General features: G+C 70.9%; 46 protein-coding genes and 1 riboswitch (2 of these 47 cut by a window edge). Of the genes, 18 read left to right on the forward strand and 28 right to left on the reverse strand.

The features are described 5' to 3' along the window. The 5 genes from ACEN96_RS00490 to ACEN96_RS00510 form a co-directional block, all read right to left on the reverse strand. Positions 1–193: the beginning of an SMP-30/gluconolactonase/LRE family protein gene (locus tag ACEN96_RS00490; protein WP_495586097.1), read on the reverse strand. It extends 752 nt beyond the left edge of the window; only the first 193 of its 945 coding nucleotides appear in the window; it begins with the start codon at positions 191–193; its stop codon lies off the left edge, out of view. A gap of 64 nt (positions 194–257) precedes the next feature. Beyond that, on the reverse strand, positions 258–704 hold the full coding sequence (locus ACEN96_RS00495; protein WP_495586098.1) for a GNAT family N-acetyltransferase: 447 nt from the start codon (positions 702–704) through the stop codon (positions 258–260). Between the two features lie 180 nt (positions 705–884). After that, entirely contained in the window at positions 885–1,520 is a 636-nt protein-coding gene (locus ACEN96_RS00500) for a VOC family protein (RefSeq protein ID WP_495586099.1), read from the reverse strand. 10 nt (positions 1,521–1,530) lie between these two features. Next, positions 1,531–2,370 carry a PhzF family phenazine biosynthesis protein gene (locus tag ACEN96_RS00505; protein WP_495586100.1) on the reverse strand — a complete coding sequence of 280 codons (840 nt, stop codon included), beginning with the start codon at positions 2,368–2,370 and terminating at the stop codon, positions 1,531–1,533. A gap of 153 nt (positions 2,371–2,523) precedes the next feature. Next, the gene (locus tag ACEN96_RS00510; protein ID WP_495586101.1) at positions 2,524–3,738 is read right to left on the reverse strand and encodes an aminotransferase-like domain-containing protein; all 1,215 of its coding nucleotides are present in this window, start codon (positions 3,736–3,738) and stop codon (positions 2,524–2,526) included. Positions 3,739–3,878: 140 nt separating this feature from the next. Between ACEN96_RS00510 and ACEN96_RS00515 the strand changes: the two genes are divergently transcribed. Continuing rightward, on the forward strand, positions 3,879–5,309 hold the full coding sequence (locus ACEN96_RS00515) for an aminotransferase-like domain-containing protein (RefSeq protein WP_495588694.1): 1,431 nt from the start codon (positions 3,879–3,881) through the stop codon (positions 5,307–5,309). Positions 5,310–5,327: 18 nt separating this feature from the next. On the opposite strand, the gene ACEN96_RS00520 is transcribed toward ACEN96_RS00515, so the two are convergent. Continuing rightward, the gene (locus ACEN96_RS00520) at positions 5,328–5,807 is read right to left on the reverse strand and encodes an energy transducer TonB (protein WP_495586102.1); all 480 of its coding nucleotides are present in this window, start codon (positions 5,805–5,807) and stop codon (positions 5,328–5,330) included. A gap of 97 nt (positions 5,808–5,904) precedes the next feature. Between ACEN96_RS00520 and ACEN96_RS00525 the strand changes: the two genes are divergently transcribed. Next, the gene (locus tag ACEN96_RS00525; protein WP_495586103.1) at positions 5,905–6,690 is read left to right on the forward strand and encodes a fumarylacetoacetate hydrolase family protein; all 786 of its coding nucleotides are present in this window, start codon (positions 5,905–5,907) and stop codon (positions 6,688–6,690) included. Between the two features lie 8 nt (positions 6,691–6,698). Here the strand turns inward: ACEN96_RS00525 and ACEN96_RS00530 are convergent, their stop codons facing one another. Together ACEN96_RS00530 and ACEN96_RS00535 are read right to left on the reverse strand one after the other, a co-directional pair. After that, a complete protein-coding gene (locus ACEN96_RS00530) occupies positions 6,699–8,573 on the reverse strand; it encodes an ATP-binding cassette domain-containing protein (protein ID WP_495586104.1) in 1,875 nt (624 codons plus the stop codon). A 22-nt stretch (positions 8,574–8,595) separates the two neighbouring features. Continuing rightward, the gene (locus ACEN96_RS00535) at positions 8,596–9,480 is read right to left on the reverse strand and encodes a helix-turn-helix domain-containing protein (protein WP_495586105.1); all 885 of its coding nucleotides are present in this window, start codon (positions 9,478–9,480) and stop codon (positions 8,596–8,598) included. Positions 9,481–9,592: 112 nt separating this feature from the next. Here ACEN96_RS00535 and ACEN96_RS00540 point away from each other — a divergent pair, with 112 nt between their 5' ends. Beyond that, on the forward strand, positions 9,593–11,002 hold the full coding sequence (locus tag ACEN96_RS00540; protein ID WP_495586106.1) for a cytochrome P450: 1,410 nt from the start codon (positions 9,593–9,595) through the stop codon (positions 11,000–11,002). Between the two features lie 57 nt (positions 11,003–11,059). Here the strand turns inward: ACEN96_RS00540 and ACEN96_RS00545 are convergent, their stop codons facing one another. Next, positions 11,060–11,647 (reverse strand): helix-turn-helix domain-containing protein, encoded by a 588-nt coding sequence (locus ACEN96_RS00545; RefSeq protein WP_495586107.1) that lies wholly within the window; start codon positions 11,645–11,647, stop codon positions 11,060–11,062. 53 nt (positions 11,648–11,700) lie between these two features. Here ACEN96_RS00545 and ACEN96_RS00550 point away from each other — a divergent pair, with 53 nt between their 5' ends. Both ACEN96_RS00550 and ACEN96_RS00555 read left to right on the forward strand, forming a co-directional pair. After that, complete coding sequence (locus tag ACEN96_RS00550) at positions 11,701–12,939, forward strand: MFS transporter (protein ID WP_495586108.1); 1,239 nt, start codon at positions 11,701–11,703, stop codon at positions 12,937–12,939. A gap of 97 nt (positions 12,940–13,036) precedes the next feature. Then, on the forward strand, positions 13,037–14,125 hold the full coding sequence (locus ACEN96_RS00555; protein ID WP_495586109.1) for a Uma2 family endonuclease: 1,089 nt from the start codon (positions 13,037–13,039) through the stop codon (positions 14,123–14,125). On the opposite strand, the gene ACEN96_RS00560 is transcribed toward ACEN96_RS00555, so the two are convergent. The 6 genes from ACEN96_RS00560 to ACEN96_RS00585 all read right to left on the reverse strand — a co-directional run bounded on the left by ACEN96_RS00560 (position 14,110) and on the right by ACEN96_RS00585 (position 23,018). After that, positions 14,110–14,853, reverse strand: coding sequence for a metallophosphoesterase family protein (locus tag ACEN96_RS00560; protein WP_495586110.1), 744 nt, complete (start codon positions 14,851–14,853; stop codon positions 14,110–14,112). The genes ACEN96_RS00555 and ACEN96_RS00560 overlap by 16 nt on opposite strands. A 34-nt stretch (positions 14,854–14,887) precedes the next feature. Beyond that, the gene (gene fghA, locus ACEN96_RS00565) at positions 14,888–15,748 is read right to left on the reverse strand and encodes an S-formylglutathione hydrolase (protein WP_495586111.1); all 861 of its coding nucleotides are present in this window, start codon (positions 15,746–15,748) and stop codon (positions 14,888–14,890) included. Positions 15,749–15,776: 28 nt separating this feature from the next. Continuing rightward, entirely contained in the window at positions 15,777–16,760 is a 984-nt protein-coding gene (gene gshB / locus ACEN96_RS00570) for a glutathione synthase (protein ID WP_495586112.1), read from the reverse strand. Between the two features lie 66 nt (positions 16,761–16,826). Then, entirely contained in the window at positions 16,827–18,002 is a 1,176-nt protein-coding gene (locus ACEN96_RS00575) for a benzoate/H(+) symporter BenE family transporter (RefSeq protein WP_495586113.1), read from the reverse strand. Between the two features lie 22 nt (positions 18,003–18,024). Next, on the reverse strand, positions 18,025–19,908 hold the full coding sequence (locus ACEN96_RS00580; protein ID WP_495586114.1) for a potassium transporter Kup: 1,884 nt from the start codon (positions 19,906–19,908) through the stop codon (positions 18,025–18,027). Positions 19,909–20,024: 116 nt separating this feature from the next. After that, the gene (locus ACEN96_RS00585) at positions 20,025–23,018 is read right to left on the reverse strand and encodes a TonB-dependent receptor plug domain-containing protein (RefSeq protein WP_495586115.1); all 2,994 of its coding nucleotides are present in this window, start codon (positions 23,016–23,018) and stop codon (positions 20,025–20,027) included. A 103-nt stretch (positions 23,019–23,121) separates the two neighbouring features. Here ACEN96_RS00585 and ACEN96_RS00590 point away from each other — a divergent pair, with 103 nt between their 5' ends. Further along, positions 23,122–24,084, forward strand: a complete 963-nt coding sequence (locus ACEN96_RS00590; protein WP_495586116.1) for a LysR family transcriptional regulator — start codon at positions 23,122–23,124, stop codon at positions 24,082–24,084. A gap of 30 nt (positions 24,085–24,114) precedes the next feature. On the opposite strand, the gene gshA is transcribed toward ACEN96_RS00590, so the two are convergent. The 8 genes from gshA to ACEN96_RS00630 form a co-directional block, all read right to left on the reverse strand. Next, complete coding sequence (gshA, locus tag ACEN96_RS00595; protein WP_495586117.1) at positions 24,115–25,410, reverse strand: glutamate--cysteine ligase; 1,296 nt, start codon at positions 25,408–25,410, stop codon at positions 24,115–24,117. Positions 25,411–25,501: 91 nt separating this feature from the next. Then, positions 25,502–29,149: a hydantoinase B/oxoprolinase family protein gene (locus ACEN96_RS00600; RefSeq protein WP_495586118.1), complete on the reverse strand. Its 3,648-nt coding sequence runs from the start codon at positions 29,147–29,149 to the stop codon at positions 25,502–25,504. 49 nt (positions 29,150–29,198) lie between these two features. Beyond that, on the reverse strand, positions 29,199–30,437 hold the full coding sequence (locus ACEN96_RS00605) for an MFS transporter (RefSeq protein WP_495586119.1): 1,239 nt from the start codon (positions 30,435–30,437) through the stop codon (positions 29,199–29,201). Between the two features lie 55 nt (positions 30,438–30,492). Then, positions 30,493–31,305 carry a putative hydro-lyase gene (locus tag ACEN96_RS00610; protein WP_495586120.1) on the reverse strand — a complete coding sequence of 271 codons (813 nt, stop codon included), beginning with the start codon at positions 31,303–31,305 and terminating at the stop codon, positions 30,493–30,495. Between the two features lie 123 nt (positions 31,306–31,428). Continuing rightward, positions 31,429–32,364, reverse strand: coding sequence for a LysR family transcriptional regulator (locus tag ACEN96_RS00615; protein WP_495586121.1), 936 nt, complete (start codon positions 32,362–32,364; stop codon positions 31,429–31,431). A 75-nt stretch (positions 32,365–32,439) separates the two neighbouring features. Next, on the reverse strand, positions 32,440–33,978 hold the full coding sequence (gene amt, locus ACEN96_RS00620; protein WP_495586122.1) for an ammonium transporter: 1,539 nt from the start codon (positions 33,976–33,978) through the stop codon (positions 32,440–32,442). Between the two features lie 104 nt (positions 33,979–34,082). Further along, a complete protein-coding gene (glnK, locus tag ACEN96_RS00625) occupies positions 34,083–34,421 on the reverse strand; it encodes a P-II family nitrogen regulator (RefSeq protein WP_343635713.1) in 339 nt (112 codons plus the stop codon). 11 nt (positions 34,422–34,432) lie between these two features. Further along, positions 34,433–35,158 (reverse strand): TorF family putative porin, encoded by a 726-nt coding sequence (locus tag ACEN96_RS00630; protein ID WP_495586123.1) that lies wholly within the window; start codon positions 35,156–35,158, stop codon positions 34,433–34,435. A 447-nt stretch (positions 35,159–35,605) separates the two neighbouring features. Between ACEN96_RS00630 and ACEN96_RS00635 the strand changes: the two genes are divergently transcribed. After that, the gene (locus ACEN96_RS00635) at positions 35,606–37,123 is read left to right on the forward strand and encodes a YifB family Mg chelatase-like AAA ATPase (RefSeq protein ID WP_495586124.1); all 1,518 of its coding nucleotides are present in this window, start codon (positions 35,606–35,608) and stop codon (positions 37,121–37,123) included. Between the two features lie 98 nt (positions 37,124–37,221). On the opposite strand, the gene ACEN96_RS00640 is transcribed toward ACEN96_RS00635, so the two are convergent. Both ACEN96_RS00640 and metH read right to left on the reverse strand, forming a co-directional pair. Then, positions 37,222–37,878 carry a glycine zipper 2TM domain-containing protein gene (locus tag ACEN96_RS00640; protein ID WP_495586125.1) on the reverse strand — a complete coding sequence of 219 codons (657 nt, stop codon included), beginning with the start codon at positions 37,876–37,878 and terminating at the stop codon, positions 37,222–37,224. Between the two features lie 176 nt (positions 37,879–38,054). Beyond that, positions 38,055–40,814, reverse strand: coding sequence for a methionine synthase (gene metH, locus ACEN96_RS00645; RefSeq protein ID WP_495586126.1), 2,760 nt, complete (start codon positions 40,812–40,814; stop codon positions 38,055–38,057). Between the two features lie 69 nt (positions 40,815–40,883). Then, positions 40,884–40,986, reverse strand: a riboswitch (S-adenosyl-L-homocysteine riboswitch). Positions 40,987–41,140: 154 nt separating this feature from the next. On the opposite strand from metH, the gene ACEN96_RS00650 reads away from it, so the two are divergent. Further along, the gene (locus tag ACEN96_RS00650; protein WP_495586127.1) at positions 41,141–42,346 is read left to right on the forward strand and encodes an HD-GYP domain-containing protein; all 1,206 of its coding nucleotides are present in this window, start codon (positions 41,141–41,143) and stop codon (positions 42,344–42,346) included. Positions 42,347–42,612: 266 nt separating this feature from the next. Here ACEN96_RS00650 and ACEN96_RS00655 read toward each other — a convergent pair whose 3' ends face one another. From ACEN96_RS00655 to ACEN96_RS00665, 3 genes are read right to left on the reverse strand one after another with little or no spacing between them, the layout of a single operon-like run. Next, positions 42,613–43,689, reverse strand: coding sequence for a homocysteine S-methyltransferase family protein (locus ACEN96_RS00655; protein WP_495586128.1), 1,077 nt, complete (start codon positions 43,687–43,689; stop codon positions 42,613–42,615). Positions 43,690–43,729: 40 nt separating this feature from the next. Next, complete coding sequence (locus ACEN96_RS00660) at positions 43,730–44,407, reverse strand: DUF4197 domain-containing protein (RefSeq protein WP_495586129.1); 678 nt, start codon at positions 44,405–44,407, stop codon at positions 43,730–43,732. Then, entirely contained in the window at positions 44,388–45,401 is a 1,014-nt protein-coding gene (locus tag ACEN96_RS00665; RefSeq protein ID WP_495586130.1) for a fumarylacetoacetate hydrolase family protein, read from the reverse strand. The genes ACEN96_RS00660 and ACEN96_RS00665 overlap by 20 nt, the downstream gene beginning before the upstream one ends. A gap of 43 nt (positions 45,402–45,444) precedes the next feature. Here ACEN96_RS00665 and ACEN96_RS00670 point away from each other — a divergent pair, with 43 nt between their 5' ends. The 10 genes from ACEN96_RS00670 to glcE form a co-directional block, all read left to right on the forward strand. After that, positions 45,445–46,341, forward strand: a complete 897-nt coding sequence (locus ACEN96_RS00670; protein WP_495586131.1) for a hypothetical protein — start codon at positions 45,445–45,447, stop codon at positions 46,339–46,341. A gap of 219 nt (positions 46,342–46,560) precedes the next feature. Beyond that, positions 46,561–46,866, forward strand: coding sequence for a BTH_I0359 family protein (locus ACEN96_RS00675; RefSeq protein WP_495586132.1), 306 nt, complete (start codon positions 46,561–46,563; stop codon positions 46,864–46,866). A gap of 144 nt (positions 46,867–47,010) precedes the next feature. Beyond that, the gene (locus ACEN96_RS00680; RefSeq protein ID WP_495586133.1) at positions 47,011–49,329 is read left to right on the forward strand and encodes an ATP-binding protein; all 2,319 of its coding nucleotides are present in this window, start codon (positions 47,011–47,013) and stop codon (positions 49,327–49,329) included. A gap of 415 nt (positions 49,330–49,744) precedes the next feature. Continuing rightward, positions 49,745–50,737, forward strand: a complete 993-nt coding sequence (locus tag ACEN96_RS00685) for a TraB/GumN family protein (protein WP_495586134.1) — start codon at positions 49,745–49,747, stop codon at positions 50,735–50,737. An 86-nt stretch (positions 50,738–50,823) separates the two neighbouring features. Continuing rightward, positions 50,824–51,495, forward strand: a complete 672-nt coding sequence (locus ACEN96_RS00690; protein WP_495586135.1) for a MarC family protein — start codon at positions 50,824–50,826, stop codon at positions 51,493–51,495. An 82-nt stretch (positions 51,496–51,577) separates the two neighbouring features. Continuing rightward, positions 51,578–52,339, forward strand: a complete 762-nt coding sequence (locus tag ACEN96_RS00695) for a PhaM family polyhydroxyalkanoate granule multifunctional regulatory protein (RefSeq protein WP_495586136.1) — start codon at positions 51,578–51,580, stop codon at positions 52,337–52,339. A 31-nt stretch (positions 52,340–52,370) separates the two neighbouring features. Next, entirely contained in the window at positions 52,371–53,510 is a 1,140-nt protein-coding gene (locus ACEN96_RS00700; protein WP_495586137.1) for an FIST signal transduction protein, read from the forward strand. Continuing rightward, complete coding sequence (locus ACEN96_RS00705; RefSeq protein ID WP_495586138.1) at positions 53,510–54,430, forward strand: substrate-binding periplasmic protein; 921 nt, start codon at positions 53,510–53,512, stop codon at positions 54,428–54,430. The genes ACEN96_RS00700 and ACEN96_RS00705 overlap by 1 nt, the downstream gene beginning before the upstream one ends. Positions 54,431–54,519: 89 nt before the next feature. Then, entirely contained in the window at positions 54,520–56,046 is a 1,527-nt protein-coding gene (locus ACEN96_RS00710) for an FAD-linked oxidase C-terminal domain-containing protein (RefSeq protein WP_495586139.1), read from the forward strand. Continuing rightward, positions 56,046–57,182 carry the 5' portion of a glycolate oxidase subunit GlcE gene (gene glcE / locus ACEN96_RS00715; protein ID WP_495586140.1) on the forward strand. It continues 54 nt past the right edge of the window, so only the first 1,137 of its 1,191 coding nucleotides appear in the window; it begins with the start codon at positions 56,046–56,048; its stop codon lies beyond the right edge, outside the window. The genes ACEN96_RS00710 and glcE overlap by 1 nt, the downstream gene beginning before the upstream one ends.

The following is a 57,182-nucleotide window of genomic DNA, read 5'->3' on the forward strand; positions in this document are numbered from 1 at the left end:
AGCGCGTCGGCGCCTCGGTGGCGCTGTGGAGCCGGAACAACGCCTTCCCCGGGATGTCGACGTAATAGAGGCATTGCTCCAATGGGTGCCAGAACGGCGACTCGCCGAGCAGCGCCGGCGTCATCGAGGCGGGCGTCAGGCGGAAGTCCTCGTCGGAGGACGTGGTGGCGAGCGAAGCGGCGTGCGAGGTCATCCCCCGATGCTATGCCGGTAACCCGGCGAAACCCGCGGCGGCCGGAGGGAAGTCCCTGCCGCGATCAGGCCAGGTCCACCTTCAGGTAGTGCGCGCCCGCGACCGGGTTGAAGTAGTACGGCGGGATCTCCTCGAAGCCGAGGCTCTCGTACAGGCCGCGCGCGGCCTCCATGTCGTCGAGCGTGTCCAGCAGCATGCTGGAGTAGCCGGCGCCGGTGGCGCGGTCGATCAGCGCCTGCGCCATCGTGCGGCCCAGGCCGAAGCGGCGGAACGCGGGGCGGATGAACAGGCGCTTCATCTCGCAGGCGTTGGCGTAGTCCGAATCGGCCAGCGGCCGGAAGCCGCCGCAGCCGGCGACCTGGCCGTCGACCAGCGCCAGCAGCATCGCGCCTTGCGGTGCGTCGTACTCGCCGGGCAGCGACGCCAGTTCCCGCTCGAAGTCCTGGAAGGACAGGTCGACGTCCAGGGTCTGCGCGTATTCGCGCATGATCGCGCGCGCTTCTTCCCACATCGTGGGCGAATCAGGACAGATCAGTCGTATGTCAGGCGTATCCACAGCGGGCGAGTGTAGCGAGCCGGGCTCCGCCTTCAAGCCGTCTTCCTAGGGGCTGCGCTCAAGGGCCGGCGGCCGGGCCGTGAATGGCGAAGCCGGCCGTCAGCGCGTCCTCACGGAACCGGTCCTGGCTGCTCGTCAGGCCCGTGCGTCGTCGAGATCACCAGACTGCGTCGGCGCATCGGACAAGGTGCCTTCGATCGCCTCCAGCTCGACCGTGCCCTTGGGCGTCGAGAGCTCGGCGCGCAGGCCGTCGCGGGCCTCGAAGCCCAGCAGCTGCACGCCGCTCTCGGGCAGCTTGTCGGTCGGATGGGCATCGCCCTTCCATTCGATCGGCACCGGCAGGCCTTCCTTGCGCAGCCGGCGTCCGTCCTCGCGCAGCGCGATGCGCCAGCTGAGATCGCCGCGCGCCGCGTCGACCGCCTCGCCGGCGTCGACGCCCTCGCCCTGCCAGATCGCCAGCGTGGCGTCCAGGTTGGGCACCCGGGCGACCCAGTGCAGCAGCGCCGGCCCCTCCTTCAGCCGCTCGCGCACCGCGGGCTGGTCAAGGTCGAACCAGCGCGGACGGCCAGGCGCCGGGGCCTCCGGGTCGATGGCGATGATTTCGAGATAGCAGCGCGGATAGTTCGGGGCGCTGATGTTGAGCAGGACGTTGTGCGTGCCCATGAGCGCATGGCGCCCGCCGGGCTGGGGCGAAACGCCGAGGACGCGTTCGCACCAGGCGCGGCCCTCTTCCAGCGTGTTCGCGGCGACAACGAGATGATCGACTTCCATGTTCATGGCCTTACAACCTCACCTGACCGTGGATCAATGGGGTGACATCGCCGCCAATCCAGCAATGCCCGTCTTCGCGCGCCACGTGGATCCGGCCGGCGCGCCCGAGGGCGGCGCCCTGGGCGGCCACATAGCGGTCGGGCGCCAGACCGGCGCCCTGCAGCCATAGTGCCAGACCCGCGTTCAGGCTGCCCGTCACCGGGTCTTCCGGAACGCCCAGCCCGGGCACGAAGGCCCGGACCTCGAACTGCTGCGGCGAGCCCGCAGGATAAGCGCCCACGACGCCCAGCTTCAGTCCCGCCATCGCGACGAAGTCCGGTCGCAGCGCCAGCACCGCCTCCGCCGACGTCAGCCGGGCAGCCATCCACTGCGGACCGTTGTCGACCCAGACCAGGTCCAGCAGTGCCGGCTCGTCCAGGCGCAGCGCCTTCAGCGCCTGCGCGCGCAGCGCGGGCTCGACCGGCCCTTCACGCTTGAGCGGCGGCGCCGCGAACGCGAGCCGGCCGCCATCGCGGCGGATGCGCACCAGGCCGATCGCGCATTCCTGGACGACCTCGCCGGGCCGCTTCGGATCGCCGCCGCTGGACAGCCAGGCGTGGGCCGAACCCAGCGTCGGATGGCCCGCGAACGGCAGCTCGCCGCCGGGCGTGAAGATGCGGACGCGATAGTCGGCCGCCGGATCGGTGGGCGGCAGCAGGAAGGTCGTCTCGGACAGGTTGGTCCAGCGCGCGAAAGCAGCCATCACCGCCTCGTCCAGGCCCGCGCCATCGACCACGACGGCCAGCGGATTGCCCTTCAGGGCCTCGGCGGTGAAGACATCGACCTGGACGAATCGGCGGAGCTCGGACATGCGGGACCTCGTTGGCGACAGGGCGAAGTCGACCGCGCCCGGCTGACGGGGCGGTGACGGTGCCAGGAACAGGGGACACGCCGGGCGCGGCGGCCCGGCGCGGCGTCAGCAGGAAATCAGCGCCGCGTCAGGGCGCCGAATCAGGGCGCCGAATCAGGGCGCTGTTTCGGCGGTCGTCAGCGCGAGCGCCTCGTGCAGCACGCGGCCGAGCTTGTCGACGCCTTCGGCGATCAGGTCGGGCGTCAGCGTCACGAAGGACAGGCGCAGCGTGCGCGGGTCGGGCTGGTGCGCGTAGAACGCGGCGCCCGGCACGTAGGCGATGCCGGCGTCGACGGCGCGCGGCAGCAGCGCCATCGCGTCCAGGCCCTCGGGCAGGCGGATCCAGAAGAACATGCCGCCTTCGGGCACCCGCCACTCGCAGCCCGGGGGCAGGCACTCGGCCAGCGCCTTGGCCATCGCGTCGCGATTGGCCTTGTAGCGGGCGCGGATCTTGGGCACGTGCTCGTCCAGGAAGCCACCCTTGATGACCTCGTGCACCACGCGCTGGTTGAAGCCCGGCGTGTGCAGGTCGGCAGCCTGCTTGGCCTGCAGCAGCTTGGGATAGATCTCGCTGGGCGCGACGATGTAGCCCAGGCGGAAGCCCGGCGTCAGCACCTTCGAGAACGAGCCCAGGTAGATGCTGCCCTCGGGCCACAGCGAGCTCAGCGACGGCGGCGACGGCTGGTCGAACCACAGGTCGCCGTAGGGGTTGTCCTCGACGATCGGCACGCCGGCCTTGCGCGCGGCGGCCACGACGGCCTGACGGCGGCCGGCGCTCATCACGCGGCCGGTCGGGTTCTGGTAGTTCGGGAGCAGGTAGGCGAAGCGCGTGCCCGGCGCGTCGTGCGGCAGCGCCTCGATCGCGTCGGGCAGCGGGCCTTCGTCATCGCTGGCCAGGCTGGCGAAGATCGGCTCGTAGGGCGTGAAGGCCTGCAGCGCGCCCAGGTAGGTCGGGGTCTCGACGGCCACTGGCGCGCCCGCGTCGCACAGCAGCTTGCCGACCAGGTCCAGGCCCTGCTGCGACCCGCTGGTGATCAGCACCTGGTCCGGCGAGGCCTGGATCCCCAGCGTCGCCACCTTGGCCGCCACCCACTCGCGCAGCGGCGCGAAGCCCTCGCTGGCCGCGTACTGCAACGCTTCCTTGGCGTTGTGGGTCAGCACGCGGTCGCAGGCGGTCTTGATGGCCTCGACCGGAAACGTGTCGGCGCTGGGCAGGCCGCCGGCCATCGACAGGATGCCTGGCTTCTCGGTGACCTTCAGGATCTCTCGGATGATGGACGGGTTCATGCGCGCGGCACGGCGGGCTTGCGTCCAGGGACTGCGATTCATGGGGGTTGTCTCCGGTTGAGCGGCCCAGTCTAGTGCGTCGACCAGCACAGAACCAATACACTGAGCCATACCACCGCATCATCTGTATCGGCATGGACACCAGCACAGCGAACGCCGGCGCGGCCGGTTCGACGGCCACGATGGTCGCGCCCGGCGCCCTGTCGCGCAATGCGAGCCAGCCGCTGGCGCAGCAGCTGGCGCAGCGATTCGCGGCGCGCATCCAGCAGCGGCTGCTGCTGCCAGGCGCGCGGCTGCCCTCGGTGCGGGACTGCGCGCGGCATCACGGGGTAAGTCCGTACACGGTCGTGGCGGCCTACGACCAGTTGCTCGCGCAAGGCCTGCTGGAGGCTCGCAACAAGCGAGGGTTCTACGTTCGCGAAACCCGGCCGCTGCCACCGCGCACACCGGCGGCCGCGCCCGCCGCCGGAACGCTCCGGTCGCCGCTGCCGCCGCCCGTCGACGCCAGCGCGCTGATCCGCGGCATGTTCCAGGCCGACGCGCGGCGTTCGCCGGGCCTGGGCACGCTGCCGGCGGAATGGCTGGACCTGGGCCTGCTGCAGTCGACGCTGCGCCGCCTGGCCGCGCAGGCGGATGACGCGCTGCTGTCGGGCTACGGCGAGCCGCTCGGCGACGAGCGGCTGCGCCGCGCGCTGTCGCGGCGGCTGCTGGACATCGCGATCCAGGCCGCGCCGGACCAGATCATGAGCACGGTCGGCGCCACGCACGGGCTGGACCTGATCACGCGCGCCTTCCTCGAGCCGGGCGACGCGGTGCTGGTCGACGACCCCGGCTGGGCGATCGAGTACGCGCGCCTGTCGCAGGCCGGCATGCGGCTGCTGCCGGTGCCGCGCGGCGCGCACGGACCGGACATGGCGGTGATGCGGCGCCTCATCGACGAGCATCGCCCGCGCATGTACGTGACGGTGTCGGTGCTGCACAACCCGACCGGCGCGACGCTGGACCTGGCGCACGCGCACCAGGTGCTGCAGCTGGCGCACGAGCACGACCTGCTGATCGTCGAGGACGACACCTACGCGCTGTTCGCGCCGAACCACGCGCCGCGCCTGGCGGCGCTCGACCAGTTGCGGCGCACGATCTACGTCTCGGGCTTCTCGAAGATGCTGTCGCCGGCCTGGCGGGTCGGCTTCGTCGCGGCGAGCCCGGACCGCATGACGCGGCTCACCGAGCTGAAGCTGCTGGCCTCGCTCACCACCAGTCCGCTGATGGACCGTGCCGTGGCGCTGTGCCTCGAGCAGGGCCTGCTGCGCAAGCATGCGGAGCGCATCTCCGCGCGGCTGGTGGCGGCGCGGCAGCGCTGCGTGAGGCTGGCCGAGGACGCGGGCTGCCGCTTCGCGGCGGCGCCGGCGGGGCTGTTCGGCTGGGTCGACGTCGGCGCGGACACCGAGCGGCTCGCGCCCGCGATGATGGACCAGGGCTGGCTGATCGCGCCGGGCATCCTGTTCAGCCCGACGCGCACGCCGGGCACGCTGATGCGGATCAACTTCGCGACCTCGCAGGATCCGAAGTTCTGGCAGGCGCTGACGCGCGCCCGCGAGGCGCTCAAGCGCTGATCCGGCCGGCGCTTGCGGTCAGTGGCGGTCCGGCGGCGGCGGCTCGTTGTCGTCGCGGATCGGCGCGTAGGGCCCGATGATCCGGTAGCTCTGGCGCAAGCGGCAGACCGTCTCGACCGGCGTGCCGTTCCGGGTGGCGGGGCGCACGCGCCAGTCCTTCATGGCCAGGTTGTTGTGGTTGATGAACAAGCGGGCCGGCCCCTCGGCCACCGTCAGCGGCGTCACCTGGCCTTGCGCGTCGACGCGGAGCTCGACCTCGACATCGCCGCTGTACGAGTTCATGTGCTGCGTCGCCGGATACATGGTCTTGCTGCCGAACTCGAGATACGGAGGCACGTCGTACGCACCCTTGCAACCGCCGAGGGGGCCGGGCGTCAGGACATTCTTGTCGTCGTACGGACGCCCGAAGGGATTGAGCGGCTGCGGCGCGCAGGCCACAAGCAGCGCGCACAAGAACAACGCGGCGGCGTGCGCCGAGAATCCGGAGCCATCGATCATCTGGAGGCCTCCCTGGCCGTGTCTGCGCTGGACGGAGCTTCGCCCGGCACGTCGTTGTCGGGCTGGATGCTAGCGGCGGCGCCTAAGATCCGCGCTCATGACGATCCCTAGCCCTTCTTCCCCCGCCGACCTGGGTGCCGCGCTCGCCCAGGCCTGGTCCGACGACACGCTGCTGGACGACGCCGCCTGGTCGCTCCCCGACGAACCGGCCGCGTACGCGGCGCAGGCCGAGCTCGCCAGGCGGCTCGACTGGCTGGCGCCGGGGCGCGTGCAGGTCTGGAAGTGCGGCGGCTCGTCGCGCGATGGCGCGCTGGGTCACTCGCCGCTGCCGCCGCTGCGCGCGCGCGAGGTCCGCGGCCTGCGCAACGGCGGTGACTTCGGTGATCTGTCGCTCATCGGCGCCGAGGCCGAGATCGCGCTGCGCCTGGGCCAGGACGTGACGCCCGAGATGGCTGCCGCGCTGGTCCCTGGCCAGGCCGAGCATCTGATCGATGCGATGTGCGTGGCCGTTGAATGGCTGGGCTCGCGCTGGCAGCGCGGCCTTGCCGCCGGCAACCTGCTGCGGCTGGCCGACGCCCAGACGCATGGCGCGCTGGCGCTGGGTCCTTGGCAGGCCTGGAAGCCTGGTCACGACTGGGCGAATCAGCCCTGCGAGCTGATCGTCGGCGATCAGCCGCCGATGGCCGGCGCTGGCGGCCATGGCCTGAACGATCCGGCCTGGGTCGTCGCTGGATGGCTTCAAGAGGCGACGCGCACCGGCCAGACCGTGCCGGCCGGCAGCGTCGTCACGACGGGCTCATGGCGGGTGGCCACGAAGCTGCCGAAGGGCGTGACGGTGACGGCGCGCTACGCCGGTCTCGGCGACCTCACCGTCAAGGCCTGACGCGTCCCTCACTTCGCCTCGAGCGCTTCCCACCGCTCCATCAGCGCGAGCAGCTCCTCATCGATCTCCGCCGCCCGGTTGGTGACTTCGGTGATCTTCGCCGCCCCTTGTTGATAGAGCTCAGTGCTGTTGAGCAGTGCCTGCAGATGCTTCTGCTCCGTCTCCAGCGCGCCGATCTTCGCGGGGATCTCGTCCAGTTCGCGCTGCTCCTTGTAGCTGAGCTTGCGCTTGGTCGCGACCACGGGCGCGGGCGCCGGGGCGGGAGCTGGCGTGGGCGCCGCGGCGGCCGGTGCCTGGCGCGCCTTGATGTCGGCCGCGCGCTGCGACTGTTGCAGCCAGTCCTCGATGTCGCCTTCGTACTCGCGCCATTTGCCGGCGCCTTCGCTGACGATGGTCGAGGTCACGACGTTGTCCAGGAAGCGCCGGTCGTGGCTGACGAGGAACACCGTGCCGTCGTATTCGGCCAGCAGTTCCTCGAGCAGTTCGAGCGTTTCGATGTCGAGGTCGTTGGTGGGTTCGTCCAGCACCAGCACGTTGGCCGGCCGGGCGAACAGGCGCGCGAGCAGCAGCCGGTTGCGTTCGCCGCCGGACAGGCTGGACACCGGCGAGTCCGCCCGTGCCGGCGAGAACAGGAAGTCGCCCAGATAGCTCTTGACGTGCTTGCGCTGGTTGCCGATCTCGATCCATTCGCTGCCGGGGCTGATGGTGTCGGCGAGCGTGGCGTTCAGGTTGAGCGCGTCGCGCATCTGGTCGAAGTAGGCGACCGTCATCTTCGTGCCCAGGCGCACCGTGCCGCTATCGGGCGGCAGCTCGCCGAGGATCATCTTGAGCAGCGTGGTCTTGCCGGCGCCGTTCGGGCCGATCAGGCCGACCTTGTCGCCGCGCAGGATGGTGCCGGTGAAGTTGTCGACGATGACGCGCTCGCCGAAGCGCTTGGAGACGTTCTCGAGCTCGGCGACGATCTTGCCGCTGGACTCGCCGGTGGCGACGTCCAGCCGCACCTTGCCCTGCACGTCGCGGCGGGCGGCGCGTTCATGGCGCATCTCGTGCAGGCGCTGCACGCGGGCCACGCTGCGGGTGCGGCGGGCCTCGACGCCCTTGCGGATCCAGACTTCCTCCTGCGCCAGCAGCTTGTCGAAGCGCGCGTTCGCGAGCGCCTCGTTCTCCAGCTCGTAGGCCTTGGCGGCCTGGAAGGCGGCGAAGTTGCCGGGGTAGCCGCGCAGCTGGCCGCGATCGAGTTCGACGATGCGGTTGGCGACGTTGTCCAGGAAGGCGCGGTCGTGGGTGATCAGCAGCAGCGAGCCCTTGAAGCCGTTGAGCAGCTCCTCGAGCCAGCGGATCGCGTCCAGGTCCAGGTGGTTGGTCGGTTCGTCCAGCAGCAGCACGTCGGGCTGGGCCACCAGCGCGCGCGCGAGCGCGACGCGCTTCTTCAGGCCGCCTGACAGTTCGCCCACGCGCCGGTCGCCGGCCAGGTCCAGCCGGTGCAGCGTCTCGTCGACCCGCTGCTCCCAGTTCCAGGCGCCGATCTGCTCGATGCGCTCCTGCACCCAGGCCAGATCGTCGTTCTCGTCATGCGCCTCGTAGCGGGCGCGCAGCGCCTTGGCCTCGGCCACGCCTTCGCTGACGACGTCGAAGATCGTCGCCTCGGGGCGCAGTTGGGGTTCCTGGGGGACGTAGACGCTGGTCAGGCCCTTCTCGAGCTGCAGCAGGCCGTCGTCGAGCTTCTCGAGGCCGGCGAGGACCTTCAGCATCGAGGACTTGCCCGTGCCGTTGCGGCCGATCAGGCCGACACGGTCGCCGGTTTCCAGGGAAAAGTTGGCGCCATCGAGCAGCGGCACGTGACCGAAGGCGAGGTGGGCATTGGTGAGGGAGAGGACAGCCATCGGGGGATTGTCCTCGATGGGCTCACACCCAGACGCGGTAGGCCCAGAACGCCTCGTCGGCCGCGACGCGGCGGCGCAGTTCCTCGGGGCTGAAACCGCTGAGCCGGCGGGTCTCGCGGCACAGGTGCGCCTGGTCCGCGTAGCCGTGCTCCTGCGCCAGCGCGCTCCAGATCACCGCGCCTTCGTCCTCGTCGAGGCGGCGCACGTCCTGGAAGGCCGCCTCGGCGCGGCTGACCAGCCGCAGCGCGCGCAGGCTCTGGCCGGTCCATTGCTTGATGCGGCGTTCCGCCTGCCGGACGCTGCGGCCGTGCCCGGCGGCGATCGCGCGCAGCGCCAGGCGCTGCATCCAGCCGGCGTAGCCGCGCGGCACCGGATCGTCAGCCAGCACGCGTTCGCGCACGGCGCGCCAGCGCGGCAGCAGGAAGGCCTCGAGGGTGCGCCGGGCGTCGGGTTCATCGCGGGCGGCCAGCATGGCGGCGTCGAGCGCGTGCCAATCCGGATCGCCGATCTCCGACAGCGGCACCAGGCGGTCCTTGAGCGCGCCGATGTCCAGGCCCGTCATCGCCTGCAGCGCTTCAGGCCGGATCGCCACCATGAAGGCGCGTCCATCGGGTGTCGACTGGAAGCGGTGCGGCCCGCCGCGCGGACCGCCCAGCACGCCCGGCGGCAGCCACTCGCCGGGCTCGCCGCCAGCGCCCAGGCGGCGCACGCGGCCGCTCAGCGACCAGCTGAGCCCGCACAGCGGCGTCGCCGGGAACCAGCTCCGGCACTGGGCCTCGCTCAGGTCGAACCCCTGTGCGCCGGCCGCCGACAGGTCGCGCCAGAGGTAGGCGTACAGGCAACCCTCCAGCGCGCGCGCAGGGATGCGCAGCCGGGCGACGGTGGCGGGATGCAGGGGGGCGTCCATGGCGCCGCAGTCTAGGGGCCTTCGGCACGGATCCTTCAAGCCCCGGGAGAAGCCCCGCCGATGTCGCTTCCATTCAAGACGGCTCGCGCCAGCCGCGAGCAGGATGCCCGCCATGAGCCACGTCCCCGCGATTCCCGACACCCTGCCCGGACCGCGCCCCCGCTGGGCCGGACTGCCCGAGATCCTTTCGATGCGCCGCGACTATCTCGGCCACATGAAGCGGCTGCAGCAGCGCTACGGCGACGTTGTCCATCAGCGCCTGCTCGGCCTGGACGACTACAACTTCTTCCACCCCGAGCAGGTGCGCGAGCTGCTGATCGCCAGTCACGACGGGATGATCCGCTGGGAGCGCGCGACGCAGGTCTTCGCCGACGCGCATGGCCGCAGCGTGCTGGTCGCCGAGGGGTCGGCCTGGCAGCGCCAGCGCAAGCTGCTGCAGCCCGGTTTCTCGCCGCGACGGGTGCAGGGCTTCGTGCCGCTGATGGTGGCCGCCTCGCGCCAGTCACTGGACCGCGCGGCGCCAGCGGCGGGACAGGCCGCCGACATCGACTTCGAACGGCTGATGACGCTGCTGACGATGGACGTGATCCTGCGCACGCTGTTCTCCGTCAGCGGCGCCGGCATCGGCGCCGGACACGAGGCTGCATCGGAGCAGGCGGCCTGGGCGGTGCATGAGCTGGGGCGGGTCGCGATGGGCGAGATGTACGTGCCCGTCAGCGCCCCCTTGTGGGCGCCGTGGAAGCGCGGCAAGCGCCACGCATTGAAGACGCTCGACGCGTTGATCCGCTGGCACATCGCGCGGCGCCGCGCGGCCCAGGCCGCGGTCCCGGCGGCGGACGCGCCGTCCGGGGACCTCCTGGCGCTGCTGATGTCGCTGCGCGGCGAGGACGGCCAGGGGCTCGATGACAGGGCGCTGCGGGACGAGTGCATGACGACCTTTCTGGCAGGCCACGAGACCAGCGCCGCGGCGCTGACCTGGTGGGGCTGGTGCCTGGCGGCGCATCCGGACGCGCAGCGGCGGGCGATCGACGAGGTCGACGAGGCGCTGGGCGGCCGCGCGCCGGAGGCGGGCGACCTCACCCGCCTGCCCTGGCTCAGCCTGTGCATCAAGGAGTCGCTGCGGCTGCATCCACCGGCACCGGCGCTGTTCTCCCGGCAAGCAGCGACGGAACTGCGCATCGGCGGTCTGACGCTGCGACCCGGCGCCATGCTGCGCATCACACCCGGCGTGATGCAGCGCGACCCGCGCTGGTTCGAGGAACCCGACGCCTTCCGGCCGGAGCGCTTCGATCCGGGCCACGGTCATCCGGAGATTCCGCGCGGCGCGTGGATGCCTTTCGGCGCGGGGCCGCGCGTCTGCTTGGGCAGCCACTTCGCGCTGACCGAGATCACGCTGGTGGCGGCGATGCTGCTGCAGCGTTTCCGCCTGACACCTGTCCCCGGCGCGGTGCCGCCGGAGCCGGTGCTCAACATCACCTTGAGGCCGAAGCAGGCGCTGCACCTGCGGCTGTATCCGCGCTGAATATTTCATTCATGGACAAGGCCCGCCGCCCCGCCTAGGGTGGCGGGCATGTCCCCGTCACGCGTCCGGCCCGCGCGCCATCACGATGGTCTCCGTCAATCGCACGAAGCTCCCGTCCGACAGCTGAAGGCGCACCCAGCGCATGCGGCTGGGCAGGATGGGCATGTCCTGCTCGACGGCCGCGCCGGTGTCGAACTCGACCGCCGCGGGCGCCGGCTCGAACCAGCCGAGTGCGTCGAGCCGCCCCTCCTGCGCGACGATCTCGGGCGTCGCGTAGCACCACAGCGCGCGGCCGATCAGCTCGGCCCGCGGCAGGCGGCAATCACGCTCGCGGGCGCTGGACATCGCCAGCAGGCGATGGCTCAGGTCGCAGATCAGATGGATCGGCGCTGGCGCGCGTTCGACCAGCCGGCCGAGTTCGAAGTCCGCCGCGCTGTCCAGCCGCGCGGCCATCAGCCGGCGCAGCCTCTGCTGTTCATCGAAGGACGGCGCCGCGAGGCCCGATTCCCAGCGCGACACCGTCGTCTGCGACACGCCGAGCTCCGCCGCGACCGCGCCCTGCTTGAGCCGGCGCAGCGAGCGCCACAGCCGCAGGCTGCGGCCGAGCTGGCGGGCATCGCTGAAGAGCAGCGGCGAATCGTTCATGGCGCGGGCGGGCAATCGATCGACAACACAGGCATCGGCACGAAAGGACCGACGTGAGGATTCTGCTGTACTACCTTTGCGGCGTGTTCGCCGCGGCCCAGTTGGGCAAGCTGGCCGCCTTGTCGCCGCCGATCGCGCGCGAGCTCCACCTGGGCCTGGCGGCGATGGCCGCCCTCACCTCGCTGCTCGAGGTCTGCGGCGCGACGCTCGGCGGCATCGCCGGGCACCGGCTGCCGCGCTTCGGGCTCAAGCGCTCGCTGTCGGCGGCGGTGCTGGCGCTGGCGGCCGGCGCGGCGGGCGCGGCCTTCGCGCAGGGCGTGGCGCTGCTGGCGCTGGCCCGCTTCGTCGAGAGCCTGGGCTACCTGGCGATCGTCGTCGCGGCGCCGGTGCTGATCGCGCGCGCGGCCGAGGGCCGGCGCCAGGCCGCCGCGATGGCCTTGTGGAGCACCTTCGTGCCGGTGGGCATGGCGCTGGGCGCCTGGGCCTATGCGAACGCGGCCGGCTGGGCCGGCTGGCGGCCGGCGCAGGTGCTCAGCGTGGCGGGCGGCGTGCTGCTGTGGCTGGCGCTGCGCGCGGTGCCCGCGGACATCTCCACCGCCGATGAGCACGCGCACGCGCCGCCCGGCCGGACCGGCGCGCGGCTGTGGGCGCTGGTCGCGGCGTTCGGCGCCTATGCGATCGCGGAGGTCGGCCTGCTCGCGCTGCTGCCCAGCCTGCTCGCGCAGGGCGGGATGCCGCTGGGTGCCGCCGGCAGCTGGACCGCCGCCGCCGCGCTCGCGAACGTGCCGGCCAGTGCGATCGGCGCCTGGCTGCTGCGGCGCCGCGGCGCCCCTTCGCGGGCGATCGCCGCGGGGATGGCGATCTCGCTGGGCTTGTCGGGGGCGCTCTTCATGGCGGCGCTGCGCGACGGCGGCACCGCGTCCGTGCAGGCGGCCCTGGCGATCGCGATCAACGCCGCGTCCGGCGTCTTCCCCAGCCTCGTCTTCGCGCTGCTGCCGCTGGCCGCAGGCACGCCCGGAAGGCTCGCGCTGGCGAGCGGCCGCCTGACGCAGTTCGGCGCCTCGGGCGCGCTGCTCGGGCCGCCGCTGATGGGCGCGGTCGTCGAGCGCTGGGGGTGGAGCGCCGCCGGCGGCCTCGCGCTGGCGCTGTCGGCGCTGGCGATCCCGCTGGCGCTGTTCGCCTGGCGCGGGCTGGGCCAGGCGCCCGGCGCGATGGATCCGGAACCGCCCTCCTTGTTCCGGTCACCCAGTCGCCTTCGATCGGGGACCACGGGTCGCTTTCACGCTGATTGAGGTGAGAGACGTCGACGGACAGCCTCCGAAGAATCACCACCTTTCCTCATGAAGTTGCGGGAGGGGTGCGGTGTCCTTCATGTATCAAGAACAGCTGATGACCGCCGACGAGTTCTTGAAATGGCAAGCGGAGCAGGAGCGCGCTCACGAGCTGATCGGCGGGCGGCCCTTCCCCGTGCCGGACCGTGATCCTGCGTTCTTCCGGGTGCTCGTGAATGTCACGGGGGCGATGAAGCGCCAGCTGGGCGATCGCGGCTTGGCGACCTTCGTGCGCGGGGAACCGCTGAAGGTGGACAGGCACAACGTCCTGCTCCCCGATGCGAGGGTCGCACCCTGCTCCGCGCCGATGGATCCGTCCGTGGTCATGGAAATGGTCTCGGCAGGCGTGCGTGCACTGGAGGTCACGGGGCGGACGTTGACCTTGCGCCGCATCGCCGCGCTGCGGGAACTGGTGGTCGTGGATCCGGCCGCGCGCACCATGCGCATCGATCGCCTGCAAGCGGACGGCACCTGGGCGATCTCGGAGTACCGCCTTGGAGACATCGCGCGCTTGGAGTCGCTGGGCATCGGCGTCGACGTGGCTCAGGTCTTCGCGGGCCTGGACGCGGCTCGCCAAGCCCTGACGCTGCGCGAGTTTCTCGACTGGGACCGAGCCCCCGCCCATTCGGAGCTGTCGAGGTACGAGTTCTTCGACGGCGTCATCCATGCACTGGCCGGCGCGACACGCAATCACGAGCGCGTCGTGGTGAACCTCGTGTCCTGCTTGCAGCGTCATCTCGCGGGTTCCCCGTGCGAGGTGTTCGGAAGCAACCTGCGCCTGTGCTGTGAGGCTACGCAAGGCGGATTCTTCCCGGACGTCTCCGTCGTGTGTGACAACGCCGACCTGTCCGACGACGACATGATGCGCCGGCCCATGATCCTCATCGAAGTCCTGTCGGCGTCGACGGCGCGTCATGACCGGACGGTCAAGCGTCAGCACTACCTTCAGATCCCGTCGCTGCGGGAGTACGTGCTGGTCGACCATGTCCGCCGTCACATCGACCTTCATCGCCGCGAGGACGACGGGACCTGGTCCCGCCACGCGTCGATTGGCGATGCAACGCTCCATCTGGCATCCCTGGACCTGACCATCCCCGCGGAGGTCATCTACGCGCGCGTCGCGTCCAGCGGTCAGGCTGCGGCGTAACCGGTCCTCAACCACCGCGCCCAGTCCTCGCGGCCGTTGCCGGCCGCGATCCGCGCCATCGCCTCGTGGTCGTAGGGCACGCTGATCGACTGGGTGGCCCAGCCTTCGCTCGACTTTTCGACGATGGCGTATCGCGCATCCGGCGATCCGTTTTCGGCGACGTGATAGACCGGGTGTTCGTCATCCCAGGCCTGCAGGCCGACGCTGCCCGGATTCACGAGCCACTGCCCTCGCGCGCTGCGCACCACGCGCGGCACGTGCGTATGTCCGCAGCACACCAAGGTCGAGGACTGGCCCCCGAGCCGGTCTTCGACCTCCGCGCACGAGGCCGCCACCAAGCGCGGCCCGTCCTGCGTGTCGAGGAAGTATTCGATGTCGCTGCGCGGCGTCCCGTGGCAGAGGAACACCTCCTCGCTCAGTTGAAGCGTCTTCGGCAACGAGCGCAGCCAGGCCAGCTCCGCCTCTCCGAGCCGCTCCCGCGTGAAGCGGTCGGAGGCGCCGCCGGGCTTCTCCGCCGTGATCGCGAGCACCTGCCGTTCATGGTTGCCGGCGATCGTCGGCCAGCCTTCGGCCATCAGGTAGCGCGCGGTCTCCAGCGGCTGCAGCGGCCCCGACAGGATGTCGCCGAGATTCACGATCTGGTCGACACCGCGCCGCCGCGCATCGGCCACGACGGCCTCCAGCGCCGGCAGGTTGCCGTGAATGTCGGACAGCAGGGCGATGCGCATGGCGGCCTTTCGGTGGCGGCGCGGAGCCTGGCGATCAGCCCGCCAGTTGCCGCGCGTGGTGGACGAGGTGATCGTCGATCACCGTGGCGATGAAGTAATAGCCGTGGTCATAGCCGTCGTGGCGGCGTAGCGTCAGCGGCTGGCTGACCGACGCGCAAGCCGATTCCAGCGCCTCGGGATACAGCTGCTCCACCAGGAACTTGTCCGCCAGCCCCTGGTCGACCAGGATGCCATGCGGATACGGCGCGCGATCCCGCGCCTGCATCAGCGCGCTCGCGTCATGCGCGGGCCAGGCGTCGCGGTCCTCGCCGAGGTAGCCGGTGAAGGCCTTCACGCCCCAGGGGCAGCGGCTGGGCGCGGCGATCGGCGCGATCGCCGACACCGACGCGAACGCCCCCGGATGCCGCAGCGCCAGCGTCAGCGCGCCATGCCCGCCCATCGAATGCCCGGCGATGCCGGTCTTGGCCCCATCCAGCCCGAGCAGCGCCTGCACCTGCGGAATCAGCTCCTTCATCAGGTAGCTCTCCATCCGCCAGTGCGCCGCCCAGGGCGCCTGCGTCGCATCCAGGTAGAAGCCCGCCGCGATGCCGAAATCCCATGACGACGCCGCGCCCGGCAGCGCGCTCACGGCCTCGCCGCGCGGGCTGGTGTCGGGCATCAGCAGCGCCAGGCCGAGTTCCGCCGCCTTGCGCTGCGCGCCCGCCTTCATCGTGAAGGTCTCCTCGGTGCAGGTCAGCCCCGCGAGGAACACCAGCAGCCCCTTCGCCGCCCGCGCGCCGCCCGGCGGCAGGAACAGCGCGAAGCGCATCGGCAGGCCGATCTCGGCCGAGTCGTGACGGTGGAAACGCTGCACGCCGCCGAAGCAGGCGTGCTCGCTGATCAGTTCGAAGTCCATGTCGATCCCCGATGCGCCGCGGCGGCGCTCAGCGCGCGGCGGCCAGCGCCGCTTCCAGCGCGTCGATGAACACCGCGCCGACGTCGAACCCGGTCTGCTGCGTGATTTCCTGGAAGCAGGTCGGGCTGGTCACGTTGATCTCGGTCATCTTGTCGCCGATCACGTCCAGCCCCACCAGCAGCAGCCCGCGCGCCGCGAGCACCGGCGCCAGCGCCTCGGCGATGCGGCGGTCGTCCTCGGTCAGCGCCTGCGCGACGCCCTTGCCGCCGGCGGCCAGGTTGCCGCGCACCTCGGTGCCTTGCGGGATCCGCGCCAGCGAGTACGGCACCGGCTTGCCGCCGATCAGCAGGATGCGCTTGTCGCCCTTGACGATGTCCGGCACGAAGCGCTGCACCATCACGGACTGCGCGCCGTTCTTGTTCAGCGTCTCGATGATGCTGCCCAGGTTCAGCGCATCGGCCTTGACGCGGAAGATGCCCATCCCGCCCATCCCGTCCAGCGGCTTCAGGATGATGTCCTGATGCTCCGCGTGGAAGGTCCGGATCGCCGCCGCCGAGCGCGTCACCAGCGTCGGCGTGATGAACTGCGGGAACTCCAGGATCGCCAGCTTCTCCGGATGGTCGCGCAGCGCCGCCGGCTTGTTGAACACCCGCGCGCCTTCGCGCTCGGCCTGCTCCAGCAGGTGGGTCGCGTAGAAGAACTCCGAATCGAAGGGCGGGTCCTTGCGCATCAGCACCGCGTCGACCTCGGCCAGCGCCAGGTCCCGCGTGGCGGCGATCTCATGCCACACCGCCAGCTTCGTGCCGGCCTGGCTGGCGATCGCCTCGGGCGTCAGCGCCAGCCGCTTCGCCCCGTGCGCGGTCACGCGACCGCCGCTGATCCACAGGAGATCCGGCACCTCGCACACCCACAGCTCGTGGCCGCGCCGGGCGGCCTCGCGCATCATCGCGAAGGTGGAATCCTTGTAGGTGTTGAACGCGGTCAGCGGATCGGCGACGAACAGCAGTTTCATGGGCAAGGCTTTCGACAAGGAATTCAGCAGGGAGTGCGGCAGCGAGGGCCAGCCCCCGAGGCAGGATCACGACCTCGGAGCAGCCCGGAAGTGTTGCACCAAAAGAGAAACCGCACCGGCGACCACACCCCAGAACGCCGAGCCGATGCCCAGCAGGCTCAGTCCCGACAGCGTCACCAGGAAGGTCAGGATCGCCGCGTCGCGGTGGCGCTCGTCCTTCAGCGCCGCCGACAGGCCGCCGGCGATCGTCCCCAGCAGCGCCAGCCCGGCCACCGCCGCGATCAGCTCGCGCGGGAAGGCCGTCAGCAGCCCCACCACCGCGCCGCCGGCCAGGCCGATGGCGATGTAGAACAGCCCGGCCATCGCGGAGGCCGTGTAGCGCTTGGCCGGATCCTCGTGCGCCTCGCGCCCCATGCAGATCGCCGCGGTGATGGCGGCCAGGTTGAACGCGTAGCCGCCGAAGGGCGCGAACACGATCGAGGCCAGGCCGGTGGCGGCGATGCTCGCCGACACCGGCGTCTGGTAGCCCGAGGCCCGCTGCGCCGCGACGCCGGGCAGGTTCTGCGAGGCCATCGTGACCAGGAACAGCGGCAGCGCCACGCCGATCAGCGCGGTCACCGAGAACGCCGGCGTCACCCACACCGGCTGCGCCCAGCCCCATTGGACGGCCTCGAGATGCAGCCGCCCCTGCGTGGCCGCCACGGCGATGCCGGCCAGCAGCACCAGCGGCGTCGCGTAGCGGGGCAGGAAGCGGCGCGCCAGCACATAGGTCAGCGCCATGACCAGCACCATCGCCGGGGCGCTCTTCGCCGCGAGCACCGCGTCGAGCCCGAAACGCGACAGCACGCCGGCCAGCAGCGCGGCGGCGATGGCCACGGGGATGCGGTCCATGATCCGTTCGAACCAGCGGGTCGCGCCGGCGATCAGGATCAGCACGCCGCAGACGACGAAGGCGCCGACGGCCTCGCCCATGGACACCCCGGACACGCCCGCCAGCAGCGCCGCGCCGGGCGTGGACCAGGCCGTCAGCACCGGCTGGCGGGTCCACAGCGACAGGCCCAGGCTGGTGAGCCCCATGCCCAGCCCGAGCGCCCAGATCCAGGAGCTGGTCTGCGCCGGCGTGGCGCCCAGCGCCTGCGCCGCCTGGAACACGATCGCCACCGAACTGGTGAAGCCCACCAGCACCGCGACGAAGCCCGCGACGGCGGTGGAGAGGGACAGGTCTTGCAGCCAGCGTTTCATGGACGCGGAGCTTACGTCCGGATCAGATCTCCACCTTCGAGCCCAGCTCCACGATCCGGTTGGTCGGCAGGTGCAGGAAGTCCGCCGCCGCGGCCGCGTTGCGGTGCATGCTGGCGAACAGCTTCTCCCGCCACAGCGCCATGCCCGAGCCGATGGTCGGGATCACGATGTCGCGCGAGAGAAAGTAGCTGGTCTCCATCTCGTCCAGATGGACGCCCCGCTGCTCGAGCAGCTTGAGCGCGTCCGGCACGTCGGGCTCGTTCTTGAAGCCGAAGTGCAGCGTCACCTGCCAGCAGTCGTTGTCCAGGCTCTCGACCTCGCAGCGCTTCTCGAAGCCGATCCACGGCACCTCGTGATGGCGGACGCTGACGAACAGGTTCTGCTCATGCAGCACCTTGTTGTGCTTGAGGTTGTGCAGCAGCGCGTTGGGCGTCACGCCCTGCTCGGCCGACAGGAACACCGCGGAGCCGGTCACGCGCGTGGGCGGGTTGATGAACACGGCTTCCAGGAAGCTCTTGAGGTCGATGGCGTCCTCGCGCAGCTTGTCCGACAGCAGCCGGCGGCCCTGCTTCCAGGTCAGCATCAGCGTGAACATGCCGATGCCGATCAGCAGCGGGAACCAGCCGCCGTGGGCGACCTTGAGCAGGTTGGAGGCCAGGAAGGTCGCGTCGATCAGGAAGAACGCGCCGGTGGCGACCACGCACAGCCACAGCGGATAGCGCCAACCGAAGCGGATCACGAAGAAGGTCATGACCGTGGTGATCGTCATGTCGATGGTCACCGCGACGCCGTAGGCGCCGGCCAGCTTGCTCGACGAGCCGAAGAAGGCCACCGCCACGACGACGAAGGCGAACAACCCCCAGTTCACGAAGGGCACGTAGATCTGGCCGATGTCGCGCACCGAGGTATGGACGATGCGCAGCCGCGGCAGCAGGCCCAGCTGCACCGCCTGCTTGGTCACCGAGAACGCCGCCGTGATCAGCGCCTGCGAGGCCACGATCGCCGCCAGCGTCGCCAGCCCGAACAGCGGGATCTCGGCCCAGCCCGGCGCGAGCAGGAAGAACGGGTTCTTGATCGCCTCGGGCCGTTCCAGCAGCAGCGCGCCCTGGCCGAAATAGTTGATCGCCAGCGCCGGCATCACGAAGCTGTACCAGGCGATGCGGATCGGCTGCTTGCCGAAGTGGCCCAGGTCGGCGTAGAGCGCCTCGCCGCCGGTCACGACCAGCACGACGGCGCCCAGCGCGACGAAGGCGATCCAGCCGTAGTGCAGGCAGAAGTCGATCGCGTAGAGCGGGTTGATGGCCTGCAGCACCTGCGGGTTCTGGACGATCTTGGGCACGCCCAGCAGCACCAGCGAGGTGAACCACACCAGCATCACCGGCCCGAAGGCCTTGCCCACGCCGCCGGTGCCGAAGCGCTGCACCGAGAACAGGCCCGCCAGCACCACCAGCGCGATCGGCACGACCGCGTCGTGGTACTGCGGCGCGTAGACCTCGATGCCCTCGACCGCCGAAAGCACCGTCATGGCCGGCGTGATGACCGCGTCGCCGAAGAAGATCGCGGTGCCGAACAGGCCCACCAGCATCAGCCCGCGCCGCAGCGTCGGCTTCTCGCGCACGGCGGTGGTGGCCAGCGCCAGCATCGCGATCAGGCCGCCCTCGCCGTTGTTGTCCGCGCGCAGGATCAGCAGCACGTACTTGAGGGAGACCACGATGGTCATGGTCCAGAACAGCAGCGACAGCACCCCGAGGATGTTGTCGTGGGTCATCGGGACGTGCGCGCCGTGGAAGACCTCCTTCAGCGCGTAAAGGGGGCTGGTGCCGATGTCGCCGTAGACGACACCGAGGGCGCCGATGGTCAGGCCGGCCAGGACGGCCGGCGAGCGGGGCGCGTGATGTGAACTCACGAAAGCGCGAGCGGCCGCGAGGGCCGCCGGAAGTCGAAAGGGCCTATTGTCTGCCTTCCATTGTGCGGTGCGTCAATGCCCGCCTCCTGCCGTTGCGGGGGCGGGCTTGACGGCCGTCACCGGAACACGTAGCTCGCCGCGACATTGAAACGCCGGCCCAGCACGTTGGACGCGCCGGTGTCGTAGTAGCTCAGCACGGTCGGGATGCCGTTGGCGCGGTCGTAGTCGTTGGTCACGTTCATCACGCTGGCCGACAGCGTCAGCCCCTTGATGCCGCTGTACGAGGCGCCCAGGTCGATGGTGCGGTCGCGGCCCACCCGGCAGCGGCCGAGGTTGCCCAGGAAGGCCCGCTGCGCCGCAGTCAGCGACGAGCACACCGTGCTGGCCAGCGGATCCGCGTGGTTGAAGCGGATCCACGCGCGCGCGCGGTCGGTGTCCCACTTGAAGGTGGCGCTGGCGCGGGTCTTCGAGATATCCGAGCTGGTGGTGCCCACCTGGCGCTGCACCGCCTGTCCCTTCACCACCAGCTGGTCATAGCGCGCGGTGTAGGTGCCGTTCACGTTCATGCTGAACTTGCCCCAGGGCAGGGCCGGCAGGCGGACGTTCAGGTCGTAGTCGACGCCCGAGGTCTTGGTCCACTCGTTGTTGCCGTACTGCCGCACCAGCATGATGATCGGCCCGCTGTCGGGCACGCCCGGCAGCCACGACTCGGGATTGGGGTCGCGCACCACCTGGGTGTTCCCCGCCGGATTGGCGTTGTAGCCGTCCATGATGTCCACGCCGCGCTGCGAGCGGATCTCGTTCTTGCGGTGGAAGTACCAGCCGTCGATCGCCAGGTCGGCGTACCGGCTCGGCGTGAAGATCATGCCGAAGGTGAACGAGTTGGACTTCTCCGGCTGCAGCGCCGGATTGGCGCTGATGACCGTCGGAAGGCTGCCCGGGCTGACCGTGCCCGCCGGCACCGCGGTGAATCCCAGCACGTTGCAGTCGCGGTTGACCGGCACCGGCGCCTTGCTGACCGGCGCGTCGGGGTTGCTGGTGTCGCAGCGCAGGCTGTCGAACACGCGGCGCTCCTGGAAGCTGTGGAAGGAGAGCGCGAAGGAGTTGCCGATCTGCGAGATCGCCGGCGCGCGGAACCCGGTCGCCGCCGTGCCGCGGAACACCATCAGCGAGGGCAGCGCCGTCCACTTGAAGCCGGTCTTGCCGGTGGTGCTGTTGCCGAAGTCGTCGTAGTGCTCGTAGCGCGCGGCGGCCTGGAGCTCCAGCTGCCTGACGACCGGCAGGCTCAGTTCGGTGAACGCCGCGTAGGACTTGCGGCTGCCCGCGGCGCCGTTGGCCACCAGGCCGATGTAGTCGCCGGTGCCGTAGACCTCGTCGGGCACGGCCTCCAGCTTCTCCTTGCGAAGCTCGGTGCCGACGGCGATCGCCGCCGGGCCGCCCGGCAGCTGGAACAGCTCCCGGCTGCCGCGCACGTCCCAGGACAGCAGGCGCGACTTGCCCTCGTTGTAGGCCGTCGACGAGACGCTGTTGATCGCCTCCGGCGCATTGGGCTTGCCGAAGCGGTAGCTGCCGCTGGCGATCGCCGCGTTGAGCAGCGAGCTGCGCACGCGGCCTTCCTGGAAGCGCTCGTTGTTGTTCTGGCTGAACAGGATCGCGGTGTCGAAGTCCCAGCCGAAGGCCGTGCCTTCCAGGCCCGCGGTCAATCGCGTGGAGCGCAGCACGTTGATGTCGCCGGTGGGCAGGTCCTCGAAGCGGTAGATCAGCTGCACCGGCTGCTGGCTGGCCGTGCCGTTGGTCGGGTTGTCCGGATGGCCCACCGGCAGGATGATCGCGTTCTGCCTCAGGAAGCTGCCGTCGAGCTTCGGCCAGGTCGTCCCGACCGGGTTGCCCGACGTCACCAGCGAGGTGGTCATCGCATAGGGCGTGCGCCGCTCGGTCGTCCTGGTCTTGGAGATCATCAGGTCGGCGTAGGCGGTCAGGTCGCTGTTGATCGCGAAGGCGCCGCGCACCATGCCGCTCTGGCGGTCCTGCTTGGCGATGACCTCGTCCGCGTCGTCCAGGCTGAAGCGGCACAGGCCGGTCGGCAGCGTGGCGTTCGTCGGCAGGAGGCCGGGCGGCCGGTTCGGCACGCCCTGGCCGACGGTGCGGTCCGCCGGGCATCCCGGCAGCGTGCCCAGGTAGTTCACGCCCGCCAGGTTGCTGTTGGCGACGCTGATGCCGCCCAGCGTCGTGGAGCCGCTCAGGCTGGCCGGCACGCGGTAGTAGTTGCCGTAGAAGGACGCCGACGAGTCCGGCGTGAACCGCGCCAGCGCGCCGGTGGACGTGAGGTACTGGTTCTGCAGCGCCAGGTTGCCGCGGTCCTTGAGCTCATTGGCCATCACGCCGTCGCGCCGGAAGACCTCCAGGCCGCCGAAGACGTTGAAGCGCTGCGTGTCCAGGTTGCCGAAGCCGAAGGTCAGCGAGCCGGTCTTCGTCGCGCCGGCGCCGCGATCGTTGGCGCCATAGGACGCGCTGCCCTCGACGCCCTGGTAGTCCTTGCGCAGGATGTAGTTGATGACGCCCGCCATCGCGTCCGAGCCGTACATCGCCGAGGCGCCGTCCTTCAGGATGTCGATGCGATCGATCGCCTCCTTGGGAATGGTGTTCACGTTGATCATGGTGCCGCGGCCGAAGTTCACGTCGACCGCCGCGACCGGCGCCGTGCGCCGGCCGTTGATCAGGATCAGCGTGCCCTGGGAGCCGAAGCCGCGCAGCGAGATCGTGGACACCCCGCCGACGAAGCCCGACGCGGCCCCGTCGCCGATCGAGCCCAGGTCCACGGCGGAATTCGCACGCAGCAGTTCCTCGACGTTGGCATACCCCGAATTGCGGATCTCCTCGCGCGTGATACTTTGGACGACCGACGGCGTCTCCTTGTCGGTGCGCTTGATCAGCGTGCCGGTGACCTCGACGCGCTCCAGCTTTTTCGATTCATCCAGGGACGGCTGCGCCGCGGAGGCGGCGGGGCCGGCTGTCTGCTGGGCATGGGACTGACTGGCCAGCGCGAGGGCGGCGGCGGCCGCGACGCGCGCCAGGCGCGGTCCTTGCGGACGGAAGAAGGGACGGACCATGAGAGTGCACTCCTGTGAACAGAACTCGGGGGGAGCGAGTCACGGTAAGGAGACGGACCTCATGGGCCATGATGCTTTGTGATGAACTTGTGAATATTTGGTTATGAACGCGTTGCCGATCGCTCCCGAGGCCGCCGAACACTTCGTTCTCAGACGCATGTCGCTGCGTCATGCGCGGGTGCTGCTGGCCCTCAACGACACAGGCAACATCAGCGCGGCGGCCGATCAGTTGCACGTCACGCAGCCGGCGGTAAGCAAGACGCTGGCGGAACTGGAGCAGGGGCTGGGACAAACCCTGTTCCTGCGGCGCGGACGCAACATGCAGCTCACGCCGCTGGGCCGGCGGCTGCTGGCGCTGGCGCGCAAGCTCGATGGCGACGTGCAACGCGCCGCCGCCGATGTCGCCACGATGGTGCGCGGCGCGTCCGGCGAGGTGCGCATCGGTGCGACCAACGCGGCGCTCGCCCGTTTGCTGCCCATCGCGATCACGGCGATGAAGGCGGAGAACCCGGGCGTGACGCTGAGCGTGCGCACCCATGCGCTGCGCTCGCTGTTCACCGAGCTTCAGGCGGGCACGCTGGACCTGGTCGTGGCGCGGGCGATGCCGCAGGACGAGCCGCTCGGCCTGGTACGCGCCCCGCTGCTGCCGCAGCCCGAGGTGCTGACGATGAGCGCGCAGCACCCGCTCGCGCGCCAGCCGCGGCTGAGTTGGGAAACGCTCAGCCGGCAGCGCTGGATCTGGCAATTGCCCGGCACGCGCACCCGCACGCTGATGGACCGGCTCTGGCAGGAGATGGGGCTGGCGCCGCCGGCCGACCTGATCGAGAGCGGCGACGCGATGCTGGCGCTCGGCCTGATGCGTGAGATGCCGCTGGTGGCGGTGATGCCGCACGACATGGCGATGGCCGCGGCCAAGGGCGGCATCGTCGTGATGCTGCCGCACGCGGTGGACCTGGGCCTGGGCCCGATGAGCGTCTGGCACCAGCCCGGCATGCAGATCGAGGCGGTGGACCGGTTCCGGCAGCTGCTGGTCGAGATCGGCGGCGTGGAGGCGGCCGGCGCCTGATGCCAGGCCGGCCTGGCCGCCGCCGCCGCCTCAGGCGTAGTCCTCGGCGTCCGGATCGGTGGTCTCGAGCTCGTAGCTCGCCGCGAGCATCGCCAGGCGGCCGATGACGCCATACATGTAGAAGCGGTTCGGCGCGCTGGCGCCCGGCTTCTCGCCCGGCGCGGGCAAGTGCGAGGAGTGCGCGAACGCCAGCGGCACGAAGCGCGAGCCCGGCGCGTTCAGGTTCTCGTCCTCGCCGCGATCGGCGTGCACGCGGTAGAAGCCGCCGACCACGTAGCGGTCCATCATGTAGACGACCGGCTCGGCCACCGCTTCATGAATGCGCTCGTGCGTCGCCACGCCCTCCTGCACCAGCACCTGCGACAGCGCCGGCACGCCCTGCAGCTTCGCCAGCTTCTCGCGCGCCTTGATCGCCAGCGCGTCCAGGTCCTTCGCGTCGCGGATCGTCATCACGCCCAAGCCGTGCGTGCCGGCGTCCGGCTTGACGACGACGAAGGGCTTCTCCTGGATGCCGTATTCCTTGTACTTGCGGCGCGTGCGCGTCAGCGTCGCGTCGACCTGCGCCTGCAGCGCGTCGAGCCCGGCGCCGGTGCCGAAGTCCAGCCCGTCCACCGCGACCGAGTGCGGATAGATCAGCCACGGGTCCATGCCCAGCAGCTTGGCGAACTTCTTGGAGACCTCCTCGTAGGCGCGGAAATGCTGGCTCTTGCGCCGCGCGGCCCAGCCCGCGTGCAGCGGCGGCAGCAGGTACTGCTCGTGCAGGTGGGTCAGCATGTCCGGCACCCCGCCCGACAGGTCGTCGTTCAGCAGGATGGTGCAGGGATCGAAGTCCTTGAGCATCAGCCGCGAGCGCTGGCGCACCAGCGGCTCCAGCGTCAGCGCGCTGCCGTCGGGCAGCGCCATCGTCGTGGGCTCCTTGACCGACTCGTCCAGCGAGCCCAGCCGCACGTTCAGCCCGGCCATCGAGAAGATGCGCACCAGCGTCGCCAGGTTGGACAGGTAGAAGCTCGAGCGGTTCCTGGCCTCGGGCACCAGCAACAGGTTCTTGGCCTCGGGGCAGATCTTCTCGATCGCCGCCATCGCCGCCTGGACCGCCAGCGGCAGCATCTCGGGCGTCAGGTTGTTGAAGCCGCCGGGGAACAGGTTGGTGTCCACCGGCGCCAGCTTGAAGCCGGCATTGCGCAGATCGACCGAGCTGTAGAAGGGCGGCGTGTGCTCCATCCACTCGAGCCGGAACCAGCGTTCGATCGCCGGCATCGACTCGAGCACGCGCTGCTCCAGTTCATTGATGGGCCCGGTCAGGGCGGTGATGAGATGAGGGACCATGATGGGCGGCGCCTGGAACAGCCTGGGGGGCGGGTCTTCTGATTCTAGGCACGCCCACATGGGGGTTATCCGTGGCAACTCAAGAGGGGCCTCAGGAGATGCCGTACCCTCCCCCGCCGGGCGTGCGGATGACGAAGACGTCCCCCGGCGCCATCTCCACCTGCCCGATGTGGCCCAGCGGCTCCACGCGCCCGTCCGCGCGCTCGACCCGGTTCTCCCCGACCGCCCCCGGCTGCCCGCCGGCCATGCCGAAGGCGCCTGTGGCGCGGCCGTTGCTCAGGATGGAGGCGGTCATCGGCGTCAGGAAGCGCACGCGGCGCTCGCCGCCCTCCCCGCCGCGCCAGCGGCCGGCGCCGGCCGAGCCGCGCCGGATCTCATAGCTGTCCAGCCGCACCGGGAAGCGGAACTCCAGCACCTCCGGATCGGTCAGCCGCGAGTTGGTCATGTGGGTCTGCACCACCGAGGTCCCGTCGAAGCCCGGCCCGGCGCCGGAGCCGCCCGAGATGGTCTCGTAGTACTGATGCGTCGCGTCGCCGAAGGTGAAGTTATTCATCGTGCACTGGCCGGCCGCCATCGCGCCGAGCGCGCCGTACAGCGCGTTGGTCACGCACTGCGAGGTCTCGACGTTGCCCGCCACCACCGCCGCCGGGAAGCGCGGATTCAGCATGCAGCCTTCCGGCACGATCACCTCGATCGGCTTGAGGCAGCCCGCGTTGAGCGGGATCGCGTCATCGACCAGCGTGCGGAACACGTAGAGCACCGCCGCCATCGTGATCGACCGGGGTGCGTTGAAGTTGTTGGGCTGCTGCTCGCTGGTGCCGGTGAAATCGACCGTCGCCCGCCGCGCGGCCGTGTCCACGCGCACCGCGACATGGATGCGCGCGCCGTTGTCCAGCGCCAGCGTGAACGCGCCGTCCTTCAGCACCGGGATCACGCGCCGCACCGACTCTTCGGCGTTGTCCTGCACGTGGCGCATGTAGGCCTGGACGGTGGCGCGGCCGAACTGCGCCACCATCGCCTGCAGCTCCTGCACGCCCTTCTCGTTGGCCGCCACCTGGGCGCGCAGGTCGGCCAGGTTCTGCGCCGGATTGCGGCTCGGATGCGGCCCCGAGCGCAGCAGCGCCTGCAGCTCCGCCTCGCGCAGGCGGCCCTGCTCGACCAGCTTGAAGTTGTCGATCAGCACGCCCTCCTCGCCGATGTCGCGCGAGAACGGCGGCATCGAGCCCGGCGTGATGCCGCCGATGTCGGCATGGTGGCCGCGGCTGGCGACGAAGAACCCGGGGCGGACGTCGTCCTCGTCGAGGAAGACCGGCGTCACGACGGTGATGTCCGGCAGGTGCGTGCCGCCGTGGTACGGATCGTTGAGCACGTAGACGTCGCCGCGCGCCATGTCCGGGTTGCGCTCGATGACCGAGCGGATGGACTCGCTCATCGAGCCCAGGTGCACCGGCATGTGCGGCGCGTTGGCGATCAGCTGGCCCTGGCCGTCGAACAGCGCGCAACTGAAGTCCAGCCGCTCCTTGATGTTGACCGAGTGCGCCGTGTTCTGGAGCCGCAGGCCCATCTGCTCGGCGATGTTCATGAAGAGGTTGTTGAACACCTCCAGCACGACCGGGTCGGCCTCGGTGCCCAGCGCGCGGGTACGGGCGCGCTCGCGGATCCGCGTCAGCAGCAGGTCGCCCGAGGGCTGCAGCTCGGCGCGCCAGCCGGCGTCGACGACGGTCGTCGCGTTGCGCTCGGCGACGATGGCCGGGCCGTCGATGCGCGCGCCCGGGCTCAGCGCATCGCGGTGATGCAGCTCGGCATCGCGCCAGCCGGCGGGCTGGTCATCGGCGAGGCAGTACATGCGCACGCGCTCGAGCGGCTTCGGATGATGCGTGCTGGCGATGCCGGCCTGCGCCGGCGCCTCCAGCGACGCACCGGCGGCGAGCGCCTCGACCGACACCGCCTCGATCACCAGCGCCCGGTCCGGCATCAGGAAGGCGAAACGGCGGCGATAGGCCTGCTCGAAGGCTTCGCGGATCGCGGCGATCGCGGCCGGCGCGGGCTCGTCCAGCGGCAGCTGGCAGGTCAACGCCGTGTCCGTGCCCTGGTAGCGGACCTGCGCGCGCGCGATGGTCCGCAGCGCGCCCGCGGGCACGCCCTGGGATTCGAGTTCGCCGCCCGCCTGCGCGGCCAGCGCGAGGGCGGTCTCGCGCGCGGCCTGCAAGCCCTCCACGTCGAGCGCGCGCTCGATCGAGGCCTCGCGCATCGCGGTCTGGTCGGCCAGGCCCATGCCATAGGCGCTGAGCACGCCGGCGAACGGATGGGCCAGGATGCGCGTCATGCCGAGCGCGTCCGCGACCAGGCAGGCCGCCTGACCGCCCGCCCCGCCGAAGCACTGCAGCGTGTAGCCGGTGACGTCGTAGCCACGCGCCACCGAGATCCGCTTGATCGCGTTGGCCATCGCGCCGACGGCGATCTGCAGCGCGCCGGCGGCGGCGTCCTCCGCGCTCACGCGTCGGCCGCCCGCCGACATCTGCGCGGCCAGCGCGTCGAAGCGCGTCTTCACGGCCTCGCCGTCAAGCGGCTGATCCGCGCCAGGCCCGAAGACCTTGGGGAAATGCGCCGGCTGGATGCGGCCCAGCATCACGTTGGCGTCGGTGGTCGCGAGCGGCCCGCCGCGGCGGTAGCTCGCCGGGCCTGGATTCGCGCCGGCCGAGGCCGGTCCCACCCGCAAGCGCGCGCCGTCAAAGGCGATCACCGAGCCGCCGCCCGCCGCCACCGTGTGGATGCTCATCATCGGCGCGCGCATGCGCACGCCGGCGACCTCGGTGTCGAAGGCGCGCTCGAACTCGCCGGCGAAATGGCTGACGTCGGTCGAGGTGCCGCCCATGTCGAAGCCGATCACCTTGTCGTGGCCGGCCGCCTGCGCGGTGCGCACCATGCCGACGATGCCGCCGGCCGGCCCGCTCAGGATCGCGTCCTTGCCCTGGAAGCGCCGCGCCTCGGTCAGGCCGCCGGAACTCTGCATGAAGAACAGCCGCACGCCGGGCATCTCGGCCGCGACCTGGTCGACGTAGCGGCGCAGGATCGGGCTCAGGTAGGCGTCGACGACGGTCGTGTCGCCGCGCGGGATCAGCTTCATCAACGGGCTGACCTCGTGCGAGACCGAGATCTGCGTGAAGCCGATGTTCTGCGCGATGCGCTTGGCGGCCAGCTCATGCGCCGGCGCCCGCCAGCCGTGCAGGAACACGATCGCGCAGGCGCGCAGGCCGGCGTCGAAGGCCGATTGCAGCTCGGCGCGCAGCGCGGGCTCGTTCAGCGGCTCGATCTCGGCGCCCTGCGCGTCGACGCGCTCCTGCGCCTCGATGACGCGCTCGTACAGCAGCTCGGGCAGCTGGATGTGCCGCTCGAACAGCTTGGGCCGCGCCTGCGTGGCGATCCGCAGCGCGTCGCGGAAGCCGCGCGTCGTCACCAGCAGCGTGCGGTCGCCGCGGCGCTCCAGCAGCGCGTTGGTCGCGACCGTGGTGCCCATCTTCACGCAGTCGACGCGGTCGGCGGTGATGGGCTCGCCGGGCTTCAGGCTGAGCAGCCGGCGGATGCCCTCCACTGCCGCGTCGCGGTAGTGCTCGGGGTTCTCGGACAGCAGCTTGAGGGTGTGCAGCGCGCCGTCCGGCGCGCGGCCGACCAGGTCGGTGAAGGTGCCGCCGCGGTCGATCCAGAACTGCCAGCGATCGGAGGTGGGGGTGGCTTGCATCGTGAGATCCAGGAATCGAGGGAGGTCGTCGGGGCCGTTGCGAAGGCGCTCAGGCGGCGGCCGGGGCCAGCTCGCGGCCGCGGGTCTCGGGCAGCGCCAGCGCGGCGGCGATCACCAGCCCGTAGCAGAGCGCCGCCATCCAGCCCAGCGTCTGGCCCAGCGGGTACTGCGTGCTGAAGTGGCCGATCAGCGCCGGACACGCGGCGCCCAGCGCCCGTCCGATGTTGTAGCAAAAGCCCTGGCCGGAGCCTCGCACGTCGCTGGGAAACAGTTCCGCGAGGAAGGCGCCCATGCCGGAGAAGATGCCCGACAGGAAGAAGCCGAGCGGGAAGCCCAGCACCAGCATCAGGGCGTCGGTGATCGGCATCTGCGTGTAGGCCAGCACCAGCACGCCGCCCATCAGCGCGAACAGCATGAAGCAGCGGCGCCGGCCGATGGCATCGCACAGCCAGGCGCTGGTCAGGTAGCCGGCGAAGGAGCCCGCGATCAGCACCAGCAGGTAGCCGCTGGTGCCGAGCACCGACAGGTGGCGCTCGGTCTTGAGGAAGGTCGGCAGCCAGGTCGTCACCGAGTAGTACGCGCCCTGCATGCCGGTGGCCAGCAGGCTGGCCAGCACCGTGTTGCGCAGCAAGTCCGGCGAGAAGATCCGCAGGAAGCTGGCGCGCTGCCCGCGCGCCTTGGCGCGGGCCTGCTCGGCCAGGTAGACCGGCGGCTCGTCGAGGTTGCGGCGGATGTACAGGATCAGCAGCGCGGGCAGGATGCCGATCCAGAACAGCACCTTCCACGCGGTCTCCGGCGGCAGCGCCGAGTACAGGCCCCAGAACGCCAGCGCCGAGCAGGCCCAGCCGATCGCCCAGCTGCTCTGCACCAGGCCGGCCGCCTTGCCGCGATGCTTCGCGCTGATCGTCTCGGCGATCAGCACCGAGCCCACCGCCCATTCGCCGCCCATGCCGAAGCCCTGCATCGCGCGGGTGAAGAACAGCTGCTCGAACGAGGTGGTGAAGCCGCTCAGGAAGGTGAAGAGCGCGAACCACAGCACCGTCCACTGCAGCACGCGCACGCGGCCGTAGCGGTCCGCGAGCACGCCGGCCGCCCAGCCGCCGACCGCCGAGGTCAGCAGCGCGCCGGTCGCGATCGCGCCGGCCTGGCCCTTGCTCATGCCCCAGGCCGCGATCAGCGTCGGAATGAGGAAGGTGTAGATCATGTAGTCGAAGCCGTCGACGGCGTAGCCGGCGAAGGTCGCGGTGAGCGTGCGCCGCTCGGAAGGCGTGGTGTCTCGGAGCCACATCTGGGATTCCCCTTGGTCGTGGTGGAAGCGCGATCAGGAACGGATCAGGCCTGGATCAGGCGGCGGCCAGGTCCCGGTTCAGCAGGTCGGTGACCAGCATGTAGCCCGGCGCATGCGTGATGCAGAACGGCGGGCGCGCCGTGGCGATCGCCGATTGGGGCGTCACGCCGCAGGCCCAGAAGACCGGCAGCTCGCCGTCGCGGATGTCGACGGCATCGCCGTAGTCCGGGCGGTCGATGTCGCGGATGCCGATGCGCGCGGGATCGCCCAGGTGCAGCGGCGCGCCATGCACCTGCGGCAGCCGCGAGGTGATCTGGATCGCGCGGATGGCGTCGGCGGCATTGAGCGGCCGCATCGACACGACGGTCGGGCCGCGGAACACGCCGGCCGGCTGCGTCTCGATGCTGGTGCGGTACATCGCGACATTGCGGCCCTGCGCCACGTGGCGCAGCGGGATGCCCTCGGCCAGCAGCGCGTGCTCGAACGAGAACGAGCAGCCGATGACGAAGGCGACCAGGTCGTCGCGCCACCACGCGCGGACGTCGGCGGGCTCGTCGACGAGCTCGCCGTCCCGCCACACGCGGTAGCGCGGCAGGTCGGTGCGCAGGTCGAGATCGGCGCCGAGCGCCGCCAGCGACGGATCCCCGGGCTCGCTCACGCCGAGCAGCGGACAGGCCTTCGGATTCAGCTCGCAGTAGCGGCGGAAGTCGTCGGCAAGGGACGCCGGCAGGATCGCCAGGTTGCCCTGCACGAACTCGGAAGCCAGTCCGCTGGTGTGGCCGGTGAAGCCGCCACGGCGCGCGGCAAGGCGGACATCCAGCGCGCTGGACGCGGCGTCGAGATCGAGGCTGTCGGTCGAGGAGGTCATGGCGGGATCGCAGGGGCTGTCGGACGATGCGGCGGATTGTGAGAGCCGTCCGCCTTCGTGATCCAACGGAAATTTTGCGCGTCGCGTCATCGATTTTTTCGATGACGACAGCGGCGCTTCCGCTTAGCGCCGATGCGCCGCCGATGCCATGCGGGCTTTCCCGGACGGCTTCTGCCGGGCCACGAAGTCCAGCGCGGAAGCCAGCACCGTCTCGGTGAGCTGCGAGCTCGGATCCTCGCGGTAGCTGGCGTGGATCGGCAGCGCGACGAGCGCGGCATCGCTGCGCAGCACCCGCAGCGAGAGCCGCCTGGCGAGCTGCTCCGCGACGGCCACCGGCAGCGTCGCGACACCGAAGCCGCCCTCCACCAGCTGCACCATCGCCGAGATCGACGAGATCGCATGCACGCGCGGCAGCGGCAGGCCGGACTCCTGGAACATCTGCAGCAGCGCCTGATGCGGCTGCGAGCCGCGCTGGAAGGTCAGCAGGTCATGCCCCGCGAGATCGGACAGCCTGTAGCGCCGCTTGGTGTGCAGGTCCGCCCGGCCGACGAATCCCATCGGCATCGGCGCCATCGCGCGGGTGCGCACGCCGCCGGCATCGGCGGCCGGGATCGCGGCGAACACCAGGTCTTGCGCGCCGCGGCGGATCTGGTCCACCAGCACCGGCGAGGTCTCCACCGTCAACTCCAGCTCGAAGTCGGGATTCGCGGCACGCATCTCCTGCAGCCAGCCCGTCAGCCAGCTGTGCACCACCGACTCGATCGCGCCGATGCGCAGCACCACCGGCCGGCCGGCGCCCCCCGTCCCGCCCCCCATTTCCTCCTTCACCTGGCGCTGCACGTCCAGCAGCCGCTGCGCCAGCGTGTGGAAACGCTGGCCCGCCACCGTCAGGCGGAACTGCTTGTCGCGACGGTCCAGCAGCACCACGCCCAGCTCCTCCTCGAGCGAGGCGATGCGGCTGGACAGCGCGGACTGCGTGAGATGCAGCTTCTCCGCCGCGCGCGTCACGCTGCGCAAGGAGGCTGCCCAGTGGAAGGCTTCGACAAAGCGGAGATTCATGGCGGCGGATTATGGGCAGCCCCAAAAAAAAGGCCGCCCCGAAGGGCGGCCTGAGCGTTTGCAGGAGCGTTCGATTTACTTGTGATATGCGGTCTCGCCGTGGGCCGAGATGTCCAGGCCTTCGCGTTCTTCCTCTTCGGTGACGCGCAGGCCGATGACCAGGTCCACGACCTTGAAGCCGATCACCGAGACCACGCCCGACCACACGATGGTCACCAGCACGGCCTTGCCCTGCGTCAGGACCTGCGAGGCGATCGAGTAGGCATCCGCCGTGATCATCGACGCGGTGACCCAGTCGCCGACAGCCGACGGGCCGCCCAGGCCCGGCGCGTTGAAGACACCGGTCAGCAGCGCGCCGACGATGCCGCCCACGCCGTGCACGCCGAAGACGTCCAGCGAGTCGTCCGCGCCCAGCAACTTCTTCAGGCCCGACACGCCCCACAGGCAGGCAAAGCCGGCGATCAGGCCGATCACCAGGCCGCCGCCGATGCCGACGTTGCCCGCGGCCGGCGTGATGGCGACCAGGCCGGCCACCGCGCCCGAGGCGGCGCCCAGCATCGAGGCCTTGCCCTTGAGCAGCGCTTCACCCACGCACCAGGCCAGCACGGCGGCTGCCGTCGCGAAGAGTGTGTTGATGAAGGCCAGCGCGGCGAAGCCGTTGGCTTCCAGCGCCGAGCCGGCGTTGAAGCCGAACCAGCCCACCCACAGCAGCGCGGAGCCGACCATCGTCAGCGTCAGGCTGTGCGGCGTGAAGGCCTCCTTGCCGTAGCCGATGCGCTTGCCCACCATGAAGGCGCCCACCAGGCCCGCGACGGCGGCGTTGATGTGCACCACGGTGCCGCCGGCGAAGTCCAGCGCGCCCCACTGCCAGATCAGGCCGGCCTTGCTGTTCATCTCGTCCACGACGGCGGTCGAGGTGTACGCATCCGGGCCCATCCAGAACCAGACCATGTGGGCCATCGGCGCGTAGCTGAAGGTGAACCAGATGACCATGAACAGCAGCACCGCGCTGAACTTGATGCGCTCGGCGAAGGCGCCGACGATCAGGCAGCAGGTGATGCCGGCGAAGGTCGCCTGGAACGCGGCGAAGACGATCTCCGGGATCACCACGCCCTTGCTGAAGGTCGCGGCGTTGGCGAAGGTGCCGGCGGCGTTGTCCCAGATGCCCTTCATGAACAGCCGGTCGAAGCCCCCGACGAACTTGTTGCCCTCGGTGAACGCCAGGCTGTAGCCGTACAGGGCCCACAGCACCAGGATCAGCGAGAAGGTCACCATCACCTGCATCAGCACCGACAGCATGTTCTTGCTGCGGACCAGGCCGCCGTAGAACAGCGCCAGGCCGGGGACGGTCATCAGGATCACCAGCAGGGTGGAGACCAGCATCCAGCTGACGTCACCCTTGTTGGGCACCGGCGCGGGCGCGGCGGCGGAAGCGGCTTCGGCGGGCGCCGAGGCGGCCGGCGCGGTGGCCGGGACCGCCGCGGCGGCAGCGGGGGCGGCCGTGCCGCTGGCGGCGGCCACGGGCGCGGAAGCCGCGTCCTGCGCCATGGCGGCGGGGACCGCTCCGGCAAAGGCCGCCGCGGCCAGGGCCAGGCAGGCGAGTAGTTTCTTCATGATCGGGACTCTCTTCGTTGGATCTTGGGGATCAGCGGGAGCGGCCTCCCTCGGTGGCCGCGGCGGGATCGGGGGGTCGCCGTCAGGCGCCGGTCAGGCCGGGGTCAGAGCGCGTCCTGGCCGGTCTCGCCGGTGCGGATGCGGATGACCTGGTCCAGCGGGGAGACGAAGATCTTGCCGTCGCCGATCTTGCCGGTGCGGGCGGCACCCTCGATGGCCTCGATGACCTGCTCGACGACGCCGTCGGCGACGGCGGCTTCGATCTTCACCTTGGGCAGGAAGTCGACGACGTACTCGGCGCCGCGGTAGAGCTCGGTATGGCCCTTCTGGCGGCCGAAACCCTTGACCTCGGTGACGGTCAGCCCCTGGACGCCGATGGCGCTGAGCGCCTCGCGGACTTCATCCAGCTTGAAGGGCTTGATGACGGCGGTGATCAGTTTCATGCGGATGCTCCTCAGAAGACCTTCTTGACCGACAGGACCACGCCGGTCTTGCCCAGGTCCTTGCCCTTGCCGCCGATGTAGGCGTCGGTGCTGGTGGCGACGACCCCGAGGCCGAAGGTGAAGCCTTCGAAGTCCTTGTTCGCGGTGAGCGAGTAGTCCGTGTAGCTGGCCTCGCTGTTGTGGTTGACCTTCTGGTGGCCGACGTGCGGCGTCAGCGAGAAGCCGCCGCCGACGTCGAAGGTGGCGCTCAGGTCGAGGTAGCCGCTGTTCTTCGAATCGGCGAAACCGAACAGGTTGCTGATGCTGTGCGAGTACTTCAGCGTGGCCGGGCCATAGGAGACAGCGCCGTAGAGCTCGTTGGTGTTGGCGCTGGTGGGGAGCTTGTTGCTCGGGTAGTTGTAGCGCAGGAAGCCCACGTCGACGGTGAAGCCGCCGCCGACTTCGGTCTTGTAGCCGGCATAGGTGTCGATCTCGACGTCGGCGTCGCCGCCGCTGTCCTTGATCCACTTGATCGTCGAGGCCCAGGCGCCGATGTAGAAGCCGCTCGAATGGGCGTAGTCGACGCCGCCCTGCAGCGCGGGCTTGAGCCGCGTCTGCGAGATGCCGCGATAGCGGTAGTCGGAGGTGACGCTGACGTTGAAGGACAGCGGATTGGTCTCTTCCGCGAACGCCGGAAGGGCGGTGGCGGCGACGAGGCTGACGACGGCGGCGGCGCGGAGGGCGGCGAGGGGCTTCATGCGCGAGGGCTCCTGAATTTAGGGGACGATCCGGGACGACTGCTTCCGGACGGGCTTTGCAGCTTTTGTGCCAAGCGCACATCCGCCTCGAAAGAGCCCCAAACCGGCCCGCGGCCCCAAGAATGGGGAGCGGCCCGCCCCGTCAAGCGTCAGAACGCACCAAAAACATGCGCGGCCGGGGGAGGGGAGAACCCTTGAAACGCCCCAACAGGGTGCTAGGCGTGAAATGGGTCACTGGAGACACTGCCGGCCTGTTGAACCGAACGAGTGCGGAGGGCAGGCGAATGCAGGGGAATGAGCAGCCGGTCGCGTGGAACGATGCGCCGGATCCTCGTGAGCAAGCGGCCAACCGTTTTGCCGCCAGCCTCCTGGTGCCCACGGAAGACCGGCGATGGGGCGTACTCAACGGCCTGCCCAAACGCTGAGCGCGCGGTGATCACCGTGGCGATGTCCCTGTCCATCATCCACAGCCGCGCGCTCGACGGTCTGTCCGCCGCGGCGGTCGATGTGGAGGTGCATCTGGCCAACGGCCTGCCGAGCTTCACGCTGGTCGGCCTCGCCGACCTCGAGGTGAAGGAATCCCGGGAACGCGTGCGCGCCGCGCTGCAGAGCAGCGGCCTCGAGTTCCCCGCCAACAAGCGCATCACCGTCAACCTCTCGCCCGCGGACCTGCCGAAGGAAGGCGCGCGCTTCGACCTGCCGATCGCGCTCGGGCTGCTGGCCGCGAGCGGCCAGATCGACGACGCGATGCTTGCCAACATCGAATGCGCCGGCGAGCTCGGCCTGTCCGGCGAGTTGCGGCCGGTCAAGGGCGCGCTCGCGATGGCCCTCGCGCTGCGAGCCGCCAAGCTCGATCGCGAGCTCATCCTGCCGCGCGGCTGCGCCGACGAGGCGGCCCTGGTGCAGGGCCTTGTCGTGCGCGAGGCCGCGCATCTGCTCGACCTCGTGAACGCGCTGCAGCCTCGCAGCGAAGCGCCATTGCCCCGCGTGGCGCGTACCCCGCCGCCGCCGGGCGACACGCTCCTCGACCTGCGCGACATCAAGGGCCAGACCGGACCGAAGCGGGCCTTGGAGATCGCGGCCGCGGGCGGTTTGAGCGTGCTGCTCGTGGGCCCGCCGGGCACCGGCAAGTCCATGCTCGCGCAGCGGCTGCCCACGCTGCTCCCGCCCCTGTCGGAAAGCGAGGCCCTCGAATCGGCGGCCTTGCTCAGCGCCAACGGCCAGTTCCGGCCGTCGCTCTGGGCGCGCCGTTCGTTCCGGGCGCCGCACCACAGCGCCTCGGCCGCGGCCCTGATCGGCGGAGGCTCCCCGCCCCGCCCCGGCGAGATCACGCTCGCCCAGCACGGCGTGCTCTTCCTCGATGAACTGCCTGAGTTCCAGCGCATGTCGCTCGAGGCCCTGCGCGAGCCGCTCGAGACCGGACGCGTCCACATCTCGCGCTCCGCCCACCAGGCCGAGTTCCCCGCGCGCTTCCAGCTGATCGCGGCGATGAACCCCTGCCCTTGCGGCCACCTCGGCAATCCGCACAAGGCCTGCCGATGCTCGCCGGATCAAGTCACGCGCTACCAGAACCGGTTGTCGGGACCGCTGCTCGATCGCATCGACCTGACCGTCGAAGTCCCGGTGCTGGCGGCCGCCATCCTCTCGGCCGCGCCTGATGGCGAGACCAGCGCGACGGTGGCGGCGCGCGTCGCCGCGGCCCGGGAACGCGCCCTCGCGCGACAGGGCTGCGCCAACGGCCAGCTTGAGGCGGCGAGGCTTGATGAGCACCTCGCACTGATGCCCGAGGCCGAAACGATCCTGCATCGCGCCTCGACCCGGCTCGCCTGGTCGGCGCGCAGCTTCCATCGCGTACTGCGCATCGCGCGCACGGTCGCGGACCTGGCGGGCTGCGACACCGTCTCCGCGCTGCACGTCGGCGAGGCGATCCAGTGGCGCCGCGCGCTCCCCGGCCGCGAGGATTGAGGACGCGGTCATGCCCGTCGCCACCAATGAAAAAGCGCCGGTCCAGGCCGGCGCTTCTTCGTTCGGTTCGCGCGAACCGCCTGGTCCGCGCGACGCGATTACTGGCGAACCAATTGACCGTCGCTCACGCGGACGATGTCGCCGTTCTGCACGCCCGGGTCGTGGCTGAAGGTCATCGTGCGGTTGGTCTGGTCGGCGTTGCGCATCTTCACCACCCAGACGGTGGTGCTGCGCTGGCGCTTCTCGATCTCGTTGCCGGCGTAGCCGCCCGCGACCGCGCCACCCACCGTGGCGATCTTCTTGCCGGTGCCGCCGCCGATGGCGCTGCCCAGCAGGCCGCCAACCACCGCGCCACCCACCACGCCGATGCCGGTGCCCTGGCCTTCACGGGCCTCGGTCCGCACCGACAGCACCGTCGCGCAGGAGGCGCACAGACGCGAATCCGCTTGCGCCGTGCCCGCCTGGCCGTTGTTGTCCGCGTAGCCGCTGGAGCCGCTGTCGCGCGCCGGCTGCTGCGAGGCGCGGTGCGTGTCATTCGCGCGGCGCTCCTGCGATGGGCGGGACATCGTGTCCTCGGCGGAGCGGCGCGCCGCGCGGGCCTCGTCCGCGGATTGCTGCGGGTCGTTCACCGCGGCGACCGGGCCCTCGGGCATCGACGGCGCGGACTGATGCCGCCCCGCGAAGAAGGCCGCCACGACCAGCACGGCCGCCCCAACGGCACCCGCCGCGATCTTGTGATTGGTATTCAACGCCATGATTCACCTCTTATGGTTTACCCCTACTCCGAGGGATGAACGAAGAATGCCACGCTGTTACAAGTGGCGGTTCCCCGTTCCTGTTCCGTTTGTAAAGGGCTGAAACAAACCCTGTAGGACAAGGCCGCGTCCCGCGCTTTTCGTTGCGCGGCGGCCTCATTCCGGAGGTGTGGCCGTCAGCCGAGCAGCGGCGCCAGCGCCCGCTGCGCATCCGCCTGGTCGAGCGCCATGCGCGCCGCCCAGTCGGCGACCTGGTCGTCGCCGATCCGGCCGACGTTGAAGTACGAGGCCTCCGGATGCGAGAAATAGAAGCCGCTGACGCTGGCCGCCGGCGTCATCGCCATGCCCTCGGTCAGCGCCATGCCGATGTCCTCGGCCTGCAGCACGCGGAAGAGATCGCGCTTGACCAGGTGATCCGGGCAGGCCGGATAGCCGGGCGCCGGGCGGATGCCGCGGTAGGCCTCGGCGATGAGCTGCTCGTTGCTGAGCGCCTCATCCTGCGCATAGCCCCAGAACTCCTGCCGCACCCGTTGATGCAGGCGCTCGGCGAAGGCCTCCGCCAGGCGGTCGGCCAGCGCCTTCAGCATGATCGCGGAGTAGTCGTCCAGGTCGGCGATGAACTGCTGCTCCTTCTTCTCCACGCCCAGGCCCGCGGTGACCGCGAACAGGCCGATGTAGTCCGGCACCGTGCCCTTGGCGGCGATGTAGTCGGCCAGCGCGCGGTTGGGCCGGCGCACGCCGTCCACCACCGGACGCTCCGACTGCATGCGCAGTCCGCGCCAGGTCATCAGCACCTCGGCGCGCGACTCGTCGCTGTAGATCTCGATGTCGTCGTCGTTCACCTGCGCGGCGGGGAACAGGCCCATCACGCCGCTGGCCGTCAGCCAGCGGCCCTCGATCAGCCGCTGCAGCATCCGCTTGCCGTCGCTGAAGACGCGCTGCGCCTCGGTCCCGACGATCTCGTCCTTGAGGATGGCCGGGAACGGGCCGGCCAGATCCCAGGTCTGGAAGAACGGGCCCCAGTCGATGCACTGCGCCAGTTCGGCCAGGTCGTAGTTGCGGAACTGGCGCCGTCCGATGAAGCGCGGCACCGGCGGCGTGTAGGTCGTGAAATTGGCGCGCGCCTTGTTCTCGCGCGCCTGCGCCAGCGTCACCAGCGGCGTCTGCTTCTTGTTGGCATGGAGCTGGCGGACCTGCTCGTAGTCCGACTTCAACTCGTCGATGAAGCGCGTGGCGCGTTCGTCGGACAGCAGGTCGGCGCACACGCCCACCGAGCGCGACGCGTCGGGCACGTAGACCACCGGCCCCTCGTAGTGCGGCGAGATCTTGACCGCCGTGTGCACGCGGCTGGTCGTCGCGCCGCCGATCAGCAGCGGGATCTTCTTCACGCGGAAGTAGTCGTCGCGCTGCATCTCCGAGGCGACGTGCTGCATCTCCTCCAGGCTCGGCGTGATCAGCCCCGACAGGCCGATGATGTCCGCGCCCTCGACCTTCGCCTTGGCGAGGATGTCCTGGCACGGGACCATCACGCCCATGTTCACGACCTCGAAGTTGTTGCACTGCAGGACCACCGTGACGATGTTCTTGCCGATGTCGTGCACGTCGCCCTTCACCGTCGCGATGACGATCTTGCCCTTGGAGCGCACATCCGCGCCCGCGGCCGCCATCAGCCGCTTCTCTTCCTCGATGTAGGGCACCAGGTGGGCCACCGCGGACTTCATCACCCGCGCGCTCTTGACCACCTGCGGCAGGAACATCTTGCCCGCGCCGAACAGGTCGCCGACGACATTCATGCCGGCCATCAGCGGCCCCTCGATGACATGCAGCGGCCGGCCGCCCCTGGCGCGGATGCCCTGCCAGGCTTCCTCGGTGTCCTCGACGATGAAATCGGTGATGCCGTGGATGAGCGCATGCGACAGGCGCGCGTCGACGTCGCCCGCGCGCCAGGCCAGCTTGGCGCTGTCGTCCTTGGCCGCGCCCTTGACCGACTCGGCCACCTCGAGCAGCCGCTCGGTCGAATCCTCGCGGCGGTTCAGCACCACGTCCTCGACGCGCTCGCGCAGGTCGGCGGGAATCTCGTCATAGACGCCGACCATGCCGGCGTTGACGATGCCCATGTCCATGCCGGCCTGGATCGCGTGGTACAGGAAGACCGTGTGGATGGCCTCGCGCACCGGCTCGTTGCCGCGGAAGCTGAAGGACACGTTGGACACGCCGCCGCTGACCTTGGCGCCGGGCAGGTTCCGCTTGATCCAGCGCGTGGCCTCGATGAAGTCGACCGCGTAGTTGTTGTGCTCCTCGATGCCGGTGGCGATCGCGAAGATGTTGGGGTCGAAGATGATGTCCTCGGGCGGGAAGCCGATCTCGTCGACCAGCAGCCGGTAGGCGCGCGCGCAGATCTCGGTCTTGCGCTGGTAGGTGTCGGCCTGGCCGGTCTCGTCGAAGGCCATCACCACCGCCGCGGCGCCGTAGCGCCGGATCAGCCTGGCCTGGCGGCGGAACTCGGCCTCGCCCTCCTTCAGCGAGATCGAGTTGACGATGCCCTTGCCCTGGATGCACTTCAGGCCGGCCTCGATCACCTCCCACTTGGACGAGTCGATCATGATCGGCACGCGCGCGATCTCGGGCTCGGAGGCGATCAGGTTGAGGAAGCGGACCATCGCGGCCTTGCTGTCCAGCATGGCCTCGTCCATGTTGATGTCGATGACCTGGGCGCCGTTCTCGACCTGCTGGCGGGCGACGCTCAAGGCCTGCTCGAAATCGCCGTTCAGGATCATCCGCGCGAAGGCCTTGGAGCCGGTGACGTTGGTGCGCTCGCCGACGTTGACGAACAGCGTGCCGGCGCCGATGTTCACCGGCTCCAGGCCGGAAAGCTTCATCGGCGGCACGGCCGGCGCGTAAGGAGCGGAGACGTCGTCTGAAGGGGTGGCGGACATGGCGGCGGGCTCTTCGAGTCGGGAACGAGAGACGGGGCCGCGCAACTCACCGCAACCCCGCGGCAGGCGGGACGGTGAGCGCCGTTGTTGGACGCGCCGCGGGATCTGGCGCGCCGTTCCGAGCCTGGCGGGCACCCGGATGACGGGACCTGTCGCAACGCTCCTCGGAAACCTTCGCCCCGGCGATGCCGCGAACGCGGCATGGTCGAGGGCGGAAACGGCGTGCATTCTACCGGTTGGGCCCGGGTTTGTTCGTGCCGCATTGCCCGGCCGCGCGGCGCGCGCGCCTATGCTCGCGCCCAAACGACAACGAACGGGAAGACGGCGTGGACCTGGTCCAACTTCCTCCAAACAGCCTGCGCGTGGGACAGGTGCTGACGTTCTCGCTGCGCGACGCGGCGGGTCATCTGCTGTTCGCCTCCGGGCATCCGCTGCCCGACACGCCGCAGGTGCGCGAGCTGCTGGCCCGCGGCCCCTGGGTGCAGGCGCACGAGACACGCGAATACCAGCGCGCGCTGGCCCACAAGCTCGACACGATGATGCTGCAGGGCGCGTCGCTGTCGGCGCTCGCCGGCGCCAAGGCCGACTACAAGCCCACCCGCCCGATGCCCTTGCCGTCGCAGGCCGGTCCCGCGCACGCGGCCGTCTGGGCCGACCTGCAGTGGCACGCGCAGCAAGTGCTGCGCGACCCGCAGCGGCCCGACTTCCTGCTGCGCCTGACGCAGCTGCTGGACACGGTGCTGGCGCGCCTGACGCCGCAGCCGGACGCGGCGCTGGCGGTGCTGATCCATGACGCCGCGCAGGAGCCGCTGCACTACAGCGCGCGCCATGCGCTGCTGTCGCTGGTGCTGGCGGAGATGACCACGCGCCAGCTCGGCTGGGGCGAAGTCCGCCGGCGCACGCTCGGCCTGGCGGCGCTGACGATGAACCTGGACAGCGGCTCGCGGCAGGACCAGCACGCGCTACGCGCCGAGGCGCTGGGCGATGCGCAGCGCGAGGCGCTCGCCGGGCACGGCGACCGGGCCGCGGCGACGCTGCGCGAGATCGGCGTGGACGATGACGACTGGCTCGCCGCCGTGCGTCTGCATCACGACGCCGGGCCCGGGCCGCTCGCCGGCCGCTGCGACGGCGAGTTGATGGCGCGCCTGCTGCGCCGCATCGATGTCTACGGCGCGCGGCTGAGTCCGCGGCGCAGCCGCCGGGCGCTGTCCGCGGGCCAGGCGGCGCGGGCCGTCTACCTCGATGAACGCCAGCAGCCGGACGAGGCCGGGGTCGCGCTGATCAAGGCGGTGGGGCTCTATCCGCCGGGCTCGCTGGCGCAGCTGGCCAATGGCGAGCAGGGCATGGTGCTCAAGCGCGGCCACAGCGCCAACGAGCCGCTGGTGGCGGCGCTGGTCGGACGCAGCGGCACGCCGCTGACGGTGCCGGTGCTGCGCGACACGCGGCTGCCGGCGCAGGCCATCACGGCCAGCCTGGCGCCGCACGAGATCCGCCTGCGCATCCACATGGACGCGATGCTCAAGCTCTACTGAGCTGGACTGCCCGGCCGCTGCCCCCCCTGCCCTCACCCCCACCCTCTCCCGCAAGCGGGCCGGGGGGTAAGAGCCGGACGTCGTAGTAAACCCCCTCGCCCCAGCGGGGAGAGGGAGGGGAGAGGGGGCTCGTGCCACAGCGCTGCTGCCCTTCGAAGCACCCCCTCTCCCCTGCCCTCTCCCCCCTCGCGGGGGGCGAGGGAGTTGGTCAGCAGCAGCGCTTGACACGGTTGCTCCCCCGCAAGCGGGCGAGGGAGCGGGAGGGATCAGGCCTCTTCGGCCACCAGGTCGCTGAACAGCCGGCTGCCCCAGCGGCGCGGCCGGTAGGCCGAGACCTTCTGCGCGATCGCGCGGATGTGGTCCGGCGTCGTGCCGCAGCAGCCGCCGGCGATGTTCAGGAAGCCGGCGGCGGCGAACTCGCCCACCAGCCGGCCGGTCACGTCGGGCGTCTCGTCGAACCCGGTCTCGCTCATCGGGTTGGGCAGGCCGGCGTTCGGGTAGCAGGAGATCGGGGTGTCACCGGCCGCCTTCGAGAGCTCCTCGATGTAGGGCCGCATCAGCGCCGCGCCGAGCGCGCAGTTCAGCCCGATCGCCAGCGGCCGCGCGTGCCGCACCGAGTGCCAGAACGCGGTCACCGTCTGCCCCGACAGGATGCGGCCCGACGCGTCGGTCACCGTGCCCGAGATGATCACCGGCAGGCGCTCGCCGGTGTCCTCCATCAGCTCGTCAACGGCGAAGATCGCCGCCTTGGCGTTCAGCGTGTCGAAGATGGTCTCGATCAGGAACAGGTCGACGCCGCCTTCCAGCATCGCCTTGGCCTGCTCGTAGTACGCCGTGCGCAGCGTGTCGAAATCGATGTTGCGGGCGCCCGGGTCGTTGACGTCGGGGCTGATCGACGCGGTGCGCGGCGTCGGGCCCAGCGCGCCCGCCGCGAAGCGCGGCTTGTCCGGCGTGCTGAACGCGTCGCAGGCCTCGCGGGCCAGCCGCGCGGCGGCGACGTTCATCTCGTAGGCGTAGGCCTGCAGGCCGTAGTCCTCCTGCGCGACGGTGGTCGTGCCGAAGGTGTTGGTCTCGATGATGTCGGCGCCGGCCTCGAGGTACTGCCGGTGGATTTCGCCGATGACCTCGGGCTTGGTCAGCACCAGCAGGTCGTTGTTGCCCTTCAGGTCCTTGGGATGATCGGCGAAGCGCGTGCCGCGGAAGTCGGCCTCGGTCAGCTTGTAGCGCTGGATCATCGTGCCCATCGCGCCGTCCAGCACGGCGATGCGTTGCGCCAGGATGGCGGGCAAGGCGGCGCCGCGGGTGTAGGCGATGGCGGGACGGGCGGGAGTCGGGGCGTTCATGGGAGGCGATTGTAAAAAATCGCGCCCTGCCCCAGCCTTCTCATCCGCCAAAGACCTTCTTCAGGATGGCGCTGCCGGTGCCCACCGGATCCTGGCGGATCTTCTTCTCCTCCTGGCCGATCATGAAGTACAGCCCGTCCAGCGCCTTGCCGGTGACGTAGGACTGCAGGTTGGCGTCCTCCTTGCGGATCAGCCCGAAGCCCATGGCCTTGCCGGCCACCGCGTTGTACTTCTCGCTGAGCGACTGGCGCTCGGTCGCGCGGGTCACGATCGGCAGGAACTTCGTGGTCAGCGGCTCGCGGGTCTTCTCCTCGAAGAACTGCGTCACCGCGTTGTCGCCGCCGCGCACGACGCGCACCGCGTCCTCGACGCTGATGTTGCGCACCGTGCTGACCAGCAGCTGGCGGGCCTCGGGCATCGCCTGCTCGGCGGCGCGGTTCATCGAGGTCACGAGCTCGTCGATGCGGCGGCCCTGGCCGGTGCTGCGCAGCAGCCGCGCGGCGTCCTTCAGCGCGCCGGGCAGCTCGATGCGCACCTGCGGATTGCCCAGGAAGCCATCGGTGCGCCCGAGGTTGGTCAGTGCCGCCTGGGCGCCGCGCTCCAGCGCCGCGCGCACGCCGGAAGCGGCATCGCCTTCGCTCAGGCTGAAGGCCATCGCCCAGGGCGAGGCGCAGCCCGCGCCCAGCAACGCGATCAGCTCACGTCGAAGCAGGTTCATCGAGATCTCCTTCATGGGGGGTCGCCGGGGCGGCATCGTCGTCGGCGTGGCCGTCCCTGCCGGCGCCGCCATCCACATCGGCCGAGGCGGCATCTTCCGATTCGGCGAGGTCCATGTCGATGGCGCCGAACGGTCCCGGGCCGTCGCCGAGCTTGAACTCGATGCGCAGGCTGTCGCCGGCCTCGAGCGCGATCACCTTGCCGATCACCGGCGATCCCGCGCCGACCAGCGTCCCCGCGCGCAGCGGCCGGTTGCGGACCGCCTCGGCGAGCAGGTCGCCGAAGGACCATTGCATGCCGGTCTTCGCATCGACCACCGCCTGCTTGCGCCCGTTGCGCATGAACTGCAGCTGCAGCGCCGCGCGGCCCAGGTACCAGGCGCCGGGCAATTCGTCCGGCGTCACCGCCACCGGCGCGAACTGCAGCGCCGGCCGGCTGTGCAGCGCGGGCCAGCCGCTCGCGAGTTCCTCCTGCTGCACGGGCCGCAGCACCCAGTCGCTCACCAGCATCAGCAGCCGGACCGATTCCAGCGCCTGCGACGGCACCGCGCCCTGCGCCAGGTCGCCGGTCAGCACGGCGAGCTGCGCCTCCGGCTCCAGGCCGGGCGCGCGCAGGTCCAGCGCCTGGGCGGGGCCCAGCAGCGCCTCCGCGCCGCCGGCGCGCAGCAGCGGCGCGCTCAGGCGCTCCGGCCAGGCCAGGCCGCGCTCGCGCAAAGCCTTGCCCTGGTCCGGATAGGCCTCGCCGGCGATCCAGCCGGCTAGCCGCGGCAGCGGCGCCGCGCACTGCTTCGGATCGAAGGCGAACGCATGCCGGGCGCGCCCCTGGTTGAGCTGCTGGGACAGCGACTCCAGCTGCGGCGCCATGAAGTTCCAGTCGTCGAGCACCTGCTGCAGGCGCGTCGCGATGCCGTTGGCATAGCATGCCTGGCTCAGGTCGCGCGACACGACCACCAATTGGCCGTCGCGGGACCCGTCGCGGTAGGTAGCGAGTTTCATTGTTGTGATCGGACAGTCATTCGTCGGGCGAGCGGTGGCGGCATTGTCGCCTCAGGACCGGACCGCCCTGGCGGTGGCGCTGGCCGGCGCGCTCGCGCTGCACGTGGCGGCGCTGGGCGCGCTGGTGCCTCGCCCGGCGCCCCGCGCGGTGGCGGCGCCGGCGGTGACCGCGCGCCTGGCCGGCGTACCGCCGCCGCTCTCCGCGCCGGCGCCAAAGCCGCGCGAGCCGAAGCCGGTCACGCGAGCCGCCGCCGGGCAGCGGTCCGCGCCTGCCCGACTCGACGATGCATCGCCCCCTGCCCCGCTCGAGACCCGGCCCGTGCCCGCGCTGCTCGCGCTGCCGCTGCGCGGTGAAGGCACCCTCGCCTACGCTTTCGTCATCGACGGCCAGCCCGGCGAAGCGGCGCTGGATTTCCGCATCGAGGATGGCCGCTATGCATTGACCCTCGAGCGCCGCGCCGGCGATCGCGAGCTGCCGGTGTGGCACAGCGAGGGCCGCGCCGGCGCGCAAGGCTTGCAGCCGGAACGGCACCGCGTGACGCGGCGCGGCCGCGAACGCGAGCTGCTGATCTTCGACCGGGAGGCCGCCCCGCCGCGTCTGCTCGTAGGCGGACGCGCCTTTGCCCTGTCGGCGGGCACGCAGGACCGGCTGTCGTGGTGGCTGCAGCTCGCCGCGATGATGGCGGCCGAGCCCGCGCCCCACCTGGGCCTGCGGCTGCGCGTGCCGGTCGCGGGTCCGTCCGGCGTGCACGACTGGGATTTCGAGGTGATCGCGCGCGATGGCGACCGTTGGCTGCTGCGGCGCGACTGGTCCCGCGGAGCGGGCCAGGTGGCCTTGCAGTGGTCGGCCTGGCTCGACGGCCAGCGCGGATTCCTGCCCGTTGAGCTGCGTTTCAGCCTGGACGACGACGAGCAGTGGGCGCTCCGCTTGCTGGACTGACGGACAGGTCCCGCGCGCATGCCGGATCGACGACGGCCGTGTGTGCGCGCGTGACGATTCGTGAATCCGTGAAACCCTGTGCGGTTGGCACCACAAATGCATGGGCCCTCGCGCATCCGGTCCGGCAAGTTCTGCCACCATGGGGTCATGGCCTGGTTGGGAGCGATGGGGCTTGAATCCATCGCGTCAGGCCATAACTCCTCAGCAAAGGAGTCTTTCATGCACATGCTCTACGACTCACCGAGCTACATCGTCGTCCAGTTCGATGTGCCGGTCGCCCTGTCGCCCGGCGATGCCGCGCACGCCGCCCAGGCCGAGCGCGACGACCTGCCAGCGCTGCAGCGCGATGGCTTCGAGATCGTCGACAAGTTCACCCGCAAGGAAATCTTCATCGAAGGCGCGCTCGCCCAGACCTTCCAGGAAGGCGTCGAGGCGCTGATCGAGCAAGGTCCCGACGTCGATGACCTCGACGCCTTCATCGCGCAGTATGCGAACCTGGGACAGCAGCCCGTCATCATGCATTGAGCCTGGCGAGGCCCGGGGCTTGTCCTGAGCCTGCCACTGCGCCAAGATCGTGCGGCCGCGCACCGCCCTGGACCGCGCGGCAGGCGGCGCCCGGGTCCGGGGCCATGTCGTCACCGCTCGCCCCGAGCCCGCATCGATCGACCCATGGCCAAGCGCGCGCCCGCACCGCTGCTGTCCCCGGGGCTGTCCGACAGTCCGGTGCTGGATCGCATGTGCTCGCACTTCGTGCTGACGCTGACGGTCCGCCACGCCAACCGCTTCAATCCCCGCCGCGATCTCAGCGGCCTGCTTGCCCTCACCGCCCGCCACCTCGTCTGGCCGCCCGCCGTGCTCGCGCGGCTGCGCGCCTATCTCGCGCGGCGCTGCGAGGGACATTCGCTGTGGGCCGGGCATGAACGGCTCGGCGATGCCGCCTTCCTCGCCCGCCACGGCATCTGGCGCGGCCCGTTCGCCGAGGCCACGCTGTTCTTCTACCTCGACGAGTACATCAAGGACGCGCCCAAGGACCTGCTCGCGCTGCTGTCCTGCACCTGCGAGGCGCTCGAGCGCCAGCTGCAGAGCCAGTCCACGCTGGTCGAGCAGAACATCGACGTGCTGGGGCGGCTGCTGCAGCTCAATGCCGCTGAACGCGCGCTGCTGCTCTACGGCACGCTGGCGCGCTATCAACGCGAGCTGCGCGGCGCGCTGGTCGAGTTCAAGGTGAACACCGCGCAGGAGGCCTTCGCCGCGATCGCGGAAGTGGCCGGCGTCGATGCGCACGAGGTCGCCGAGGCGCTGCGCGCCGGCTCGCGGCTGGAGCGCGTGGGCATGATCGAGAACCTGATCGCCGAGCACAACATCACCGACCTGTCCGACCTGATGAAGGTCAGCGAGCAACTGCCGCCGGTGCTGATGCGCGCCTACGACGGCCCGCAGGACCTGATGGCGGTGTTCACGCGCCCGGTGGCGCCGAGCCCGCTGCAGCGCAGCGATTTCGACTTCATCGCCGAGGACGTGGGCATCCTCGCGACGCTGCTGCGCAACGCCGTCGCGCAAGGGCAGCACGGCGTCAACGTGCTGGTCTACGGCCCGCCCGGCACCGGCAAGACGGAGCTGGCCAAGGTCGCCGCGCGCGAGGCCGGCCTGACGCTCTACGAGGTCGAGTACGCCGACCGCGACGGCAACGCGCTGAGCGGCCGCGACCGCTACCGCTCGCTGCAGATCAGCCAGGTGTTCCTGAAGGCGAGCCGCGACGTGGCGCTGCTGTTCGACGAGGTCGAGGACGTGTTCCCGCACCTGAGCGGCGACGCCGCGCACCTGATGGCGCGGCTGGACGCGGCGCTCGAGATGCCGGCGCCGATGGCCGTCAACGGCAAGGCCTGGGTCAACCAGATCCTGGAGAGCAACCCGGTGCCGGTGCTGTGGATCACCAACCGCATCGAGCACATCGACCCCGCGTTCCGGCGCCGCTTCCAGTACCACCTGGAGCTGACCTCGCCGCCGCCCGGCGCGCGGCTGGGGCTGGTGCGCAAGGCGCTCGAGGAACTGGCGGTGCCGGAGGGCTTCGCCGAACGCCTGTCCGAGCGCCGCGGCCTCACGCCGGCGCAGGTCCGCACTGCGGTGCGTTTCGCGCGCCTGGCCGCGGCGCGGGCGCCGGACGGCGCCGCGCCCGATGCGGCCGAGAACGAACGCCTCGTCAGCCGGCAGCTGCTGCACGCCGACAAGGCGCTCGGCCAGGGGGACGCGGCGCCCAGGGCGCGGCCGGTGGCGCCGCGCTACTCGCTGGACCTGATCCATTGCGAATGCCGCTTCGCGCTGCCCCGGCTGATCGAGGCGCTGCGCCGCCGCGGCATGGGCACGCTGTGCTTCCACGGACCGCCGGGCAGCGGCAAGACCGCGCTGGCCGAGCACATCGCGTCGGAGCTGCAACGGCCGCTGATGGTGCGGCTGGCCAGCGACCTGATGTCCAAGTACGTCGGCGAGACCGAGCAGCACATGGCGCGCATGTTCGAGGCCGCCGCCGCCGAGGGCGCCGTGCTGCTGCTCGACGAGGCCGACAGCTTCCTGCGCAGCCGCCGCATGGCGGAGCGGCATTACGAAGTCAGCGAGGTCAACGAGATGCTCGCCGGCATGGAGCGCTTCGCCGGGCTGTTCATCTGCACGACCAACGCCTTCGACGATCTCGACGAGGCGGCGCTGCGCCGCTTCGGCTTCAAGATCCGCTTCAAGCCGCTGCGGCCGGACCAGCGCCTGACGATGTTCGAGCGCGAGCTGGGCGTGCCGCCCGCTGCCGGGCACGCCGACCGGCTGGGCCTGCTGGACCAGTTGACGCTGGGCGACTTCGCCGCGGTGCGGCAGCAGGCCGAGATCCTGGGCGAGGCGCTGTCGCCGGACGAGTTCATGACGCTGCTCGAGGCCGAGCACCGGGTGAAGCCGGAGGTCCGGCAGCGCCGGCCGATGGGCTTCCGCGCCGGCGAGACCTGACCCCCTTCTTGCATCCTCGCGGGGGCGACGGAGTGCCTTTCGGCAGCGCTCGCTCCGTCTTACCCCCTCGCGAGGGCGAGGGAGCTCCTTTCGGCAACGCTCACTCCGTCTTACCCCCTCGCCCCAGCGGGGAGAGGGGGGGGAGAGGGGGCTCGTGCCACAGCGCTGCTGCCCTTCGAAGCACCCCCTCTCCCCTGCCCTCTCCCCCCTCGCGGGGGGCGAGGGAGTTCTTGCCGGCAGCGCTCGCTCGTTCCTACACCCTCGCCCCAGCGGGGAGAGGGAGGGGAGAGGGGGCTCGTGCCACAGCGCTGCTGCCCTTCGAAGCACCCCCTCTCCCCTGCCCTCTCCCCCCTCGCGGGGGGCGAGGGAGTTGTGGCGCCGCTGGCCTGCCATGTTCTATGGCATCGTGCCGGCCATGCTGATTCCGCTTTTCTTCCGATGGCTCGCGCGACTGCGTCATGTGGCGCGCGGAGCACTGATCCTGCCGTTCGCGCTGCTGCTCGCCGCCGCCGCGCAGGCCGCGCCCGGCCCGGCGCCCAAGACCCAGTGCCCGGCCGAGCCCGCGCCGCTGCCCGCCGCGCGGCTGGCCGCGCAAGCCAGGGACCGCGGCCTGATGTGGACGCTGCGCCGCGATGGCCGCACCTCCTACCTGTATGCGAGCCTGCATGTCGGGCGTCCCGCCTGGGCCGCGCCCGGACCGCGCCTGAAGCGGGCGCTGGACGAGGTCGACGCCGTCGCGCTGGAACTCGATCCGCTGGACCGCGACGCATGGAAGATGCCGCCGATGCCCGACCTGCCGCTCGACCCGGCGCTGCGCCAGCGCCTCGATGCGCAGGCCGCCGCGGTCTGCCTGGAGCCGCAGGCGCTGGCGGCCATGCATCCGCTGCTGCAGACCAGCACCTACATGCTGCTGCGCGCCCGCTCGCTGGGGCTGGACGTGCGCTACGGCCAGGAGATCCTGCTGAGCCAGTGGGCCCGCGACCGCGGCCTGCCGGTGCTGGCGCTGGAGACGCTGCAGGGCCAGCTCGAGGCGCTGCTGCCGTCGGACGCCGAAGCCGCGCGGCATGAACTGCGCGCCAACCTGCGGCAGCTCGAGCGGCCGCAGGCGCTGCTGCGCACGCTGGACACGATGGTCGCGGTCTACGACCGCGGCGACCTGGCGCGGCTGAACCGCTACGCGCAGTGGTGCGACTGCGTGACCGACGCCGCCGACCGCGCCGCGCTGCAGCGGATCAACGACGGCCGCAATCCGGCCCTCGCCGACCGGATCTCCGAACTGCATCAGCGTGGACAGTCGCTGCTCGTGGCCGTCGGCGCGATGCACATGACCGGACCGCAGTCGCTGCCCGCGCTGCTCCAGGCGCGCGGCTTCGAGGTAACCCTGATGCCGAGATCCGGATCGCGATGACCGAGTTGCGGCACACTGAGCCGCCATCGCCCCGGCGCCCCCTCTTCCCTCTGATCCCTCTGATCCCTCCCGCGGAGCCCTGCATCTTGGATCCCCTGCCGTCCTTCCTCCAATCGCTGTTCCTGGTGCCGCTGACGCTGCTGCCCATCATCAACCCGGTGGGCGTCGCCCCGATCGTCATCGGCGCGGCCGGCGGCGACGACAAGGTGCTCAAGCGGCTGTCGCGCCAGGTCGCGATCAACGGCTGGGTGGTGATCATGGTGTCGCTGCTGGTGGGCACCTATGTGCTGGACCTGTTCGGCATCTCGCTGCCGGTGGTGCGCGTGGGCGGCGGCCTGCTGGTCGCCTACAGCGCCTGGATCATGCTGACCCGCAACGAGACCGACGACGTCCAGACCGCCGTGGTGCACGCCTCGCCCGGCGACATCAGCGAGAGCGAGATCGTCCGCCGCAGCTTCTTCCCGATCACCTTCCCGCTGACCACCGGTCCGGGCTGCATCGCCGCGGCGATCGCGCTGGGCGCGCAGATCCCGCGTTCGCCGATCCCGTACGTGATGGGCGCCGGCATCGCGGCGATCGGCGCGGCGTTCACCGCCGCCGTGGTCTACCTGGTCTACCGCAACGGCGGCCGGCTGCTGATGCGCATGGGCGAGGTCGGCACGCTGGTCATGATGCGGCTGATGGCCTTCGTGCTGCTGTGCATCGGCATCCAGATCCTGTGGAGCGGCTGGGCCGACCTGAACCACATCCCCACCTGACCCCGTCACCGCCCGGACGTAGGATCGACCCCACGGCCGCGCGCGCCACCGCGGCGCCAGACCGGCCGATCGAGGAGACACCATGGCGGACACCGACTTCAGCAGATTCGTTCCCGGCTTCGACTTCCTGCAAGGGTTGATGAAGAACGCCGGCGCGGCGATCCCCGGCTTCAACCAGTGGGTCGCGCCGACGCTGGACCCGCATGAGCTCGACAAGCGCATCGACGAGCTGCGCACGGTGCAGTTCTGGCTCGAGCAGAACGCCCGCATGCTCGCCGCGACGATCCAGGCCCTGGAAGTGCAACGGATGACGCTGTCCACGCTGCATGCGATGAACGTGCCGATGGCCGACCTGAAGGAAGTGCTGAAGACGCCGATGGGGGGCGCCCGGCCCGCCGCGGCGGCCCGCGACGCGGCACCGGACAAGGCCGCGGCCCCTGCGGCGGCCGAGCCCTCGCCCGCGCCCTCGCCCGCCCCCAAGGCCGGCACGCCCGAGGCCCCCGCCGGCACCGCCTCCAAAGGGCCGGTCGGCGCCGATCCGATGCAGTGGTGGAACGCCCTCACGCAGCAATTCACGCAGGTCGCGGCCAATGCGATGAAGACCGCCCAGACCACCGCCGCCGCGGCCACGTCGGCCGCGACCAGCGCCGCGGCGGCGGCCAGAGCCTCCGCCTCCGCGCCCGCGCCCGCCCCCACCGCGCCGGCAGGCGCCAAGCCCGCCCCGCGCGCCTCGGCCAAGACCGGCGCGAAGCGCGCCGCCAAGCCGGCGGCCTCGTCCACCGCGGCGCCCGCCGCCAAATCCACCGCGGCCCGCAAGGCGCCCGCCAGACGCAAGACTTCCTGAGCCTCGCGCCGTTCCCGCCCGAGGGCCGTACATGCCTCGCTTCCTCCAGGCTCACGCCACCCATCCCGATCCCCACATGGCGCTCGCGCTCGCCGGCGCGCAGCTGGACGGCCAGCGCGGCGACATGGCGCCGACACTGGGCTTCCTCTATCTGACCCACCCCTACGCGGCCCAGGCCCAGGCGCTGCTGGACGAAGCCCGCCTGCGCTGGCCCGGCTGCGGCTGGGTCGGCGCGTCGGCACTCGCGGTGAGCGCCAGCGGCGTCGAGTACTTCGACGAGCCCGCGCTGGTCGTCATGCTGTCCGACCTGCCGCGCGACCAGTGGCGGGTGTTCTCCGGCCGCCAGCCGCTGCCAGCCGACTGCGACGCCCGCAGCCTGCTGCTGCATGCCGACGGCGGCACGCCCGACCTGCAGGACCTCATCGGTGAGCTGGCCCAGCGCTGCAGCAGCGGCTATCTCTTCGGCGGCCTGGTCAGCGGCGGCGACGATGCGGTCCAGATCGCCGATGGCGTGTTCGAGGGCGGCCTGTCGGGACTGGCGCTCGGTCCGGAGCTGCGCTGGATCTCGCGCGTCAGCCAGGGCTGCCAGCCGCTGGGCCGCGAGCGCCGCGTCACCGCCTGCGACGGGCCGCTGGTCACCGAACTCGATGGCCAGCCGGCGCTCGATGCGCTGCTGGAGGACCTGAAGCTGCCCGCCTACACCGGCGAGTCGGGCGCGCTGCGCCAGGCGATGCCGCTGTTCCGGCGCACGCTGGCCGGACTGAACGACGAACCGGGCGCCCGGCGCGAATACGGCCCCGAGGTGCGCGTGCGCCATCTGGTCGGCCTGGATCCGGCGCGGCGCGGCGTGGCCGTCGCGGAGCAGGTGCGCGAAGGCGAACTGCTGAGCTTCTGCGAGCGCCATCCCGACGCGGCGCGGCGCGATCTGGTCCGCATCTGCACCGAGATCCGCGCCGAGGCCGAGGAGCGCGGCACCCGCATGGCCGGCGCGCTGTATTTCAGCTGCATCGGACGCGGCGGGCCGCACTTCGGCGCGCCCTCGGCCGAGCTGCAATGGGTGCAGCACGCACTTGGCGACGTCCCGCTGGCCGGCTTCTTCGCCAATGGCGAGATCGCCCATGCCCGCCTCCATGGCTACACCGGCGTGCTGACCGTGTTCCTGGAGTCCTGATGCCGGGACGCCGCGACCTGCTGCAGGCGGCCGCGGCCGCGACGCTTTGCGCGGCGCTGCCAGTCCCGGCGCGGGCCGCCCGCCAGCCGGCCGACTCCCCGGCCAGGTTGCCGTCCGAGCCCGCCACCGTCGTCTTTCCGCGCCACCTGCCGCTGCAGGACAAGCAGGTCGACTACTTCATCAGTCTGCTGCACGCGGCGCTGCAGCGCAGCGGCACGCGCTACGCGCTGATCCAGACGCAGTCGGAGATGGTGCAGAGCCGCGCGCTGCTGGAGATGGCGAGCAACGAGCCCGGCATCGACGTCTTCTGGACGATGACCGACCCGCAGCGCGAGCAGACGCTGCTGCCGATCCGCGTGCCGCTGGACCGCGGGCTGATCGGCTGGCGGCTCTGCCTGATGCGGGCCGCCGAGCGCGACCGCCTGGGCGCGGTGCCCGACCTGCGCGGCCTCGCGAAGTTGATCGCCGGCCAGATGCACGACTGGCCCGACACCGCCGTGCTGCGCGCCAATGGCCTGCCGGTGCAGGTCAGCACCCATTACCAGGGGCTGTTCCAGATGCTGTCGCAGGGGCGCTTCGACTACTTCCCGCGCTCGATCTTCGAGATCGACGCCGAGCTCGCCAGCTTCGCCGAGCAGGACCTGGTCATCGATCCCCACCTGCTGCTGTACTACCCCGCCGCGCTCTACATGTTCGTCCGTCCCGGCCGGCCGCGGCTGGCGGCGGACCTGGCGCGCGGCATGGAGGCGCTGGTCGCGGACGGCAGCTTCGAGCGCCTGTCCCGGCAGCTCTTCGGCGACCTGGTCAAGCGCCACCGCATCGACCAGCGCCGCGTGCTGCGGCTGCGCAATCCGCTGCTGCCGCCGGCCACGCCGCTGGGCCGCAAGGCCCTGTGGTGGCCGCTCCCCGGCGCGCGCTGAATGGCCTCCCCCCACCGCCGCCGCGCCTCCCCCATCGACGTCGCCAAGGTTCAGGCCCGGGTCAGCGCGCGGGGCTACAGTTCGAGCCCATGACCGCCGTCCTCCCTTCGACCCACCAGCCGCCCGGCGACCAGGCGGCGGCGCTGTCGGCGTTCCGCGCCGGACGCCGCGCGGCGCTGGTCGAAGCCCTCGGGACGGTGCTGCCGCCCCACGCGCTGCTGTGGCAGGACGAACAGACGCGTCCCTATGAATGCGACGGCCTCACGGCCTACCGCGAACGCCCCCTCGCGGTGGCGCTGCCGGAAACGGAAGCCCAGGTCGCCGGCGTGCTCAAGGCCTGCCATGCGCTGGGCATCCCGGTCGTGGCGCGCGGCGCGGGCACCGGGCTGTCGGGCGGCGCCATGCCGCATGCGGAAGGCCTGACGCTGGCGCTGGCGAAGTTCAACCGGATCGTCGCGATCGACCCGCTGGCGCGGACCGCGCGGGTCCAGTGCGGCGTGCGCAACCTGGCGATCTCCGAAGCGGCCGCCGCGCACGGCCTCTACTACGCGCCCGATCCGAGCAGCCAGATCGCCTGCACGATCGGCGGCAACGTCGCCGAGAACTCCGGCGGCGTGCACTGCCTGAAGTACGGCCTGACGCTGCACAACGTGCTGAAGGTGCGCGGGTTCACCGTCGATGGGGAGCCCGTGACGTTCGGCTCCGAGGCGCTCGATGCACCCGGACTGGACCTGCTGAGCGTCGTCATCGGCAGCGAGGGCATGCTGGCGGTGGTGACCGAGGTCGTCGTCAAGCTGACGCCCAAGCCGCAGCTGGCGCGCTGCATCATGGCCAGCTTCGACGACCTGCGCCGCGCCGGCGACGCGGTGGCGGCGATCATCGCGGCCGGCATCATCCCGGCCGGGCTGGAGATGATGGACAAGCCGATGACGGCGGCGGTCGAGGATTTCGTCCACGCCGGCTACGACCTCGAGGCCGAGGCCATCCTGCTGTGCGAGAGCGACGGCACGCCGGAGGAAGTCGAGGAGGAGATCGTCCGCATGAGCGAGGTGCTGCGCGCCAGCGGCGCGACGCGGCTGGAGGTCAGCGAGACCGAGGCCCAGCGGCTGCGCTTCTGGAGCGGACGCAAGAACGCGTTTCCGGCCTCGGGGCGGATCAGCCCGGACTACATGTGCATGGACTCGACGATCCCGCGCAAGCGGCTCGCGGACATCCTGCTGGCGATCCAGGAGATGGAGAAGAAGTACGCGCTGCGCTGCGCTAACGTCTTCCATGCCGGCGACGGCAACCTGCATCCGCTGATCCTGTTCGACGCCAACGACCCCGACCAGTTGCACCGCTGCGAGCGCTTCGGCGCCGACATCCTGGAGACCAGCGTCGCGATGGGCGGCACGGTGACGGGGGAGCACGGCGTCGGCGTGGAGAAACTCAACAGCATGTGCGTGCAGTTCTCGCCGCAGGAGCGCGAACAGATGCTGGCCTTGAAGCGGGCCTTCGACCCGCAAGGGCTGCTGAACCCCGGGAAGGTGATCCCCACGCTGCAGCGCTGCGCCGAATATGGCCGCATGCATGTGAAGCGTGGCGCGCTGCCCTTCCCTGATCTGGAGCGATTCTGATGACGGTGCAAGCAGGGGATTTGGGACAGGCGCCGGCCGCCGGGCCGGACGCGGCGATGGCGCCGGCGCTCGACGCCGGGCAGACCGCGGTGCTGCGGGCGATCCAGGATCGGATCCGGCAGGTCGGGCCGCTGCGCATTGCCGGCCATGGCAGCAAGGACTTCTATGGCGGACCGCTGACGCCGCCGGGCGCCAAGGGCCCGTTGCCGGTGCTGTCGACGGCGGGGCTCAGCGGCGTGCTGGCCTATGAGCCGAGCGAGCTCTATCTGACCGCGCTGGCGGGCACGCCGCTGGCGCAGGTCGAGGCGCTGCTGGCCGAGCATGGGCAGCACCTGGCGTTCGAGCCGCCGCGCTTCGTCGGCGCGGCCTCGGGCGGCACCGGCACGATCGGCGGCATGGTGGCGACCGGCCTGTCCGGCCCGGCTCGCGCGACGGCGGGCGCGGTGCGCGACCACGTGCTCGGGTTGTCGATGCTCAACGGCCGCGGCGAACTGCTGCATTTCGGCGGCACGGTGATGAAGAACGTGGCCGGCTACGACGTCTCGCGGCTGATGGCCGGCGCGCTGGGCGTGCTGGGCTTCATCGCGCAGGTCACGCTGAAGGTGCTGCCGATCCCGGCCGCTTCCGCGACGCTGCGCTTCGAGTGCGGGCAGGACGAGGCCCTGGTCCGGATGAACCGCTGGGGCGGACAGCCGCTGCCGGTCTCGGCCACGGCCTGGTGGGATGGCGCGCTGGTGGTGCGGCTCTCGGGCGCCGAGGCGGCGGTGACGGCCGCGAAACGCCGCCTCGGAGGGGACGTCATCCCCGAGGCGATGGCGGCGCCGTTCTGGCAAGGCCTGCGCGACCAGAGCGACGAGTTCTTCCTCGGCGCCCGCCGGGCGGTGCAAGGGGGCGCGGCGCTGTGGCGCATCGCGGTGCCGGCCACGTCGCCCGCGATGACGCTGCACGGCGAACAGCTGGTCGAATGGGGCGGCGCCCAGCGCTGGGTCGTGACGCCGATGGCGCCGGCGCAGATGCGCGAGCTCGTCGCCGCGGCCGGCGGCCATGCGACGCTGTTCTATGCGAACGACAAGTCGGCCGGCGCCTTCTCGCCGCTGGGGCCGCAGCTGACGCGGATCCACCGCGAACTGAAGCGC

The organism is Roseateles sp. Mitsp63 (assembly GCF_059491535.1).

Coding starts and splice junctions, on each gene's coding strand:
- ACEN96_RS00495 (WP_495586098.1), bottom strand. CDS start 704: ATGTGGGAAGAAGCGCGCGCGATCATGCGCGAATACGCGCAGACCCTG.
- ACEN96_RS00500 (WP_495586099.1), bottom strand. CDS start 1,520: ATGGAAGTCGATCATCTCGTTGTCGCCGCGAACACGCTGGAAGAGGGC.
- ACEN96_RS00505 (WP_495586100.1), bottom strand. CDS start 2,370: ATGTCCGAGCTCCGCCGATTCGTCCAGGTCGATGTCTTCACCGCCGAG.
- ACEN96_RS00510 (WP_495586101.1), bottom strand. CDS start 3,738: ATGAATCGCAGTCCCTGGACGCAAGCCCGCCGTGCCGCGCGCATGAAC.
- ACEN96_RS00515 (WP_495588694.1), top strand. CDS start 3,879: ATGGTCGCGCCCGGCGCCCTGTCGCGCAATGCGAGCCAGCCGCTGGCG.
- ACEN96_RS00520 (WP_495586102.1), bottom strand. CDS start 5,807: ATGATCGATGGCTCCGGATTCTCGGCGCACGCCGCCGCGTTGTTCTTG.
- ACEN96_RS00525 (WP_495586103.1), top strand. CDS start 5,905: ATGACGATCCCTAGCCCTTCTTCCCCCGCCGACCTGGGTGCCGCGCTC.
- ACEN96_RS00530 (WP_495586104.1), bottom strand. CDS start 8,573: ATGGCTGTCCTCTCCCTCACCAATGCCCACCTCGCCTTCGGTCACGTG.
- ACEN96_RS00535 (WP_495586105.1), bottom strand. CDS start 9,480: ATGGACGCCCCCCTGCATCCCGCCACCGTCGCCCGGCTGCGCATCCCT.
- ACEN96_RS00540 (WP_495586106.1), top strand. CDS start 9,593: ATGAGCCACGTCCCCGCGATTCCCGACACCCTGCCCGGACCGCGCCCC.
- ACEN96_RS00545 (WP_495586107.1), bottom strand. CDS start 11,647: ATGAACGATTCGCCGCTGCTCTTCAGCGATGCCCGCCAGCTCGGCCGC.
- ACEN96_RS00555 (WP_495586109.1), top strand. CDS start 13,037: ATGACCGCCGACGAGTTCTTGAAATGGCAAGCGGAGCAGGAGCGCGCT.
- ACEN96_RS00560 (WP_495586110.1), bottom strand. CDS start 14,853: ATGCGCATCGCCCTGCTGTCCGACATTCACGGCAACCTGCCGGCGCTG.
- fghA (WP_495586111.1), bottom strand. CDS start 15,748: ATGGACTTCGAACTGATCAGCGAGCACGCCTGCTTCGGCGGCGTGCAG.
- gshB (WP_495586112.1), bottom strand. CDS start 16,760: ATGAAACTGCTGTTCGTCGCCGATCCGCTGACCGCGTTCAACACCTAC.
- ACEN96_RS00575 (WP_495586113.1), bottom strand. CDS start 18,002: ATGAAACGCTGGCTGCAAGACCTGTCCCTCTCCACCGCCGTCGCGGGC.
- ACEN96_RS00585 (WP_495586115.1), bottom strand. CDS start 23,018: ATGGTCCGTCCCTTCTTCCGTCCGCAAGGACCGCGCCTGGCGCGCGTC.
- ACEN96_RS00590 (WP_495586116.1), top strand. CDS start 23,122: ATGAACGCGTTGCCGATCGCTCCCGAGGCCGCCGAACACTTCGTTCTC.
- gshA (WP_495586117.1), bottom strand. CDS start 25,410: ATGGTCCCTCATCTCATCACCGCCCTGACCGGGCCCATCAATGAACTG.
- ACEN96_RS00600 (WP_495586118.1), bottom strand. CDS start 29,149: ATGCAAGCCACCCCCACCTCCGATCGCTGGCAGTTCTGGATCGACCGC.
- ACEN96_RS00605 (WP_495586119.1), bottom strand. CDS start 30,437: ATGTGGCTCCGAGACACCACGCCTTCCGAGCGGCGCACGCTCACCGCG.
- ACEN96_RS00610 (WP_495586120.1), bottom strand. CDS start 31,305: ATGACCTCCTCGACCGACAGCCTCGATCTCGACGCCGCGTCCAGCGCG.
- ACEN96_RS00615 (WP_495586121.1), bottom strand. CDS start 32,364: ATGAATCTCCGCTTTGTCGAAGCCTTCCACTGGGCAGCCTCCTTGCGC.
- amt (WP_495586122.1), bottom strand. CDS start 33,978: ATGAAGAAACTACTCGCCTGCCTGGCCCTGGCCGCGGCGGCCTTTGCC.
- glnK (WP_343635713.1), bottom strand. CDS start 34,421: ATGAAACTGATCACCGCCGTCATCAAGCCCTTCAAGCTGGATGAAGTC.
- ACEN96_RS00630 (WP_495586123.1), bottom strand. CDS start 35,158: ATGAAGCCCCTCGCCGCCCTCCGCGCCGCCGCCGTCGTCAGCCTCGTC.
- ACEN96_RS00635 (WP_495586124.1), top strand. CDS start 35,606: ATGTCCCTGTCCATCATCCACAGCCGCGCGCTCGACGGTCTGTCCGCC.
- ACEN96_RS00640 (WP_495586125.1), bottom strand. CDS start 37,878: ATGGCGTTGAATACCAATCACAAGATCGCGGCGGGTGCCGTTGGGGCG.
- metH (WP_495586126.1), bottom strand. CDS start 40,814: ATGTCCGCCACCCCTTCAGACGACGTCTCCGCTCCTTACGCGCCGGCC.
- ACEN96_RS00655 (WP_495586128.1), bottom strand. CDS start 43,689: ATGAACGCCCCGACTCCCGCCCGTCCCGCCATCGCCTACACCCGCGGC.
- ACEN96_RS00660 (WP_495586129.1), bottom strand. CDS start 44,407: ATGAACCTGCTTCGACGTGAGCTGATCGCGTTGCTGGGCGCGGGCTGC.
- ACEN96_RS00665 (WP_495586130.1), bottom strand. CDS start 45,401: ATGAAACTCGCTACCTACCGCGACGGGTCCCGCGACGGCCAATTGGTG.
- ACEN96_RS00675 (WP_495586132.1), top strand. CDS start 46,561: ATGCACATGCTCTACGACTCACCGAGCTACATCGTCGTCCAGTTCGAT.
- ACEN96_RS00680 (WP_495586133.1), top strand. CDS start 47,011: ATGGCCAAGCGCGCGCCCGCACCGCTGCTGTCCCCGGGGCTGTCCGAC.
- ACEN96_RS00685 (WP_495586134.1), top strand. CDS start 49,745: ATGCTGATTCCGCTTTTCTTCCGATGGCTCGCGCGACTGCGTCATGTG.
- ACEN96_RS00695 (WP_495586136.1), top strand. CDS start 51,578: ATGGCGGACACCGACTTCAGCAGATTCGTTCCCGGCTTCGACTTCCTG.
- ACEN96_RS00700 (WP_495586137.1), top strand. CDS start 52,371: ATGCCTCGCTTCCTCCAGGCTCACGCCACCCATCCCGATCCCCACATG.
- ACEN96_RS00705 (WP_495586138.1), top strand. CDS start 53,510: ATGCCGGGACGCCGCGACCTGCTGCAGGCGGCCGCGGCCGCGACGCTT.
- ACEN96_RS00710 (WP_495586139.1), top strand. CDS start 54,520: ATGACCGCCGTCCTCCCTTCGACCCACCAGCCGCCCGGCGACCAGGCG.